This is a genomic window from Microcoleus sp. LEGE 07076, from assembly GCF_015207455.1.
In the GTDB taxonomy this organism is placed as follows: domain Bacteria; phylum Cyanobacteriota; class Cyanobacteriia; order Cyanobacteriales; family Microcoleaceae; genus Microcoleus.
This window is the reverse complement of the sequence record NZ_JADEWV010000016.1, coordinates 1-51,005: the sequence shown is the minus strand read 5'-3', so window position 1 is coordinate 51,005 and position 51,005 is coordinate 1. Positions and strand designations below refer to the sequence as shown.

Annotated in this window: 67 protein-coding genes and 2 pseudogenes; 28 read left to right on the top strand and 41 right to left on the bottom strand. The window is 44.6% G+C overall.

Translation table 11 applies throughout. The features are described 5' to 3' along the window. Window positions 1–250 precede the first annotated feature (250 nt). The 4 genes from rfbB (at window position 251) to IQ270_RS04640 (ending at window position 4,067) form a co-directional block, all read left to right on the top strand. Window positions 251–1,360 carry a dTDP-glucose 4,6-dehydratase gene (gene rfbB / locus IQ270_RS04655; protein ID WP_193972084.1) on the top strand — a complete coding sequence of 370 codons (1,110 nt, stop codon included), beginning with the start codon at window positions 251–253 and terminating at the stop codon, window positions 1,358–1,360. A gap of 226 nt (window positions 1,361–1,586) precedes the next feature. Further along, window positions 1,587–2,438, top strand: coding sequence for a cyanoexosortase A (gene crtA / locus IQ270_RS04650; RefSeq protein WP_193972083.1), 852 nt, complete (start codon window positions 1,587–1,589; stop codon window positions 2,436–2,438). Beyond that, complete coding sequence (locus IQ270_RS04645; protein WP_193972082.1) at window positions 2,438–3,106, top strand: cyanoexosortase A system-associated protein; 669 nt, start codon at window positions 2,438–2,440, stop codon at window positions 3,104–3,106. The genes crtA and IQ270_RS04645 overlap by 1 nt, the downstream gene beginning before the upstream one ends. Before the next feature lie 283 nt (window positions 3,107–3,389). Next, entirely contained in the window at window positions 3,390–4,067 is a 678-nt protein-coding gene (locus tag IQ270_RS04640; protein ID WP_193972081.1) for an HpsJ family protein, read from the top strand. 90 nt (window positions 4,068–4,157) lie between these two features. On the opposite strand, the gene IQ270_RS04635 is transcribed toward IQ270_RS04640, so the two are convergent. Continuing rightward, window positions 4,158–4,535, bottom strand: coding sequence for a type II toxin-antitoxin system VapC family toxin (locus IQ270_RS04635; RefSeq protein ID WP_193972080.1), 378 nt, complete (start codon window positions 4,533–4,535; stop codon window positions 4,158–4,160). A gap of 59 nt (window positions 4,536–4,594) precedes the next feature. Here IQ270_RS04635 and IQ270_RS32215 point away from each other — a divergent pair, with 59 nt between their 5' ends. Further along, complete coding sequence (locus IQ270_RS32215) at window positions 4,595–4,903, top strand: transposase (RefSeq protein WP_193972079.1); 309 nt, start codon at window positions 4,595–4,597, stop codon at window positions 4,901–4,903. Further along, a complete protein-coding gene (locus IQ270_RS04625) occupies window positions 4,903–5,448 on the top strand; it encodes a transposase (protein WP_228056075.1) in 546 nt (181 codons plus the stop codon). The genes IQ270_RS32215 and IQ270_RS04625 overlap by 1 nt, the downstream gene beginning before the upstream one ends. A gap of 35 nt (window positions 5,449–5,483) precedes the next feature. Here the strand turns inward: IQ270_RS04625 and IQ270_RS04620 are convergent, their stop codons facing one another. The 3 genes from IQ270_RS04620 to rpaB form a co-directional block, all read right to left on the bottom strand. Then, window positions 5,484–5,810: a hypothetical protein gene (locus IQ270_RS04620; protein ID WP_193972078.1), complete on the bottom strand. Its 327-nt coding sequence runs from the start codon at window positions 5,808–5,810 to the stop codon at window positions 5,484–5,486. Between the two features lie 62 nt (window positions 5,811–5,872). Next, window positions 5,873–6,523 carry a cofactor assembly of complex C subunit B gene (locus tag IQ270_RS04615; protein WP_193972077.1) on the bottom strand — a complete coding sequence of 217 codons (651 nt, stop codon included), beginning with the start codon at window positions 6,521–6,523 and terminating at the stop codon, window positions 5,873–5,875. Window positions 6,524–6,682: 159 nt separating this feature from the next. Further along, entirely contained in the window at window positions 6,683–7,414 is a 732-nt protein-coding gene (gene rpaB / locus IQ270_RS04610; RefSeq protein ID WP_193972076.1) for a response regulator transcription factor RpaB, read from the bottom strand. Window positions 7,415–7,578: 164 nt separating this feature from the next. On the opposite strand from rpaB, the gene radA reads away from it, so the two are divergent. From radA to IQ270_RS04560, 10 genes are all read left to right on the top strand, one after another. Then, window positions 7,579–9,114 (top strand): DNA repair protein RadA, encoded by a 1,536-nt coding sequence (gene radA, locus IQ270_RS04605; protein ID WP_193972075.1) that lies wholly within the window; start codon window positions 7,579–7,581, stop codon window positions 9,112–9,114. Window positions 9,115–9,159: 45 nt separating this feature from the next. Continuing rightward, window positions 9,160–9,396, top strand: coding sequence for a type II toxin-antitoxin system Phd/YefM family antitoxin (locus IQ270_RS04600; RefSeq protein ID WP_193972074.1), 237 nt, complete (start codon window positions 9,160–9,162; stop codon window positions 9,394–9,396). Further along, complete coding sequence (locus tag IQ270_RS04595; RefSeq protein WP_193972073.1) at window positions 9,393–9,779, top strand: type II toxin-antitoxin system VapC family toxin; 387 nt, start codon at window positions 9,393–9,395, stop codon at window positions 9,777–9,779. The genes IQ270_RS04600 and IQ270_RS04595 overlap by 4 nt, the downstream gene beginning before the upstream one ends. A 306-nt stretch (window positions 9,780–10,085) precedes the next feature. Further along, entirely contained in the window at window positions 10,086–10,325 is a 240-nt protein-coding gene (locus IQ270_RS04590; RefSeq protein ID WP_193972072.1) for a DUF2283 domain-containing protein, read from the top strand. Window positions 10,326–10,385: 60 nt separating this feature from the next. Beyond that, the gene (locus tag IQ270_RS04585; RefSeq protein ID WP_193972071.1) at window positions 10,386–11,339 is read left to right on the top strand and encodes a WD40 repeat domain-containing protein; all 954 of its coding nucleotides are present in this window, start codon (window positions 10,386–10,388) and stop codon (window positions 11,337–11,339) included. A gap of 83 nt (window positions 11,340–11,422) precedes the next feature. Beyond that, the gene (locus IQ270_RS04580) at window positions 11,423–11,656 is read left to right on the top strand and encodes a hypothetical protein (RefSeq protein ID WP_193972070.1); all 234 of its coding nucleotides are present in this window, start codon (window positions 11,423–11,425) and stop codon (window positions 11,654–11,656) included. 33 nt (window positions 11,657–11,689) lie between these two features. Next, on the top strand, window positions 11,690–11,989 hold the full coding sequence (locus IQ270_RS04575) for a type II toxin-antitoxin system PemK/MazF family toxin (protein WP_339384291.1): 300 nt from the start codon (window positions 11,690–11,692) through the stop codon (window positions 11,987–11,989). A gap of 35 nt (window positions 11,990–12,024) precedes the next feature. Next, on the top strand, window positions 12,025–12,879 hold the full coding sequence (locus tag IQ270_RS04570; protein ID WP_193972069.1) for a TIGR02587 family membrane protein: 855 nt from the start codon (window positions 12,025–12,027) through the stop codon (window positions 12,877–12,879). Next, window positions 12,876–13,280, top strand: coding sequence for a TIGR02588 family protein (locus IQ270_RS04565; RefSeq protein WP_193972068.1), 405 nt, complete (start codon window positions 12,876–12,878; stop codon window positions 13,278–13,280). The genes IQ270_RS04570 and IQ270_RS04565 overlap by 4 nt, the downstream gene beginning before the upstream one ends. Before the next feature lie 29 nt (window positions 13,281–13,309). Beyond that, complete coding sequence (locus tag IQ270_RS04560) at window positions 13,310–14,080, top strand: GNAT family N-acetyltransferase (RefSeq protein WP_193972067.1); 771 nt, start codon at window positions 13,310–13,312, stop codon at window positions 14,078–14,080. 141 nt (window positions 14,081–14,221) lie between these two features. Here IQ270_RS04560 and IQ270_RS04555 read toward each other — a convergent pair whose 3' ends face one another. The 12 genes from IQ270_RS04555 to IQ270_RS04500 all read right to left on the bottom strand — a co-directional run bounded on the left by IQ270_RS04555 (window position 14,222) and on the right by IQ270_RS04500 (window position 23,726). Then, window positions 14,222–14,815 carry a CPBP family intramembrane glutamic endopeptidase gene (locus IQ270_RS04555; RefSeq protein WP_193972066.1) on the bottom strand — a complete coding sequence of 198 codons (594 nt, stop codon included), beginning with the start codon at window positions 14,813–14,815 and terminating at the stop codon, window positions 14,222–14,224. 10 nt (window positions 14,816–14,825) lie between these two features. Next, window positions 14,826–16,037, bottom strand: a complete 1,212-nt coding sequence (locus IQ270_RS04550; RefSeq protein ID WP_193972065.1) for a DUF3326 domain-containing protein — start codon at window positions 16,035–16,037, stop codon at window positions 14,826–14,828. Beyond that, on the bottom strand, window positions 16,034–16,225 hold the full coding sequence (locus IQ270_RS04545) for a hypothetical protein (RefSeq protein WP_193972086.1): 192 nt from the start codon (window positions 16,223–16,225) through the stop codon (window positions 16,034–16,036). Before IQ270_RS04545 ends, IQ270_RS04550 begins: the two co-directional genes overlap by 4 nt. Window positions 16,226–16,282: 57 nt before the next feature. Continuing rightward, window positions 16,283–16,600 (bottom strand): 2Fe-2S iron-sulfur cluster-binding protein, encoded by a 318-nt coding sequence (locus tag IQ270_RS04540; RefSeq protein WP_193972064.1) that lies wholly within the window; start codon window positions 16,598–16,600, stop codon window positions 16,283–16,285. A gap of 271 nt (window positions 16,601–16,871) precedes the next feature. Beyond that, entirely contained in the window at window positions 16,872–17,411 is a 540-nt protein-coding gene (locus IQ270_RS04535) for a Uma2 family endonuclease (protein ID WP_193972063.1), read from the bottom strand. A 105-nt stretch (window positions 17,412–17,516) separates the two neighbouring features. Beyond that, entirely contained in the window at window positions 17,517–18,698 is a 1,182-nt protein-coding gene (locus IQ270_RS04530; protein ID WP_193972062.1) for a YcjF family protein, read from the bottom strand. 290 nt (window positions 18,699–18,988) lie between these two features. Then, on the bottom strand, window positions 18,989–19,528 hold the full coding sequence (locus IQ270_RS04525) for a Uma2 family endonuclease (protein ID WP_193972061.1): 540 nt from the start codon (window positions 19,526–19,528) through the stop codon (window positions 18,989–18,991). Window positions 19,529–19,603: 75 nt separating this feature from the next. After that, window positions 19,604–20,101 carry a DUF29 domain-containing protein gene (locus tag IQ270_RS04520; RefSeq protein WP_193972060.1) on the bottom strand — a complete coding sequence of 166 codons (498 nt, stop codon included), beginning with the start codon at window positions 20,099–20,101 and terminating at the stop codon, window positions 19,604–19,606. A gap of 181 nt (window positions 20,102–20,282) precedes the next feature. Further along, on the bottom strand, window positions 20,283–20,666 hold the full coding sequence (locus IQ270_RS04515; RefSeq protein ID WP_193972059.1) for a hypothetical protein: 384 nt from the start codon (window positions 20,664–20,666) through the stop codon (window positions 20,283–20,285). Between the two features lie 12 nt (window positions 20,667–20,678). Further along, entirely contained in the window at window positions 20,679–21,116 is a 438-nt protein-coding gene (locus IQ270_RS04510) for a hypothetical protein (protein WP_193972058.1), read from the bottom strand. A gap of 370 nt (window positions 21,117–21,486) precedes the next feature. Continuing rightward, on the bottom strand, window positions 21,487–22,773 hold the full coding sequence (locus IQ270_RS04505) for a phospholipase D family protein (RefSeq protein ID WP_193972057.1): 1,287 nt from the start codon (window positions 22,771–22,773) through the stop codon (window positions 21,487–21,489). A gap of 509 nt (window positions 22,774–23,282) precedes the next feature. Next, window positions 23,283–23,726, bottom strand: coding sequence for a hypothetical protein (locus IQ270_RS04500; protein ID WP_193972056.1), 444 nt, complete (start codon window positions 23,724–23,726; stop codon window positions 23,283–23,285). Window positions 23,727–23,853: 127 nt separating this feature from the next. On the opposite strand from IQ270_RS04500, the gene IQ270_RS04495 reads away from it, so the two are divergent. Both IQ270_RS04495 and IQ270_RS04490 read left to right on the top strand, forming a co-directional pair. Further along, the gene (locus IQ270_RS04495) at window positions 23,854–24,066 is read left to right on the top strand and encodes a helix-turn-helix domain-containing protein (protein ID WP_190735550.1); all 213 of its coding nucleotides are present in this window, start codon (window positions 23,854–23,856) and stop codon (window positions 24,064–24,066) included. Window positions 24,067–24,120: 54 nt separating this feature from the next. Further along, window positions 24,121–24,334: pseudogene (locus IQ270_RS04490) on the top strand (helix-turn-helix domain-containing protein). A 29-nt stretch (window positions 24,335–24,363) separates the two neighbouring features. Here IQ270_RS04490 and IQ270_RS04485 read toward each other — a convergent pair. The 12 genes from IQ270_RS04485 to IQ270_RS04430 form a co-directional block, all read right to left on the bottom strand. Continuing rightward, entirely contained in the window at window positions 24,364–24,738 is a 375-nt protein-coding gene (locus tag IQ270_RS04485; RefSeq protein WP_193972055.1) for a hypothetical protein, read from the bottom strand. Window positions 24,739–24,754: 16 nt separating this feature from the next. Next, window positions 24,755–24,958, bottom strand: a complete 204-nt coding sequence (locus IQ270_RS04480; protein WP_190657376.1) for a hypothetical protein — start codon at window positions 24,956–24,958, stop codon at window positions 24,755–24,757. A 74-nt stretch (window positions 24,959–25,032) separates the two neighbouring features. After that, the gene (locus IQ270_RS04475) at window positions 25,033–25,218 is read right to left on the bottom strand and encodes a copy number control protein (RefSeq protein ID WP_193972054.1); all 186 of its coding nucleotides are present in this window, start codon (window positions 25,216–25,218) and stop codon (window positions 25,033–25,035) included. 334 nt (window positions 25,219–25,552) lie between these two features. After that, a complete protein-coding gene (locus IQ270_RS04470) occupies window positions 25,553–26,503 on the bottom strand; it encodes a F0F1 ATP synthase subunit gamma (protein ID WP_193972053.1) in 951 nt (316 codons plus the stop codon). A gap of 388 nt (window positions 26,504–26,891) precedes the next feature. Next, window positions 26,892–28,409, bottom strand: a complete 1,518-nt coding sequence (atpA, locus tag IQ270_RS04465; RefSeq protein ID WP_193972052.1) for a F0F1 ATP synthase subunit alpha — start codon at window positions 28,407–28,409, stop codon at window positions 26,892–26,894. Window positions 28,410–28,593: 184 nt separating this feature from the next. Continuing rightward, window positions 28,594–29,139: an ATP synthase F1 subunit delta gene (gene atpH, locus IQ270_RS04460; RefSeq protein ID WP_193972051.1), complete on the bottom strand. Its 546-nt coding sequence runs from the start codon at window positions 29,137–29,139 to the stop codon at window positions 28,594–28,596. A 3-nt stretch (window positions 29,140–29,142) separates the two neighbouring features. After that, entirely contained in the window at window positions 29,143–29,670 is a 528-nt protein-coding gene (locus IQ270_RS04455) for a F0F1 ATP synthase subunit B (RefSeq protein ID WP_193972050.1), read from the bottom strand. Window positions 29,671–29,764: 94 nt separating this feature from the next. Further along, window positions 29,765–30,232 carry a F0F1 ATP synthase subunit B' gene (locus IQ270_RS04450; protein ID WP_193972049.1) on the bottom strand — a complete coding sequence of 156 codons (468 nt, stop codon included), beginning with the start codon at window positions 30,230–30,232 and terminating at the stop codon, window positions 29,765–29,767. Between the two features lie 27 nt (window positions 30,233–30,259). Next, window positions 30,260–30,505 (bottom strand): ATP synthase F0 subunit C, encoded by a 246-nt coding sequence (gene atpE, locus IQ270_RS04445; RefSeq protein ID WP_193972048.1) that lies wholly within the window; start codon window positions 30,503–30,505, stop codon window positions 30,260–30,262. A gap of 144 nt (window positions 30,506–30,649) precedes the next feature. Beyond that, window positions 30,650–31,405: a F0F1 ATP synthase subunit A gene (atpB, locus tag IQ270_RS04440; RefSeq protein ID WP_193972047.1), complete on the bottom strand. Its 756-nt coding sequence runs from the start codon at window positions 31,403–31,405 to the stop codon at window positions 30,650–30,652. 27 nt (window positions 31,406–31,432) lie between these two features. Continuing rightward, on the bottom strand, window positions 31,433–31,804 hold the full coding sequence (locus IQ270_RS04435) for an ATP synthase subunit I (protein WP_193972085.1): 372 nt from the start codon (window positions 31,802–31,804) through the stop codon (window positions 31,433–31,435). 537 nt (window positions 31,805–32,341) lie between these two features. Then, window positions 32,342–32,791 (bottom strand): nitrate reductase associated protein, encoded by a 450-nt coding sequence (locus tag IQ270_RS04430; protein WP_193972046.1) that lies wholly within the window; start codon window positions 32,789–32,791, stop codon window positions 32,342–32,344. A 274-nt stretch (window positions 32,792–33,065) separates the two neighbouring features. On the opposite strand from IQ270_RS04430, the gene moaA reads away from it, so the two are divergent. Next, window positions 33,066–34,055 carry a GTP 3',8-cyclase MoaA gene (moaA, locus tag IQ270_RS04425; protein ID WP_193972045.1) on the top strand — a complete coding sequence of 330 codons (990 nt, stop codon included), beginning with the start codon at window positions 33,066–33,068 and terminating at the stop codon, window positions 34,053–34,055. A gap of 105 nt (window positions 34,056–34,160) precedes the next feature. Here moaA and IQ270_RS04420 read toward each other — a convergent pair whose 3' ends face one another. From IQ270_RS04420 to IQ270_RS04395, 6 genes are all read right to left on the bottom strand, one after another. After that, window positions 34,161–34,379: a type II toxin-antitoxin system HicA family toxin gene (locus IQ270_RS04420; RefSeq protein ID WP_193972044.1), complete on the bottom strand. Its 219-nt coding sequence runs from the start codon at window positions 34,377–34,379 to the stop codon at window positions 34,161–34,163. Further along, window positions 34,376–34,579 carry a type II toxin-antitoxin system HicB family antitoxin gene (locus tag IQ270_RS04415; RefSeq protein ID WP_193972043.1) on the bottom strand — a complete coding sequence of 68 codons (204 nt, stop codon included), beginning with the start codon at window positions 34,577–34,579 and terminating at the stop codon, window positions 34,376–34,378. The genes IQ270_RS04420 and IQ270_RS04415 overlap by 4 nt, the downstream gene beginning before the upstream one ends. Before the next feature lie 70 nt (window positions 34,580–34,649). Continuing rightward, on the bottom strand, window positions 34,650–35,009 hold the full coding sequence (locus IQ270_RS04410; protein WP_193972042.1) for a hypothetical protein: 360 nt from the start codon (window positions 35,007–35,009) through the stop codon (window positions 34,650–34,652). Beyond that, complete coding sequence (locus IQ270_RS04405; RefSeq protein ID WP_193972041.1) at window positions 34,999–35,190, bottom strand: hypothetical protein; 192 nt, start codon at window positions 35,188–35,190, stop codon at window positions 34,999–35,001. The genes IQ270_RS04410 and IQ270_RS04405 overlap by 11 nt, the downstream gene beginning before the upstream one ends. Window positions 35,191–35,216: 26 nt before the next feature. Next, window positions 35,217–35,807 carry a Uma2 family endonuclease gene (locus IQ270_RS04400; RefSeq protein WP_193972040.1) on the bottom strand — a complete coding sequence of 197 codons (591 nt, stop codon included), beginning with the start codon at window positions 35,805–35,807 and terminating at the stop codon, window positions 35,217–35,219. Between the two features lie 70 nt (window positions 35,808–35,877). Next, window positions 35,878–36,471, bottom strand: coding sequence for a Uma2 family endonuclease (locus IQ270_RS04395; RefSeq protein WP_193972039.1), 594 nt, complete (start codon window positions 36,469–36,471; stop codon window positions 35,878–35,880). Window positions 36,472–37,000: 529 nt separating this feature from the next. Here IQ270_RS04395 and IQ270_RS04390 point away from each other — a divergent pair. The 3 genes from IQ270_RS04390 to IQ270_RS04380 all read left to right on the top strand — a co-directional run bounded on the left by IQ270_RS04390 (window position 37,001) and on the right by IQ270_RS04380 (window position 39,287). Then, on the top strand, window positions 37,001–38,125 hold the full coding sequence (locus tag IQ270_RS04390; protein WP_193972038.1) for a hypothetical protein: 1,125 nt from the start codon (window positions 37,001–37,003) through the stop codon (window positions 38,123–38,125). Between the two features lie 319 nt (window positions 38,126–38,444). Beyond that, window positions 38,445–38,723, top strand: coding sequence for a hypothetical protein (locus IQ270_RS04385; RefSeq protein WP_193972037.1), 279 nt, complete (start codon window positions 38,445–38,447; stop codon window positions 38,721–38,723). Between the two features lie 129 nt (window positions 38,724–38,852). Beyond that, on the top strand, window positions 38,853–39,287 hold the full coding sequence (locus tag IQ270_RS04380; protein ID WP_193972036.1) for a hypothetical protein: 435 nt from the start codon (window positions 38,853–38,855) through the stop codon (window positions 39,285–39,287). Between the two features lie 308 nt (window positions 39,288–39,595). Here the strand turns inward: IQ270_RS04380 and IQ270_RS04375 are convergent, their stop codons facing one another. Beyond that, window positions 39,596–39,841, bottom strand: coding sequence for a hypothetical protein (locus IQ270_RS04375; protein WP_193972035.1), 246 nt, complete (start codon window positions 39,839–39,841; stop codon window positions 39,596–39,598). A 61-nt stretch (window positions 39,842–39,902) separates the two neighbouring features. Beyond that, window positions 39,903–40,109 (bottom strand): hypothetical protein, encoded by a 207-nt coding sequence (locus tag IQ270_RS04370; protein ID WP_193972034.1) that lies wholly within the window; start codon window positions 40,107–40,109, stop codon window positions 39,903–39,905. A 217-nt stretch (window positions 40,110–40,326) separates the two neighbouring features. On the opposite strand from IQ270_RS04370, the gene IQ270_RS04365 reads away from it, so the two are divergent. Continuing rightward, window positions 40,327–40,608 carry a hypothetical protein gene (locus tag IQ270_RS04365; protein ID WP_193972033.1) on the top strand — a complete coding sequence of 94 codons (282 nt, stop codon included), beginning with the start codon at window positions 40,327–40,329 and terminating at the stop codon, window positions 40,606–40,608. After that, complete coding sequence (locus IQ270_RS04360; protein WP_193972032.1) at window positions 40,609–41,052, top strand: PIN domain-containing protein; 444 nt, start codon at window positions 40,609–40,611, stop codon at window positions 41,050–41,052. Window positions 41,053–41,198: 146 nt separating this feature from the next. On the opposite strand, the gene IQ270_RS04355 is transcribed toward IQ270_RS04360, so the two are convergent. Continuing rightward, a complete protein-coding gene (locus tag IQ270_RS04355; protein ID WP_193972031.1) occupies window positions 41,199–42,377 on the bottom strand; it encodes a bifunctional 2-polyprenyl-6-hydroxyphenol methylase/3-demethylubiquinol 3-O-methyltransferase UbiG in 1,179 nt (392 codons plus the stop codon). 186 nt (window positions 42,378–42,563) lie between these two features. Then, complete coding sequence (locus IQ270_RS04350; protein WP_193972030.1) at window positions 42,564–42,788, bottom strand: hypothetical protein; 225 nt, start codon at window positions 42,786–42,788, stop codon at window positions 42,564–42,566. A gap of 180 nt (window positions 42,789–42,968) precedes the next feature. On the opposite strand from IQ270_RS04350, the gene IQ270_RS04345 reads away from it, so the two are divergent. Then, on the top strand, window positions 42,969–45,746 hold the full coding sequence (locus IQ270_RS04345) for a phycobilisome rod-core linker polypeptide (RefSeq protein ID WP_193972029.1): 2,778 nt from the start codon (window positions 42,969–42,971) through the stop codon (window positions 45,744–45,746). A gap of 144 nt (window positions 45,747–45,890) precedes the next feature. Here the strand turns inward: IQ270_RS04345 and IQ270_RS04340 are convergent, their stop codons facing one another. From IQ270_RS04340 to IQ270_RS04330, 3 genes are all read right to left on the bottom strand, one after another. Then, entirely contained in the window at window positions 45,891–46,418 is a 528-nt protein-coding gene (locus tag IQ270_RS04340; RefSeq protein WP_193972028.1) for a hypothetical protein, read from the bottom strand. A gap of 143 nt (window positions 46,419–46,561) precedes the next feature. Then, the gene (locus tag IQ270_RS04335; protein WP_193972027.1) at window positions 46,562–47,029 is read right to left on the bottom strand and encodes a MarR family winged helix-turn-helix transcriptional regulator; all 468 of its coding nucleotides are present in this window, start codon (window positions 47,027–47,029) and stop codon (window positions 46,562–46,564) included. A gap of 205 nt (window positions 47,030–47,234) precedes the next feature. Next, window positions 47,235–48,119 carry a LysR family transcriptional regulator gene (locus IQ270_RS04330; RefSeq protein ID WP_193972026.1) on the bottom strand — a complete coding sequence of 295 codons (885 nt, stop codon included), beginning with the start codon at window positions 48,117–48,119 and terminating at the stop codon, window positions 47,235–47,237. Between the two features lie 104 nt (window positions 48,120–48,223). Here IQ270_RS04330 and IQ270_RS04325 point away from each other — a divergent pair, with 104 nt between their 5' ends. The 3 genes and pseudogenes from IQ270_RS04325 to IQ270_RS04315 form a co-directional block, all read left to right on the top strand. Next, window positions 48,224–48,910, top strand: a complete 687-nt coding sequence (locus tag IQ270_RS04325; protein WP_193972025.1) for a type 1 glutamine amidotransferase domain-containing protein — start codon at window positions 48,224–48,226, stop codon at window positions 48,908–48,910. Window positions 48,911–49,363: 453 nt separating this feature from the next. Then, entirely contained in the window at window positions 49,364–50,734 is a 1,371-nt protein-coding gene (locus IQ270_RS04320) for an ATP-binding protein (RefSeq protein WP_193972024.1), read from the top strand. After that, window positions 50,731–51,005: pseudogene (locus IQ270_RS04315) on the top strand (shikimate dehydrogenase); the annotation flags it as partial. The gene IQ270_RS04320 and the pseudogene IQ270_RS04315, both read left to right, overlap by 4 nt.

Genomic DNA, 51,005 nt, shown 5'->3' with positions numbered 1-51,005 from the left:
CCATCGCCCGATCGCAACTAAAATTTTAAATTTCGGGAATTAAAAAATCAAAGCCTTGTTATGTAAGCGTTGCGCTCAAAATATAGATAGAAATTTAAGTCTGTTGAGTCCATATTTCAGCGCGCCCAAATCAGAAAATCTGAAGCCAGACAATAGAAAATTTAATCGCAGAGCGACCAACACTTGATGACAAACTACATTTAAGGCTACTTTTGAAAAGACTTAAGTTATTGGAAAAACTCTTATTTTTATGACAAACAGCGGGAATCAAGGCATAGAGCGAGATCCTCATCGGTTGTTGGTGACGGGCGGAGCTGGATTTATCGGCTCGAATTTTGTGCATCACTGGTGCAGCAGCTATCCGGGCGATCGAGTCATCGTACTCGACGCTTTAACCTACGCCGGCAACAGAGAAACCCTAGCAACCTTAGAAGGAGGAGAAAATTTTCGGTTTGTGCAGGGAGATATTTGCGATCGAGCCCTAGTCGATAGCTTGCTCAAACAAGAAAACATCAACACAGTCGCCCACTTTGCTGCCGAATCCCACGTTGACAGGTCAATTATCGGGCCTGCTGCCTTCGTTCAAACCAACGTCGTCGGAACCTTCACACTCCTCGAAGCCTTCCGCAAGCACTTTGAAGCAACAGACAACTCCTCCCTCAGATCACAAATGCGCTTCCTCCACGTTTCCACCGACGAAGTTTACGGCAGTCTCGGCCCCGACGACCCAGCATTTACCGAAACCACCGCCTACTCCCCCAACAGTCCCTACTCAGCCTCCAAAGCCGGCAGCGACCACCTCGCCCGCGCCTATTTCCACACCTACGGCGTCCCCACAATTATCACCAACTGTTCAAACAATTACGGCCCCTATCACTTCCCCGAAAAGCTGATTCCATTAATGTGCATCAATATGCTACTCGGCAAACCCCTGCCAATATACGGCGACGGTCAAAACGTCCGAGATTGGCTTTACGTCCTCGACCACTGCCGCGCATTAGACGCCGTTATCCACCGCGGCCAACCAGGAGAAACCTACAATGTTGGCGGCAACAACGAGGTACAAAATCTCGATTTAGTCAAAATGCTCTGCCAGCTAATGGACGAACTAGCCGAAGATTTGCCCGCACGTCCTTGCGAACAACTGATCTCATTTGTCAAAGACAGAGCCGGGCACGATCGGCGTTACGCTATTGATGCCAGCAAAATTAAAACAGAGTTAGGTTGGACTCCCTCAGTCACAGTCGAAGAAGGTTTGAGGCAGACCGTAGAATGGTACTTAGCCCATCGCGAGTGGTGGGAGCCCCTGCTTTCCGACGAATATCAAACCTACTACCGAAAAGTTTACGCTCGTCAGTAACTGGTAATTGCCAATTCCCATCCGGTGCCCGCTGCTTACCCTACAAATTCTTCTGATTTAATTAGGTAGAAGCAAATATCATATACATTGATTATTGTCAATGTTTGTGAATATTTAGTTAACAGTCATCCCAAACGCATAAATTCAAGTGTTTGTGGCCGATAATTTCTATAGAGTTACCGATCGAGCATTTTAGAAGCTTTTAGTAAACAACAAAAAAGCAGCAATGACCGAAATCAACTGGCTCAAACACATCCAAGAACCTAAATACTGGGTGTTAGGCATAGCCTCCGGCTTGATCGCCCTACACCTTACTCTGACTTCCCGAACAAACGACAGTGACCTGTTCGGTACAATGTTATTGTTTTGGGGAGTCGTAGCATTGCTCATTTGGGAAAAACACGAATCCTTAACTTTTGAAAGCGGAGTTTTCGCCAGCTTCCTTGGGACATCCTTAATTGCTTTAATATTGATCAAAAGTTCGTCAATATCGGGATACGACTTTTTTATCAGAGCAACGCCTTTTTTGTCAGGAATCAGTCTAGCATTGCTGGCTTCGGGAACAAAAGGACTCAAACAATATTGGCAGGAACTTCTAATTCTTGGCTATACAGCTATTCCTCCAGGGTTGATAGGAGTATTTGTTGACGTAGCCCAAATCACAGCAAAATTTTCCGCTTTCCTCCTGCACTATCTAGGATTTGAAGTTGTGCGAAAAGGAGTTTTTCTCATCCTAGAAAAAGGCAGCGTCGAAGTGTATCACGGCTGTTCGGGCGTGAATGCGATTCTACAATTGTTAGGACTAGCCCTAGTTTTCTTGCTGATGTTTCCGACAACGGCGGGGCAGAAAATTGTTGTACCAATCGTGGCAATACTTATTGCATTTGTCGTGAATGCAGCGCGAGTTGCTCTCATGGCAGTGCTGGTATCCCTATCTCAACCAGAAGCATTTAAATACTGGCACGAAGGCAATGGTTCTGTAGTCTTTTCGATGATTGCTGTATTGATTTTCGGCCTTTTCTGCTGGTTTGCAATCTTGCAATCGGAACCGCAAAATAAGAAAAAACAAAATTGCTAATGGCTATTACCTATTGGAAACCAGTTAGGAATTCACTCTTGGCTGTTACTTTTGCAGGGGTGTTGTTAGTCGCAGGAAAAGTGTTTTTTTATCCAGCGACTAGCAATTATTCTGCAACTCAGTTTGAGTTGTCCGAGTCGGTACCTCTAGCAGATTGGAAACTAATCAAGAGCGCGCCGCTAGAAATTATTGATACTTCAGAAATCAAAGCGGCCAGGAAATATCAATATCAAAAAAATAGAATTCCTCTAGAAATAGAGATGCGCTATGCGGTAAATACCATTGGGGATGTGGAAGGTATGATGAAGGGACATACTATTCTCAAGTCGTCTCCTGGTAGACTAGCATTAGCAAGCACTCAAACAGCGGGGTTTCACGGAATTTTGCAACAGCAAAATCGACTGTATTTGAGTTCCTGTATCAATCCTCGCGGCGGTGCTACAGTCACTTCCGAACAGTTTAGATACAATCGAAATACTCGCGATTGGCAGCCGAACCGCATTCTGTTTTGGCTGTTGGGTAGGGGAAATATTCAAGACAGGCGATGTTTGTGGACTCAGATGTCTGTGCCTTTGGATAAAACAACTGCAGAAGATGCCCAAAAAATTCTAGAGAATGCTTGGGTTTCTTGGTATAAGTGGTGGCAGCCACGATTTCCCGAACCTTGAGGGGAATCAGTCGATTTGAGATTGGGGCATTTAAGATTTGAGATTTACTCCAGAGATGAATTTGGAAGGTTGAAGTCTCAGTCTCAAATTTTTGAATCTCCAGGACAAGTATCGGGGGGTTGTAAGCTGTCGCACAAATAAACATTGTATGTTCAGGGTGATGCTCGCGTGCCCACCCCACAAGACTTTTATAGTTTCTTGACATATAATTTATATGCCGCCACAGCTTATCCGTTTTAGGGCGGGGTAAAGAGAGATTTTTCTTAACAACAATTGTGACTTTATGAATGACGTACAAGGCGAACAAGGTTTTTCTATCTACAGACTGCGCTGGATTGGCTACGGTTTATTAATTCTGTCGTTATTAGATACGATCGCAGTTTTGATACCAGCAAATTTTGGCAACCGCGTCTGGGAATTGCAGACGATTGGGGCTGTAGTGGAACGAGTGCCAGTTCCTCTGTTGGCAATGGCGCTGATATTTTTTGGAGAAGGATACGATCGCACAGGTTTGGAAGACGTTTTTTTGAAGGTTTTGTCTTGGGTTTGTCTGCTGCTGGCGCTGATTTTTCTGTTGATGCTGCCTTTGGGAATTTTTGGCACTATCTACGTCAACAATCAAAACAACAAGCAAATTACTACTCAAGCAAACCAACAATTAGCTCAGTTGCAGCAAGTGGAAGAACGGCTGAATAAGGGTAGTCCTGAAGATTTAAGGAATTTGGCGGGGGAACTTACCCGTTTGGGGGTACAAGCAGATACGCAAAACCCGCAGGAATTGAAAAACCAAATTCTTTCGAGAATTACTCCGGCTAAGGAACGGTTGCAGACGCAAAGCGCTGCGGTTCAGTCAAATCAGCGCACGGGGTTATTTAAAAATGCTGTGAAGTGGCTGCTGGGCGCGCTGATTTCTAGTGTTTTGTTTTTTACAATCTGGCGGGGTACTGACTGGGCTCGGTAGTAGTTTTGAGTTTTGAGTTAGATATAAGGTGCGCCGACGCGCACCTTACGAACTTATAAATGCAACAGAATCCACACATTGCAACCTCTATTATTTAAGAGTCTGCACTTCAGGATATGCCAAAATTTTCGCGTCAGCCGTCAGCACCGGACACCGATGTATTTTCGCTGTTGCTACAATAAGTTGGTCAGCAGGATCGGGGTGAAAACCCGTGAGTTTGGTTGACTGAATAATAATAGGAATTGTGAGTTCGAGTTGCTGCACTCCCGGATAAGCTAAAGCTGCTGCTAACCACTCATCAACTGCTAGGGACAGAGTTAGTCTTCCCAGCTCTACCAATTTAGCGACTTCCCAACAAGAAATTATGCTAACTCCTAAACCTTGAGACTGATATTGTTGTATCCTGTCCTGGTGTTTTTGAGTCAGTCGCGCATTTTTGTCAACCCACCACACCCATATAGAACCCATTTGACATCTTTTACGTTGTTGTGATAACGTGACCGCAAAAGCATTATCCAGCAGCAGCCATGCCTTATTGTAGCAGTCTAACGGATTCAGAATGGGAAATAATTGAACCCATACTACATGACATATTGCCCAGGAAGAAGTTAACTAGACCTTGTAACTGGACAAAAAGAGAAATCTTAGATGGAATTTTCTATCAACTAAAGAATGGCTGCAATTGGCAAGACCTACCCAAAGACTTGCCGCCCTATTCCACTGTGTATTGGCATTACAAACAGTGGCGAACACATGGAGTGATCAAAGAGCTGATGAGAGTGCTACATGAACAAGTGCGTGAGCAGGTAAAAAAAAAGCCAAATGGACTACATTAATGATGATAGACTCACAAGCCGTAAAAAATACCTGTAACGCTAGTATTGAGTCGAAAGGGTTTTGTTTCTACAAATCTACAAATGGTATTAAAAGACACCTAGCGGTTGATACGCTTGGGTTTCCGTTCTTTACACACGGAACTAAAGCTAGTGTATCAGATGATGCTGGCTTGATTGAAATGTTGACTCTAAATATAGATTATTTTAAGTCTAAACCTCTAAATATTCCCCAAATTACGATACTACTAGACAATGGCTATCATCCCGAACATCTCACAAAAGAGTTAGAAAAAATTTATCCAGAGATTATGACAAAAATCAAGTTTGAACTTTCAGAAAAACCATCAAAGGCCGAAAAAAAAGCTCAAGGCAAATCAGGATTTGTCCCGGTTAAGGCAAGGTGGGTCATTGAACGGTCAAATGCTTGGATGGAAAGATGTAAAATTTTGGTGAAGAACTTTGAGAGAAGTTTGGCAGCGGCGATTGCCAAGATCAACCTTTGTTTTATTAGGCTGATGATTAGAAGGCTTGCACCCTCTTCTTAGATGTCAAATGGGTTCTATATGAGTATCCAGTACAATCATTGCAGCACTTCCCAATCTTCTGAGGGTGCAGCAGGTTCAAAGGGCTCATCATAGCGCTTGACAGTACCGTGTAGAGGATACAAAAAACATTTTTTTATAGTTTCGTTAACCAAATTGAGATAATCAACCAATTCTTGATATTGATTTAGTTCTGTTTCTTGTTCAGAAGTGAGAGCTGATTCTGTTTTTTGAGCGGTTAAGGTTTCTATTCGCTCCTGTATTTTGGTGGAAATGCGAAATACTAGGAGTCCTTTTACTAGCTCAATACGGATAGAACCCTCGCTCGGTAAGCTGTTGGGTAAACGCTGCAGATTGAGGAGCAAATTAGTTGTTATAGTAGCTTGGTTTAATGTTATGGGAAGGTGCACGATGCGCCCCTACAAAGTTAAGAATTTAGGTGCTGAGCGATCGTATTTTCGAGTTTTTCAGCAATCCCTTCAATCCAGTTTTCGTCTTGTTTTGTATAGCTGCGGGGCGCGTTGGCACCTAAGATTAAAACGCCTTGGGTTCCGATCGGCTGACAGATGACTCCTTGGGTATTTTCGGGCAAGTAGTCAAATTCGATTTTGCCTGGATAAATATCGAGCTTTACTAAATAAATTGGTTTGTGTTTGTCGATCGCTCGCTGCAATATCGGCCCTGGTTTGACTTCTGGATTATTGCCTAAAATGCCGCGCCGCAATAAAACTTTTCCTCGATACACAATGACGATCGACCTTGTGGCGGTATTTGTCAACAGCAAGCGCGACGCCCAAGCTAATTCTATTTTCACTGCATCCGGCAAATCCGGCGCAAACTCAAAGCCTTCTGAGCCGGTAAGCTGTACGGAATCGGGCGATCGCGCTTGCACCTGCTGCCACAGCAAACCTGTTAAAATCAGCAGGGCGCTGATAATTACTCCCAAAGCATCCGATCGAGCTTGAGAGTCTGTAATTTGCTCTGTCAGCAAGCGGTTAACCATCAGCAGCGTACCTGCTAACCCTCCTGCAACTAAAGGCAATTGCCGCAAAACTTTATTTGGATCGGATTTAGTCATTTGTTATTTTGTCATTTGTTATTTGTTATTTGTTATTTGTTATTTGTTATTGTTGACTGTTGACTGTTGACTGTTAACTAATAACTACTGCTTTCGGGTCAACTGCCAACCGCCAACTGCTTTCGGGTCAACCGCTTTCCTGTCAACTGCTAAGTAACTTTACCCAACTTCCCCAGGTTCAACAATTCGTTGGAACAAATAACCGGTTCCCCGCGCCGTTAAAATTAATTCTGGATTGCTGGGGTCGTCTTCCAACTTTGCTCTGAGCCGGGAGATGTGAACGTCCACTACGCGGGTGTCTACGTGGCGTTCTGGCGTGTATCCCCAAACTTCTTGCAAAATTTCCGATCGCGAAAAAGGTTCTCCAGAACGGCTGACAAGCAGCTCTAACAAGCTAAATTCCATGCCCGTGAGCCGGATTCGTTCGTCGCCTTTGTAAACTTGGCGCTTGTTGGTGTCAATCCTAATATTAGTGACTTGAATGACTCCTGAACTGGGAATCCCGGAAGCGCCGTTTTTGTCAACCCGGCGCAGTACGGAACGGATGCGGGCTTCTAGTTCTTTGGGAGAGAAAGGTTTGACGACGTAATCGTCGGCTCCTAATTCTAAACCGGTGATGCGATCGGCAACATCTCCCAAAGCAGTTAGCATAATTATAGGTACGTCGGATTCCTTGCGTAACTCCTGACAAACGCCGTAACCGTCGAGCTTTGGCATCATTACGTCCAAAACCACCAAGTCTGGTTCGCTGTTGCGAAAAGTTTCGAGAGCTTCTTCGCCGTCAGCAGCGGTGACGACATCGTAGCCAATCATGGAAAGGCGAGTCTCCAGAATGCGCCGGATACTGGCTTCGTCATCGACTACCAGAATTTTTTCTTTATGGTTTTCCAATTTACCGAGCACTCCTTAAGTTACATTTCAGATAATGTTAATTTTTTGTACCCTATCATAGAAGCTACAGATTGAATCATTGGTGGCGATCGATCTGAAAGCTTTATAATTGCTTTAACTCAGATTTTTCTAAATGTTAGGGTGACTATTTATCATCATAAACAATGCCTAAGCCTCGAATACAATATATTTGTCGGGAATGCGGCTATGATTCACCACAATATTTTGGCAGGTGTCCTAGCTGTCACAAGTGGGATTCTTTTGACGAGCAGTTAGAACAACCTACTGCTGGTGGGCCGCGGGCCAGTTTGACCGGGGTGACAACTAAGACAGCGGGCGGTTCGCCTCCTGATAAGTCGAAGGGTCAACCGAGGGTATCTTTTAGATTATCGCAGATTGCTGACCAAACTCAGTCTCGCTGGCCTTCGGGTTACGGGGAGCTCGATCGAGTTTTGGGAGGCGGGATTGTTCCGGGCTCGCTGGTGTTGATTGGCGGGGAACCGGGTATCGGGAAATCGACGCTGCTTTTACAGGTGGCGAATATGTTGGCGCGCAAGGATCGGATACTGTACGTGAGTGCGGAGGAGTCTGGCCAACAGGTGAAGTTGCGATCGCAGCGTTTGGGCGTGGCTAATCCGGTTGATTTGTCAAGCAATGGCGGACATAAATCTGCGACTAACGGTGATGCTAAAGCCGATTTGGAAGACAACTCAGCCGAGAATTTCTACTTGCTTCCCGAGACGGATTTAGAAGTAGTTTTGCGGGAATTGGAATCGCTGAAACCGAATGTGGCGGTGATTGACAGCATTCAAACTATTTATTTTGCTAGTTTAACATCGGCTCCGGGTTCGGTGGCTCAGGTGCGGGAATGTACTTCGGCTTTGATGCAGGTGGCGAAAAGGGAAAATATTACTTTATTTATTGTGGGTCACGTTACTAAGGATGGAGGTTTGGCGGGGCCGAGGGTTTTGGAACATTTGGTAGATACTGTACTTTATTTTGAGGGCGATCGCTTTGCTTCTCACCGACTTTTGCGATCGATGAAAAACCGTTTTGGCGCTACTCACGAAATTGGCGTTTTTGAAATGGTAGCACAGGGTTTGCGAGAAGTAGACAATCCGTCGGAGTTGTTTTTAGGCAACAAAGATGAATTTTCTCCCGGTACTTCTACGACGGTTGCTTGCGAAGGAACTCGACCAATTTTAGTGGAAATTCAGGCGTTAGTTAGTCCTGCGAGTTTTGGTTCGCCGCGCCGCTCTACTACTGGTGTTGATAATAGTAGATTGCAGCAAATTTTAGCTGTTTTGGAGAAAAGGGTGGGGATTCCTTTGTCTAAGTTGGATACGATTGTGGCGTCGGTGGGCGGGTTGAAGGTGGAGGAACCGGCGGCGGATTTGGCAGTTGCGATCGCCGTTGTAGCTAGTTTTCGCGATCGGGTGGTTGATGCGCGCACTGTTTTGCTGGGGGAAGTTGGTTTGGGGGGACAAGTGCGGCCGGTTTCGCAATTAGAGTTGCGGCTGAGGGAGGCGGCGAAATTGGGGTTCAAAAGGGCGATCGTTCCTAATAATCAACCTGTTCCAGATTTGGGGATGCAGATTGTGCCGGTAGCGAAAGTAATCGATGCAATTATTGCGGCAATTCCGGCGACTCCGGCTCAGTTGCAGTCAGATGATTTGGAGGAAGAGGATTTATCGAATTGAGTTAGAATAGTGATGTTGTCAATTGAGATTAAGGAGGCAAAAATTATGTATCAAGTAGACATTATTGAGGCAAAAGAAAAACTGCTTGAATTAATTGAAGCGGCGATGAGAGGTGAAGAAGTTGCCATTAGTAAAGATAACCAGCCTGTTGTAAAATTGGTAGGGATACCGCCAGCTAATAAGAAGCGGTGGCCATCCAAAGCTGGGAGTGCTAAAGGCATGGTTTGGATGTCTGATGATTTTGACGAACCGCTAGAAGAATTTAAGGAGTACATGGAATGAGGTTGTTGTTGGACACTCATACTTTTATTTGGTATGTCACGGACAACCCTAGACTTAGCGCCAATGTCAAACTGCTAATTGAAGATGAAAATAACGAGAAGCTAGTCAGTATAGCTAGCATCTGGGAAATGGCAATTAAGCACAGCATAGGCAGGCTAAACTTTAGTCTGCCTTTTATGGAGTTTGTCAGACAGCAACTCAGTGTTAGCAATATCGGGCTACTGGAGATTAATATCAACCACATTGAGGTTGTGGCTTCACTGCCTTTGCATCACCGCGATCCATTTGACAGGCTGATAATTGCCCAATCTATGGCGGAACAGATACCTGTTTTGAGCGTTGATGCTATTTTTGATGCTTATGCGATCGCGCGGCTGTGGTGAATTAAGTTAGTATAAAAATAAAGAGGCAAAAAGGAGGTAATAGCAACGTGAGCGTTAGATTACATCCCCATGCTCAAGCACGATTGAGTGAGGTGCAACTGAGGCAGAAGTAATTGCTACTGTAGAAAGTGGTACAACTTTTCCGGCTCAATTTGGTAGAACCGGATTTAGGCGCAACTTTTCCTTCAATGCTGAGTGGCAGGGAAAAGTTTATGCTATGAAGAAAGTGCAGGATCGCAGCGTCAGAAGGCGAAGACTGGATAATTATCACTGTAATTGTCAAATTATTTTGAGCAGGAGGTTCCCGTGAAACTGACTTACGATCCGAGATACAACGTAGCTTATATATACCTGCAAGAAAAAACTCCACAGGTAGAAACTATCCAGGTTAGCGAGCAAATGAATGTAGATATTGCCCCAGATGGTACTATTTATGGAATTGAATTACTCAATGCCAATCAACAATTAAGGGCGGATAGTCAAGGAAAACTGATTGTTGTCAACGAAGCTTTAGGAGAATATTCCGAAATTCAGCTTGCACTTTAATGGAATTGAAAACAATCAGTAAAAATGTGGTTGCTGGATGAATGCTAGGAGTAACATCAAATGATTCAAACTAACTGGCAATGCGTACACACCCTTCACGGGCATTCATGTTCGGTAACTTCTGTTGTCATCACTCCCGACGGACAGACTGTAGTTAACGGAAGTTCTGATAGCACAATTAAGCTGTGGAACCTCAACACAGGGCAAGAACTTCACACTTTATCAGGACATTCACAAGGGGTTACATCCATTGCCCTCGCCCCTGATGGCCAAACTCTTGCTAGCGGCAGTAAGGACAAAACTATCAAGCTTTGGAATCTCAGCACTAAAGAGGAAATTTACAGCATCACCGGACATTCAGACATAATTACTTCTGTAGTTATCAGCCCCGACGGGAAGACTCTGGCAAGTGCCAGTGAAGACACAACTATCAAACTTTGGAACCTTAGAAATGGAGAAGAAATTCGGACTTTAAAGTGGCCAGTAGAAGTATTTTATAGTTTGGCTATTTTATTCAGCCCTGACGGAAAGATTCTACTTAGTAGCAGTGCAGATGATTATGTTTCTCTAAGTGCAGTAGCTTTTAATTTAACCACTGGAGATGAAATCTGGACAAAGCATTGGCAGGAGGGTATGGACTCTGTTTATGCGATCGCTGTTAGCCCCGATGGAGAAACTTTTGCGACTTTGCACTGTGTGGGAACTATTAAGCTGTGGAATCTCTACACGGGAATAGAAATCTATACTCTTGCGGAAAATTCAATGGGGGACTTCTGCTTAGCTTTTAGCCCTGATGGGAAAATTTTAGCAAGTGGCGGGTGGGATTCTGGCAGCGAAGAGAATAGTACGGAACCTGGTATTATCGAACTTTGGAATCTCGATACCAGAGATAAAATTTGCAGTCTCTTGGGGCATTCATGGGGAGTTTACTCTGTGGCTTTTAGCCCGGATGGGCAGACTCTGGTTAGTGGAAGTGATAACAAAACTATCAAGATTTGGCAAAGAGATTTATAATCGTGCGAGTTTTTTTATAACTCAAGGAATTAGAAAGTAAATCACAAACTGAATAATGTTGTAAAAAAATTGACCTAAAAATTATGAAAGCATACGAGTTTCCCGCAAAAGTAACAGATGAAGGGAAAATAGAATTTCCCGATACTATCTTAAAATACTTGACAGCTAACCAAGAAGTCAGAGTTATTGTTTTGGTGCAAGAACCAACAAACTCCGAAGCCGATGAAGTAGAGGAAAAAAAAGATTGGCATCGTCTTGCCGCCCAACAATTCTTTGCCGATTTCAGCGAAGCAGACGCAATTTACGATGAGGAGTGAGCTATGACTAATTATTAGTTTGGAGAATTAGTTATAGTCGCATTCATCTTTGCAGGTACAACCGAAACTAAACGCCGTCCTGGTTTGATACTGTTGGACACGGGAGATGAAGACACGATCGTTGCTAAAATAACCAGTCAAATCCCTCGTACAACCTTTGATGTCGAAATTCAGGAATGGCAACAAGCAGGATTAAAGCGACCTTCAGTGGTTCGCTTACATAAACTGAACACATTACAAAAAAGTTTAGTGGAAAGGAGACTGGGAATATTAACCCCAGATGATTTGGCGCAAGTGCGAGATAGAGTCAAACAAATCTGGTCTTTTCTTTGATGAACATACAAGCTCGCAAGCTTCTTCACCCCAACATGAAAAAATCCAAAAGACATAAAAATCAGTGGTCAAATGAACTCAACGATATCATTCGAGGCGCGTCGGGCGGCTTTTTGTTTGGGATTCCGCTGCTGTATACGATGGAGGTTTGGTGGATTGGTTCGCACAGTAAACCGATCGACATTTCGATCGCAATTGCAACTACTTTTATTGCCGTTTTCTTGCTGGTTCGCACTGAAGGTTTTCGCAAAACAAAAGACATTGGCTGGCTAGATGCTGCAATGGATACTGTAGAAGCGATCGCGATCGGCATTGTCGGTGCGACTTTTGTTCTGTTTTTGCTCAGGGAAATTAGGCTGGAGACTCCGCTGCAAGAAGCTTTGGGGAAAATCATCTTTGAAGGGTTGCCGTTTGCTTTGGGAGTAGCACTAGCAAGCGGTTTCTTGAGCGGCGATCGCTATCAAAGTTCAGACAGCGACAGCGAAGCTACAATTAATCCAACTGTAGCAGATATCGGCGCTACTTTAATCGGCGCGATGATAATTGCTTTCAACATCGCCCCGACAGATGAAGTTCCCATGTTAGCCGCAGCTATTTCGCCGCCTTGGCAATTAGCAATTATTGCCGCTTCGCTGCTAATTTCCTACGGTATTGTGTTTGTAGCAGGCTTTACTTATCAAGCAAAACGGCAGCAGCAGCAAGGGATTTTTCAGCGTCCCCTCAGCGAAACTGTGATGGCGTATTTAGTGTCGCTGGCGGCTTCTGCATTTATGCTGTTTTTCTTCCAAAAACTCAGTTTTGACGACCCGTGGTCGATTTGGTTGAGCTATACGTTAGTATTGGGATTGCCGGCGACAATTGGCGGTGCGGCGGGGAGGTTAGCGGTATGAGTGAAAAAGATAACGAACAGCAAGAAAAAAGAACTCCTGCTGAATGGGTGACATTTGCGATCGCCTGCTTCATCCTTTCTACTCTCACCGGACTTGTACTTTACAACTGGGTGACTAAAAAGCAGGAACCTCCGGCAATTTCTGTGGCTCGGAACGCGCCAATTCGCGAAACTCAAGGGCAGTTTTACGTGCCGTTTACAGTTACTAACACGGGCGGCGAAACGGCTGAATCTGTGCAAATTATTGCCGAACTGCGAGTCAACGGCGAAGTGTTGGAATCCGGCGACCAACAAATTGACTTTTTGTCAAGTGGCGAAACTCAAGCAGGAGCTTTTATATTCAGTCGCAACCCCAGTCAAGGTGAATTGATCGTGCGATCGAGCAGCTACAAACTACCTTAACCAAGTTTTTTTCACCAAGTTTTTTGAATATGGACTCTCACATTCAATCATATCTGCGGTTTGCCGCCAGCAGCCAGCGCGATACCGCCCACATCGGCCCATTCCTCGCCACCTTCAGCCGCAGCAGCGATAATCCCTTTCTCAACTACGCCATTCCCGACAACAGCGCCGCGCCTTCGCCCGCCGATGCAGCCGCCCTAATTTCGGCCTATGAAGGGCGCGGGCTCTCGCCTAGGCTGGAGTACGTCGAGAGGTTAGCACCGCTAGTAGAGCCGGCATTAACCGCCGCTGGCTTCACTGTTGAAGGCCGTTTCCCCCTCATGGTATGCACTCCTGGCGCTGAAAAAGCCCTCCCCATCCCGGAGAATATCGAGCTGATCGTACCAACTTCTGACAGCGAGATCCGGGATACCGTCACTGTCCAAAACGAGGCTTACGGCGCTTTTCCCCCAAGCTTTGAGGATGTCGATCGCCTGCGCGAGAGTTTGACAATGGGTTCGATTGCTATTTTGGCGCGCGATGCGGTAACGGGGGAACCCGCAGGGGCGGGACAGTTGACGGTGCCGGGGGAGATGACAACTGAGATTGCGGGGATTGGCGTGCGCGCGCCTTTCCGCCGCCGGGGTATCGCCGGAGCCCTCACCGCGCGGTTGCTGCGTGAGGCTTTCGCGGCGGGCGTTTCTGTGGCTTTTATTACACCGGGACATGATCAGGAAGCGCGCATCTACAGCCGTGCTGGTTTTGTCCCGGTTGGTGAAATTCTGCACATTTGGCGATCGTCCGTTGAAGTAGGTTCGTAGTAAGGACTTTAGTCCATTGAAGTAGGTTCGTAGTAAGGACTTTAGTCCTTGACTGATTGAATAAGGACTAAAGTCCGAACGATCAAACAAGTTTATGAAACTTGCTATACAAGCATTTTTCCTTCTTCCTTCTTCCTTCTTCTACTGCTTCACTTGATTATTTTCCCACTTCCAAACACAACTAGAAATTAAATTTGTACAGATATGAGCCGTAATTGGCACCAACAAATTTCCAGTAGCTAAAACACTGTAACCCAACAGCAATCCCACAGCCGTTGCCCAAACAGCATAAGGCCATTGATCCGTGCCTCCCAAGTGCAGAATGCCGAAGCAAGAACTTGATAAAATTAAACCAGTAAAATTCATTCCCAAAGCAGACAGCATCACGCCTCGAAATAGCAATTCTTCGCTAAGTCCCGGTAGGAGTCCCAGCCAAATTAAATCCGGCCAAAATAGCGGTTTGAGGACTACTTCTAGGTAAACGTCTGCACTCCGGCGATAACCGGGCCAGAGGCGATATACGATCGCACTGCCGGTTGTAATTGCCAGTCCGATCGCGCATCCTGCGAGCAAATCCATTGCGATCAATTTGACGGGCAAAAGCGATACCGATCCAAATAGCAACCACAATTTAGCTACCGCCAGCAACATAATGGCCGTCACGCCCATTGCTACTAAAACTTGGGTGCGCGTCAAGGGTTCAATTTCAGGATTTTCGGGAATTTTTTCTGCCACTTAATCACTTTTAGATTTGAGGTTTTAGATTTGAGATTTGTTTAGTTGAGTCAGCCAAACAACGCAGGGACGAGATGTCTGCACCCAAGGAAGCTGGACTGATGCCGGCTCGTAAAGCGACCAAGACTCCGATCGCCTCTAAATATGAGTTTACCTGCAAAGCTTTGATTCCGAGTTTTTCTGGAGTAGCCTGCATCTGGGTTTTGTTGTCGCCGACAGCGATAATTTGTACCGACGATCGCCCGCTCAAACTCAGGATAGCACTGCCTCCGCAGGCTGTGGCGGGTATGACCACCGCATCGACTCGATCGGCCCACAAGCTATGGGACTGGAAATCTCGCCTGTTTGCATAGAATTTCTCTGTTGTGGGGTGGGCATCTTGCCCGCCCTTTGTTGTGGGGTGGGCATCTTGCCCGCCCAATACCTGGGACAGGCAAGATGCCTGTCCCACAGCAGGGGTGACAAACTGCGGTGCTTTGCTGAGCCCTGCGAGCACGCAAGGTAAAAAAGTATACCCGATTTCTTCAGCAGCCGATCGCGGGGAAAGCTGCGGATCGAGGGGAAGCGCAGACAGCGCCGGGGCGTGGGCGCAGGGAATTTTAAAAGTTCTGACAATCAGGTGGCTGATGACAGCTTCCGCGCCAGCGAGGGGGTCAACTCCTTTGCCGCGGCGGTAGTTGGCGAGGGCGAGACTGTCTGCGTCGTCGGGAAATCTGGCCACAACGGCGATCGCCTCGACTTTTGCTTGTCGGATCAATTTTTCGGCCGCGCGCAATAAACTGTCGGGATTGCCGATCGTCCCCCAGGATGCCCCTGATTCTGAAATACGCAATTCTACTTGCAGGGGGCGATCGGTTAAAACACAATCAGTTATGTTCAAGCCCAATGTAGCTCTACAAGCATCAACGGCTTGCAAGTGGCGCAACTGCAACTCTGGTTCGATGCCCGCATCTAGGATTAAGCCGATGCGATTTTGATGTACCGGTTGCAACCCCCAGCACCCGGCAGCAAATTTGTCAAGGGCGTAACCTTCGACGTAGAGAGCGTTAGGTATCGGCCAATACAGTTGAGCGCCGTTGAGGACGTTGGGGTGAGTAATCAAGGTATCTGAAATTTGGGCGATCGCCCTAGCCACCGGTAGCGCATCGCCTGCAAAGCCACCAATCGAGGCTCCAACGCCTGTGGGGACTATCAAAACCGTTGTAAAAGGAGGGGGGTTCACGCTGCTGCGGGGGATGCTTCCACGAGCACGTAGCCTTCTACCACAGCTTTTTGGCGATCGACATCCACGTCTGTAACAGCCCAGCGCAGGGGTTCCCCGTGCTTTTGCAGTTCAATTTCAATAGCCGAGTGCAATTCTTCGGCGGTATCGTGGAGGTCAACTTCTGCGGAAATGAAATGGGTGGTCATTGGGCGATCCATAATGGTTTTACCGCGATCGATACTTAGGTCAATTTTAGTTTATTTCTAGGATTTACCGAACTGGCGAGCGTAGACAATATCTTCTTTTTCGGTTTCTATCTTCAAGTTCGATCTCGGATAAGCAACGCACAGCAACACGTAACCTTCCTTTTGGAGCTCGGGACTAACACCCATGCAATCAGTTTGTTCGACTTTGCCTTCAATAACTTTAGCAGCGCAGGTGGTACAAACCCCTGCATTGCAAGAACTTGGCAACTCAATGCCGGCGGCGTTAGCGGCGCGCAGAATTTGTTTGTCTTCGGGAACTTCTACGGTGTAGGTATTGCCTTGGTGAAGTAATTCAACGGTGTAAGTCTTGGACATATTTTGATTATTGGTTTTAATGGCGATCGGAATTTACGCTAAATTTGCAAACAAAGCAATAAATATATTACCGCTGTCGGCGACTTTGTGCAAATTTAAAACTACACTGTTTATTGCCAATAACTTTCATTAACTTAACTAGCAGTGCGATCGCGTCCAGCCCCGCAAGCTACGGCATTTTGTCAAGCATTTTTTCACAAACAATCGCAAACAGCACGGGCGAACTCTGCCAGAAAGCAGTTAAATATAACTAATTAACCAATATTTGCCATCAACCCAACAACTCATCAACAGCAACACTAAAACCCGGTAGAACTAACTGAGTGCTGATTGTAGAACCCAAGTTAAAAGCTAACTTTTGAGATTGAATCACAATCATTATCCAGCGACTCTCAGGAAAAACAATCCAAACTTCCAAACAACCAGAATCTAAATACTCTTGTGCTTTCAGAAAAACATCTTCCGCAATATCAGTAGGAGAAACAATTTCCGCAACCAACAGCGGACTTTGAGGAAAAGTAGGAACATCGCCATATTCAGCAACAAGTTCAGCCGTCAAATAAGCAACATCAGGGCGACGCACTCGCCTGTCAGTGCGACAAGGAACTTCCGTATAGACTTCGCCACCTTGTCCGCTAGATACCTTGTAACTTCTCCAAGAAAAATCCAGTCTAGATTGGATTCTACTGTGTTTTACTGTCATGCCATTTTTCTCCGCGATTTGCCCGTCCACCCATTCCATATCGTCCGGGGGATTAGCTATAAAGTCTTCTAGAGAAACATTTTCTGATAAAACGGCTACCATTACCATAATTATTTACTCCCTGTTGCAGAATTCACTGATATTGTAGTGCTTTTTGCGATATCTTCACTGACTGGACTTGCGGAAAACCTATATATCCTACCAATACCCAATTTACTCAATATTAATTTGATTGGGAGGCTTCGGTTGATTCTGCTTGTCATCCCTCAAAGTTTTGCGTCCCGAACTAGCATAATCCTTGTACAAATCCACAAACATTTTCATCAACTGCTGCAAAGAAATTTGTTCCCCATTAATTTGAGCTTTCGTATAAGTTTTAAGCACTTCAATGTAAGCCAAACCGAGGGCCAGCGTCAGAGTTGCCGCCGTTGCACCGGAAATAGCTCCGCCGACAACAGTACCAGCACCGGGAATCATTTTAATCAAATTAGTCACAATACTTCTACCAACAGCAGTAACCCCGCCAGCACCGCTAATCGCAGACAGCATCGCCGAAATAAATCCCTTATCAAAAGGCATTCCAAAAATCACAGTAATATTCGCAATCATTGCCGTTTGCATCGTCATCAAAATCGGCGCATCGGCAAACGGTACAGGAGTCGCACCGACAATCGCAGAACCGGCAACATAACCAGTTACATACTTAAATGCCATGTCCGATTTGAGCGCAATATTTGCAATTTGTTCTTTCACAAAAGCTTTTTGAGCTACTGCAGGCAGCAGTTGAAAAGTTGCATCTACTAATTTTTCTAAACCGTGAGCTTTTACTGTATAATTCTCATCAATTTCTTCCGGTTCTGCCATCACCGGGATGATTTGACTGACTGGCAAATTCATATGTTCCAGTTGCTTGAAAAACTCGCTGGGCTTTTTCGATGTAGTTTGAGTCAGAACTAAAATCACTGGTACATCTTTGACTTCCATTTCTTTTAGCCAGTTTTCTTCCACAGATTCTATTCTATTAGCGCTGTGATTGATGCAGTACCAAATGACGTGAATGTGTTCTTTGGGGTGCAGGAGTCTTTGGTCTTCAATTAATTTAGCAACGTTTAATTGAATGATTTTAATTTGTTCGGCGTTGAGTTCGAGTCCCGGAGTGTCGTAAACTGCGATCGGGCAATTCGGTTTAGTATATTGACGAATGCCTTGAGTGACGGGGCGGCCGACTCCAGTTTCTGCTAAGCGCTGGCGAAAAACAGCATTAATCAGGGTACTTTTGCCTACGCCTGTTTTACCGATGACTAAAACATTGCACTGTCCCACTTGGTTTTCTGCATCTTTGAAGGCTTCGTAGCTGTTGATTAAAAGCTCGTCTAGGGAAAAGTCTTCTGACATGGCGGTTTATAGAATGGTGGGATATTAAGAATTAAGCATTCATTTTTAATTTTAAGCCCACCGAATCGAATTCGGGGAGTTTACGGGCACACAAACGAAGTCCGCGCAACGCGAGACTGGGGGAGTCTCAAGGATATTGTAGCAATTTGATTTCAGCCGTAGGGTGCGTCGCTATCTACAATCCTCAAAAAAAGCGATAATCTCCCAGCGACGCACCGGTGCGGACAGTCTTTGTGGAAGCAAACTGAACACCGATTATTTTTGCAAAACTTTGATAAATTGGTATTAGTTTAAGCTAACAGTCGATCGACCTCAATGCTAAAACCGAGCAAGATTTGTTGAGTGCTAGCAGTATCGCCGGATCTAAATGTCAATATTTGATTTTGAGTCATCACGAATATCAAACAACTTTCTGGAAAAACTAGCCAAACTTCCTGACAGCTAGATGCTAAATATTCCTGTGCTTTGAGAAAGATATCTTCAGCAATATCGGTGGGTGAAACTATTTCGGCAATTAAGGGAAAGCTTTGGGGTAAAGTGGCAAGATTGCCAAATTGTGCAACTAATTCGGGTGTGAGATAAGCGACATCGGGGCGGCGAATTTGTTGGTTAGTGCGACAAGGAACTTCGACATAAGCTTCTCCTCCTTGTCCGCTGGAATCTTTGTAGTCTCCCCAGTAACGACTTAGCCTTGACTGAATTTTACCCGTCTTTAGTGTCATGCCATTTTTCTCCACAAGTTGGCCGTCTACCAATTCCATGTTGTCGGGCGGCTTGATGATGAACTCTTCTACAGTAAAATTATCCTGTACAGCAGTAGCAGTGACCATAGTCATTTCCTCGCTTTTGCATATTCACTTGTTACTATTATGAGCGATCGGTACAGAGAAGGATATCTGATTCAATTATTCAATATTTTCAGGATTTTCAGATTGATCGCACTCAGGCGGTAAAAAATCAGGATTAAGAACTTCTTCTCCAGTAAAAGGAGACTCTGGGGGAAATATCGCAATAGATAAACCTGTTTCATCGGCGGCTAATTCCCTAGCATCTTGATAAGATTCATTAAAAATATCTTCAAAAAAGCGATATAAACTCGGACTGGTTTTGAATGTATCTCGGATGCGTTGACGATGTTCGCGAATGGTGTACACCCAACTATTTGTACGTTTTTCTGGCTGATATTTATACTTAAGCAAGTGCATTAAAAGTACCCTCAAATTACTTTTTAAAGCATTCTTATCGCCTCTCCCCATGCTTTCCAGTTCTTCTAGTAAGTTCTCTAAATCTATTTCGGCAAACTTTCCCTCTTTTAATAAGTTGATAGTTGCCTGTAACCATAGATTAAAATCCTGTTCATAAAGGGATGTTGTTGCAGTTGTTATTGATTGAATAGTTGTCATTTTGTTTGACTCCCTTTCTCTTCTCTAGACATAAGTGTAACATATTCGATAATTTATCGCTGAAGTTAGCTTTACGGGCCAAAATGAGCCGAATTATGCAAAAAGTGCGATCGGTTTGTTTAAAGCTATGGAAAACTACTTTTAAATTTCCTGTTTCATCTAAGCCTATTATGATGTTCGATCAAACCTTCACCAATGGCGCAAACTCCTCTAACTTCACTTGTAGGTCATCCACCAGCATTAAATGATAGCTTTCTGTAGCTTTCAATTTTTGGAAAACATAACTAGCAAAATCATCACGCCACTTTTGCCTATCAAGTTCATTCGAGATATTCAGCGCTCTGATTGATAGGTTATAAGGGTATTCTTCAAATTTGATATCTCGATCGTTTTCAAAATCATGCTTTCCTACAGTAAGAGTGATTGTTGAGTTGTGAAATTCATACCAGTTTTCAGTACCATCAGAAATCAGCTCGAACTTGAGAGCCAATATAAACTCTAATTCTTTGATTAAATGTTCGAGTCCTTGGGGAAAGTCTACAAAAATATCTAGTGTGCGAGACATAAAAAACCTCCTTCATTGAAACTCAGTAAAAGTGATGTCATAGCGATCGCCAATAATTCGGACGCTATCAATTTTTCCGCGTGTAATATTTTTCGCCCTCTGCAAACCTCGTTCAGCCTCAGCCTCTATCAACCCAGATTCCCTAGCATCTATAATTATATCTCTAGCCTGTCCGCCTCGTCTAATCGAGTTGTTGATCTGATTTTTTACTGTCGCGCTTGTAGCACCGGCATCCAGACTTTTGAATTCAGTGTGTTTTCCATCTACCTCAGCATCGGGATTTCTACCTCCATCGGTTTTTTCTACCAAGGATTTAACATTCTTGCCCTCTCTTTCCAGAAATTCAGCGATCGCTCTTTCTGCTGCACCAAAAGCTCTTTCTGATTCATCAATACTGCCACAATTAGCCGAATTTTGCTTAGGGGTTTGGTTAGTCCCGTTATTCACCATTTTTGGTTATTTAAAATTTTGGTGAATTATCGCACATTATGAGCCAAGTCACTTGAGAAAAGGAACCGGGTTTCTCACTTAGTCAATACAATGATTCCTCTCCCATCAGGTTCTACTATTACCCTAATACTAACACTATCTCTAGTTCCTTCAATCTGCCATCTTACGGGATTACCAGCAAAGAAGTTACTTAAACTTTTAGCAAAGACTTAAGATAAGTATAAACTCTGAAACAATAAATTATCTTTGATTTTCTGACAATTAATGGTACTTTTGCAAGAAGCCTGCTATTACTATTATGAGCGGTAAAGACGATGATTTTATCCCATAACCATTGTAAAATTAAGTTGGCATTGAGAATACATTGATGTCACATTGAATAGGATTCTTTGAGTTTTTCTAGCTTTTTCTTTATTAAATCGATATCATTAATTTTTAATAGTTCGTCAATTTCTTCTAATTGCATCTTCTGCATCTTCTTCTTACCTTTTTCTAGCCCTTTTTTGTAATTCGGATCGTTGAGCATTTTCATAACTTCGTTTTCAAACTTATTTAGAGTTGCATACTCTAATTTAGGGTATTCATTCCTTTCTCTATATTCCTCATACTTTTTCTCAGCTATTTTTATCTCTTTATACTCTTCTTTCTCAAGGATTTCACAAATATCATCAGACTCATAAGTTACATTTACTTGAAATCTTACAAAACATCCTTGTGTATTTTCTTGATCGGAACTATGAGACACGATTTTAACAATTTGGAATATCTTGTTTTCTGTTGAAAATAAGAGGCATAAAGAACCTTCGCGAAAATCCTCTTTCGCTTCCTCTAGAGTTGTGGGTGACGAGTGAAAACAATTTATCTTCTCCCTACCATTAACGAGATTAGTTGCCTTGGCAATAAGAGCACTATCAGTCAAGACACCTAGTTCAATGAATTTACCAGCTTGTGGTGTGCTGGTTATCGGTGCTTGATCTTGAACATACTTAGATTCTGCTTTAACGAGAGGTTGGGGAGCTTCATTTTGATTTTCAGGAGACTCTTCATTATAGTTATTAATTTTTTCTTCAAATTCCTTAATTTTTCCCCCCCATGAATTATATTGATTGTTCTTGTACTCGTTAATTATTTTTTCCCATAAATTATATTCATTAGAATCAATATATATCTTAGACAAACGAGCAATTAATGTTTTTGTTAAATTTAAGTTATGGATACTAATACATAATTCTCCATCACATTCAAGACCTGCCTTGGTTAGATTAGATGACCCTATGATAGAAAACCCTATTTCTCTATTGTCACGACGACCTAAAAAACAATAGGCTTTGATATGAAAGTTATTTTTGGGACAGATAAGAACAGGCTTAGCTTTAATCTTTGTTGATTCTTTGATAAATTTCAATAAATTTTGAATATCACTAGGGTTATTAAAATTATCTTTTTTTCCGATCGCAATCACAACTTCCGTATTTTCATTTAAATAAGGGTGTAGAAGAATTTTTTTTACTTTTTCCACCCCATAATCACTAACAAAAGCAGAAAACAGATAAATTTTATCCCAAGAGTATTCTTTACAATTTAATAAAAAATCTATGGTCGTTTGCAAGCTTTTTTGACGGTCTTCCAAAATTACAAATTTTCTAATAACACTCATTGTAAATTACTCCAATTAATTGATATAAAACATTTTAGGCAAGATGTAAACCACAATTTGATTATCTTCCCTAAAACTGCGCGATCGCACCTAATAAAATTGACTAAAAACATAATCAGCCAACTTAGTCAAAGCCTACTTCGACTCCGACGGCGGGAACCCCACCAAACGCATAACCGCAGACTGAGCGGACTTAGCCTGTAATTCCCGCGATCGCCTCTGCTGGTTGGATGTTTGAAAGGTTACTCATGGGCTTAACGAGGGATAGAGAGGGAAGCACATTGAGAAATTATAACTGTTGCTGTTGAGCTCGAACCAATTTTTTGAATATTTGTGGCAGAACCCTAGCGGGCGGGCACGCACCATCCACCGCCCCTACAGGAAGGGACTGGAGTTTATGGGAGTTACGCACAGCAAAGAAACCGGGTTTTTCACTTGGTTAAAGGCTGGGCGTGCAGTATTTTCTCAAAAAAACCCGGTTTCTAATCACCCGTGTGTAAGTCATAAATTTAAAAATGTTCCAGCAGATATTTCTCTTGTGCGTAAACCTTTCGCAGCGACTCCACAGCTATTCGACTTAACATCAATTTAATCAATCCCACCATTTTCCCCCACTCGAACAATTCAGCAACACAAACAGCTTTATGAAATTTCTCCGCATAGAAATCCACCCAAAAATTCGGCGCGTGTCTCTGTTTCTGACTCGCCATCCGCCGCTTCCAGTAACCAAAGTCTAAACCCGATGGCGATTCCACTCCCAAAACAGGCGGAAAGTCGGCATAACTGACGAAGCGACTCATCCCTTGGGCGTGCACGTACAGGATATGCGCCCAGCACTCGAAGCGATATATTTGTTCTACCTTGATTTTCAGCAGCCGCGCGATCGCCTCTTTTGTCACAAACCGGCTCAATCTGTTTCTGGGGGTTGATTTTGGTCGAAAGCTTGCTAACATAGTTGATACATCCCACTTGATGGGAATTTAAGTTGAACAGGCGATCGTCTTTAAGTTTTGCAGACGTTGGGGCGATCGCTTTTTACGATAAAACCATCCTATGATGGTGTACCATCATTTGTCAAGTATGGGTTTAGTCAGGTTAAAAGTCAGAGAACTAGCTAGCGAGAAAGGCTGGACGTTGAAAGAAGTTTCAGAACGATCGGGAGTAATTTACAGCACCGTCAGACACTACGCCCGCTGTCCGGGAGTGTCAACTATTGATTTCATTTCTATACACAAATTGGCTCGCACCTTTGATGTAATGATTGAAGACTTGGTGGAAATTGTGCAGGAGTGAGCGATCGCTTTTTACGATAAAATTTTATCCCAGAGTAAATCTAGTTTTTTGTCAATGGGTTTAATTAGATTGCGGGTTCGAGAATTCGCTGCCGAAAAGGGCTGGACTCTAAAAGAAGTTTCAGAGCGATCGGGCGTAGTCTACAGTACGCTCAGAACCTATGCCCGATCGCCCGGATTAGCAACTGTTGACGTGACAGCCTTGCACAAGGAAAGCGAGGACTTTTGATTTGTCGATCGAAGATTTGTATGAGATTGTGCAGGAATAGTCGATCGCTTTTACGAACTAATTATCCAGTCAATATTGCTCGACAGTTGCTAGCATCTGATTGACAGACTCACCCCGTTGTAGCGCTTCCCAATCAGATGTAACAGGTTGGTAAGAACAGTAACACACCAAAATTCGCTCCTCAGTATCCAAATCAGAAAACTGCTGAACGCGAGTAACTACCCAATCTCCATCTTTCCCGTGGGTGACTCCATTACCGGGGTCAGATAGATTTTCATAATCGCGAGTTTTGTCCCCTACTTGAGGAATTTCTGGGTTTTCTTCCCAAGTCCAATTTTCCCAAAGTATATTAGTGAGACCGCCCCTCGGCATAAGCTGACGTTGTTCCCAGCCGGGAGCACTCATGCTTTCGGTTTTGTAGACAATCCAGATTTTTTTTGCCATTTTTCCTCCCTTTCCTTTAATCTTGGTAATCTTGCCACATATCCTGAAACGAGGTTTGTTCCCCGTCAAACACGCAAGCCACATCAGGGGGGGTGTTACGAGTCACTCGGATTTCTTTTAACCGCCAGTGGTATTTTTCGCCCATCTTTTCACAGAGTTCGGGATCTGTAACATGGTGTACGTTTTCTGGCTTTGGATTCGGTACGCGATCGCTCCTCACTTCAGACTTCCCTTACAGTTTAAAAACTAAATGTCTTGTCCTGTATGCGATCGCTCCACCACTGCACACAGCAGCTATGTGTTGTTTTGGTTTTGACTTGCTTCTATTTTTGGTTGCTCAGCCTTCATGACATATTGCTCCATAAATTCCAGCAAAACATCCCTCATATTTTTACCGTCCCTAGCAACAGCCGACTTAAATCGGTTCCGCAATTCCGGCGGCATTTGTACTCTAATAGCCACAGTCTTGTTTTCATCCATACAGGCTCAAGGCTTTACAACATATACATTGTGACATTTTTATGTAGTTTGCCTAAAAACCAGCTTTTTGCATACAGGTGCATTGTTTTAACAATATGCCTTAGTGCATACTAATGCAAGAGTGCAATAAATGCCGTTTTCCGCGAAAAACGCTCTGTAGCGTTAATTTAAGTCATTTAGGTATGATTTACGCTCATAAACCCGGTTTCTGCAAAAAATCTTGAGTTTGGCTTTGTTAGTACATGGTGGTCAATTTTAACAAGTTTATAAATAAAAAAAGCGCCTGAGTTCCCCCAGACGCATAGCATAAAATCTACAAATTGTCAAGCTCAACCTAACCGTTCAAAGCCTCAGCGCCGCCGCAAACTTCCAGGATTTCCTGAGTAATTGCCGCTTGCCGCGCCTTGTTATAAGTCAGCGTCAAACTACCAATCAAATCGCTAGCATTCTCACTAGCATTGTTCATCGCCGTCATCCGCGCAGCCAACTCGCTCGCAGCAGACTCTTGCAAAGCCCGCAGCAATTGGTTGTTCAAATACAAAGGCAACAGTGCCTCCAGAATTTGCGCCGGATCTTGCTCGAAAATCATGTCCTTGGGCAAACTCTTCGTAGGTGCAGAAACCTTTTCCCGCGACACTTGAAACTGTCCGCCTTTTGTTGTCAAGCGGAAGATTTCATCATCGGGAGTTTCCAAACCTTGGGGGTCGAGGGGTAGTAAGGTTTGAATTACCGGACGCGAACTAATTAGCGACACAAACTTGGTGTAAATTAGTTCAACTCTGTCCACAGTTCCCGACAGAAACAAAGACAGCAGTTCGTCAGCTATTTGTGCAGCTTCCGGTGCAGTCGGAATTTGTTCCAAGTTAGCGTAAGTAGCATTGATCGGCTGTTCGCGGCGCTGGAAATACTGAGTAGCTTTGCGTCCTACCAACACGAATTTGTAGTCTAAGCCTTCAGCTTTGATTTCCTTAGCGCGATTTTCGGCGTATCTGATGATGTTGGCGTTGTAGCCGCCGCACAAACCCCGATCGCCCGAAACTACCAAAAGTCCCACTGTCCTAACTTCGCGTTTTTTCAGCAGCGGTAAATCCTGGCTTTCAAACTGCAAGCGTTCCGCCAAACCGTACAATACCTCTGCGAGGCGATCGGCAAAAGGCCGAGTAGCAGTCACCTGTTCTTGAGCGCGCCGCACCTTAGCAGCAGCCACCAAACGCATTGCTTCTGTAATCTTTTTAGTGTTCTTGACCGACTTAATGCGATCGCGAATAGTTTTCAGATTTGCCATAACTTTCTCCTTTTTCCTTAGCTTTTATTTCTGAGTTCTTAGTTCCCAGCCATCAGTTTTTAAATTTAGCTGCGGTAGAGACACGGCCTTTTCTATTGGTATCAATTTTCAGACTGAAACCAGATGTCTCTATCGTTTTTCTCAAAGTCTCGATCCCCCTCGCATCCCCCGAAAGCAAGGGGGACTTTGAGTGTTTCTAGTCTCTCCCTGATAGTCGGGAGACTTTGAATACTCTTGTCCCCCCCTTATTAAGGGGGACTTTAAATGCTTCCAGTCTCTCCCTGATAGTCGGGAGACTTTGAATACTTTTGTCCCCCCCTTATTAAGGGGGGGGCTAGGGGGGATCTGCGACGTAACTAATGACCAATGACTAATGACTGATGACTAATTACGCAGAAACTAAGAAACTTTGCTTGTATTCTGCGATGCCTTCTTTCAGCAGCTTCTCAGCTTCATCAGTCAAAGCTTTTCCGCCTTGAACTATTTCGCCGTACTTCGGCTTGCTAGTCCGCAAATAATCCCGCAAACCGACGGTAAACTTGGTGACTTTTTCCACAGGAATGTCATCCATGTAGCCGTTAATACCTGCATAAATCACAGCTACTTGTTCGTTCATCGGCAGCGGTGAATTTTGCGGTTGTTTCAACAGTTCGCGCAACCGCTGACCCCGGGCCAATTGGTTTTGAGTAGATTTATCCAAGTCAGAAGCAAATTGAGAGAATGCTGCCAATTCTTCAAACTGTGCCAATTCCAATTTCACTTTACCAGCTACTTTTTTCATCGCCTTTGTTTGAGCCGCCGAACCTACCCGCGATACTGAAATACCTGGGTTTACTGCCGGACGCAAACCTGCGTTGAACAAGTCGGAAGAAAGGAAGATTTGACCGTCGGTAATCGAAATTACGTTAGTAGGAATGTAAGCAGAAACGTCCCCAGCTTGGGTTTCGATAATTGGCAAAGCAGTCATGCTGCCTTCGCCCAAATCGTCGCTCAATTTAGCAGCGCGTTCTAGCAAGCGAGAGTGCAGGTAAAACACGTCTCCGGGATAAGCTTCGCGACCGGGAGGACGGCGCAGCAACAGCGACATTTGGCGGTAGGCTTGTGCTTGTTTTGAAAGGTCATCGTAAACGATCAAAGTGTGCTTGCCTTTGTACATGAAATACTCGGCCAAGCTGGCACCGGTGTAGGGAGCCAAATATTGCAGTGTGGCGGGGTCGCTAGCGTTAGCTGCTACAACGATCGTGTAGTCCATTGCGCCCTTTTCTTGCAGGACGTTGACGATGTTAGCTACTGTAGAAGCTTTTTGACCGATCGCCACGTAAACGCAAATTACATCTTCCGATTTTTGGTTGATGATCGTATCGATAGCTACCGCAGTTTTACCAGTTTGACGGTCGCCGATAATCAGTTCCCGCTGTCCTCTTCCCACAGGAATCATCGCATCAATAGCAGTAATTCCTGTTTGCATCGGTTCGTAAACCGATCGGCGAGAAACGATACCAGGTGCCGGAGACTCAATCAAGCGAGATTCAGTAGTTTTAATATCGCCTTTGCCGTCAATCGGACGCGCCAAAGCATCTACTACCCGGCCCAACATTGCTTCACCAACCGGGACTTCGGCAATTCTGCCAGTAGCAGTAACTGCCGAACCTTCTTGAATGCCGAGGCCTTGTCCCATCAACACTGCACCGACGTTATCTTGTTCGAGGTTTAGTGCAATGCCCACGGTGCCGTCGGCAAATTCTAGCAATTCGCCAGACATGGCTTTATCCAAGCCATAAATCCGGGCAATACCGTCACCTACTTGCAGAACTGTACCGACGTTAGAGACTTTTACATCTTGGTCGTACTGCTCAATTTGCTGGCGAATAATGCTGCTAATTTCGTCAGGTCTGATTGCTGCCATGTTAATTATTATGTGTCAGTTGTCAGTTGTCGTTCGATGTTTTCGGCAAGAAAGAATTGAGATTTGGTAGTAAGAATTTAGGACTAACAACTCGAAAACATAAATTCACTTATTCCTGCTTCCTCTTTGATACTTCCTGCTTCCTGCTTCCTGCTTCCTGCTTCCTGCTTCCTGCTTCCTTAAATCAGGAACTCAAGCGAATTCCCAGACGGCGCAATTGTCCCCGCAGGCTGGCATCAATTACTTGAGAGCCTACTTTGATTACCACACCACCGATTAAATCTGGGTCTATTTTGGTTTCAATTTCTACATTTCGAGCGCTGGTCATCGCCTGCACTTTCTCACGAACACTCTGCAATTGAGCATCTGAAAGCGGGACTGCAGATGTAACTTCACCCAATACTGTTTGGTTTAGTTCTCGGAGTTTGGCCAAGTATTGTTGACCAATTCCTTCTAAAAAAAGAATCCTTCCTTTGTCTACTAAAAGATTCAGAAAGTTGTACATCAAGGGGTTCATTTCTTCACCCGCTATTTGCTTAATTACGGTTTTTTTAGCATCCGATTTTACCAGCGGATTGGCTAAAAATTGACGCAAATCTTCCGAATTTTGTAGCAGGTCAAGTAAAGAACGAATGTCTTCGCCGAACTTCTCTGAGAGATTGCTGGACTGAGCCAGTGACATCAAGGCAGATGCGTAAGGCTGCAAGACTTCTGTGCTGACTGTACTCACGTTTTAGCCTCCGAGTAACGCAATGCTGCGATCGATTAATTGGTTTTGAGCGCTCTCGTCCAAGCTATTTTTTAACTGGCTTTCCACCCTTTCTAATGCCATTGAAGCAACTCTTGCTCTGAGTTGAGCGATCGCTTTTTCTCGCTCTGCGTCCAGCTCTTGACCTGCTGTTGCTTTCATGCGTTCAACGTCCTGCGCCGCTTGAGCTAGAATTACTTCTTTGGCTGCGATCGCATTTTCTTGTGCAGCGGCTCGAATCCGTTCCGCTTCTGCTTGAGCCTGAGTCAACTTTTGCTGTTGTTCTGCTAAAGCTGCTGCTGCATCTTTTTGGCGCGTTTCTGCTTCTTTAATCGCTTCTTCGATCGCACTGCGTCTTTCGGTGAGAATATTTCCCAAAACGCCGCGCCCGAAGTAAAACAGCAATCCAATAACAATGCTCAGGTTAATCAGGTTGGTTTCTAAAATATCGAAATTTAAACCGAAACCACCTTCTGCGCTAGCTTCTGTGGCTAGCAATAAAACAGTCCCCATGATACTCTTCCATAATTGCGCGTGCAGGTTGGACGAACCGATTTTAGATTTGAGCTTTTTAAAATTACCCAAAAATTAAAACTGTTCGATCGAGCTATTTGACCAATGCTGTGCCTAATAGCTTTTCCAGAATTTGTCGGCTCAGGGTATCTACCTCTTGTTCTAGCGAGCGCATTGCCTCTTGTTTTTGCTGCTCTATCTCAGAGCCTGCCTTTTCTCGTGCCGCTTGAGCTTCTTTTTGAGCATCAGCTACTTTTTCCGACGCGATTTTTTTGGCATCTGCTTGAGCCGCAGCAATTACGGCTTGAGACTGTTTGCGAGTTTCTCCCAGTTTTTGTTGGTATTCCTGCGCTAATTTCTGGGATTTCACCAAGCGTTCCTTAGCTGAAACTTGAGTGGTACGAATGTATTCGTCCCGCTCGTCCAGCATCTTAGTCATGGGCTTATAGAAAACCGCATTCAGAATTACCGTCAAAACTAGGAACTGCAATGCCATCAAAGGCAAAGTTGCATCAAAATCAAACACTTTTAGTTCCTCCTTGTTTTTGGGGCGGAAAGACATCCGCCCCTTTTTTGCAGTCCTTCAGTATTAAGCGAAAGGATTAGCAAACAGCAACACCAATGCAATAACCAGACCGTAGATGGTCAGGGATTCCATGAATGCTAAGCTCAGCAGGAGAGTACCGCGAATTTTGCCTTCTGCTTCCGGCTGGCGGGCAATACCTTCTACTGCTTGACCGGCTGCATTACCTTGACCGATACCAGGTCCAATCGCGCCCAAACCAATAGCTAGACCGGCGGCGATAACAGAAGCAGCAGCAATTGTCGGATTCATGATAAATTTCCTTAACCTTAGTGTACAAAATGAAAGACAGATATTCGATAGTTGGCAATTAGTCATTAGTCATTAGTCATCAGTCATTCATTGGACTCGTGACTTCTGAGATATTGCTATTAACCGTTCGCCAATTCAGGGGAGTTAATCGTGATGTTCGTCGCCGTGTCCTTCCAGTGCTTCGTGAATGTAAGCTCCTGCCAAGGTGGCAAATACCAAGGCTTGAATCGCACTGGTAAACAGACCCAACATCATTACGGGCAGAGGTACGAACAGGGGAACTAATAGCACCAGAACCGCTACCACTAATTCATCCGCTAAAATGTTACCAAATAAACGGAAGCTTAGGGAAAGAGGCTTGGTGAAATCTTCCAAAATCGCGATCGGCAACAAAATGGGGGTTGGTTCGATGTACTTTTTAAAGTAACCCAAACCCCGCCTGCTGAAACCCGCATAAAAATATGCCAGAGAAGTCAGCAAAGCAAGTGCTACCGTCGTGTTGATGTCGTTAGTCGGAGAAGCTAGTTCGCCTTCTGGCAACTTAATTAGTTTCCAAGGAACTAAGGCCCCAGACCAATTGGATACAAAAATAAACAGGAACAAAGTGCCAATAAATGGCAGCCAGGGACGGTACTCTTTCTCGCCAAGTTGATTTCTAGCCAAGTCTCGAATGAATTCTAAGGCATACTCCATGAAGTTTTGCATTCCGCGTGGAATTCTCTGCATATTGCGAGTTGCCAACAGGGATGCTGTTACCAGGAGAGCAATCACAATCCAGGAGGTAATGAATACCTGTCCGTGAACTTTGAGACTGCCGATGTGCCAGTAGAAATGCTTACCAACTTCTAACTCAGCGAGGGGAAAAGCATTAAAGGCATTTAAGACATTTAGCATTTCCATTCACAAGAAGTTCACACAGTGGAGGGTTCACCGACTGCCTGACCCGTTTTGCGGGTCGGGAACAAACAGGCTTTGCAGCATATAAAAGACGATCGCGGCTTTATATGTCAGAAATCCCAAAAATATGGGCAAAATCTGTAGCTGATTCCACTGAGTTGCTACTACTATCAACCCAATAAATACAGCCAACCTATTTTTACTCAGACTCGTCTTTTGCGGGCCGATGCGCTCAACGTCTTTGGCCAACATTCTCAAGTAAACCACACCGGCGATCGCCCCAATCAAGTAATTTAGGGCAATGTTGAGCGAATAAAAAATCCATACCGAGACAAAAACTATTCCCGTGAAGGCGAGCGAGACTACAAACAACTGTTGCTGAAGTTTGTAGAAATCTTGCATAGTGTCGGTGGACTCCGGTTCGGACGAACCTATCTGAGAGATGTCCCCCGTTTCAGCGATCGATGCGCGAGATTGATCTGACAAGGTTACTTGACTTTCAAAGCAGTCGGTGTTAGTTGACTCCCACTACAATTAATTCGGTTAAAACCGTCTTGTAGCGACAAGTGTGACAAACGTTACAGCTCGTACACTTCACATCGAATAATACCATGCACAGGCAACATAACTTAAAAAAAAATGAATTTTTCGAGCGACTTCTGAGAAAGGTCTGTACGAGATACTGACCCACAGCAAGCGTGCCGAAATTTTCCGCAGCCTTGCCCCATAAAGATTTTACCCTCATAGCAGAACAGCAGTCGTGTAAAAGACCGATCGCCCTTAGCACAAAAACTATTTTTCGACCAGAAACATAAACATTTGTGATTAACCGTCCAAATTATATAATTTTTTGATATATTGCTGGTCGGTATGCGATTTCAGTCCTCTGTAGACAAGGCATCTGGCCTGTGAATTTCTGCGGTTAATTAAAATTCGATATCAATCAATCACCTTAAACTCTTGAAGCGCCGGGAGAAAGTTTTTATTCTCGTGGCTCGATCGGCTAAGCTTAATTAAAGCAAACCGCTGCAGAGGCTGCAAACTCGCCCACTGTGCCAAACTAATCACAACATCCAACTCTTGAGCTTTTGCAGAAACAGACTCCGGTATAGTTGCAGCATCCATCCAGGGCGGATGTTCATCAACCGCCAAATCAGTTCCCGGTTGACCAGTCTGTTTGATTAATACTTGGTTTAACTGTTCTCGGTAATCGCTAATTTCTGATGCAGTCAAACAAGGTAACTCGACAAGCATTTGACGTTCCGCTTGGTTGAAGTGATTCCAATCTTGCAACTTTAGTTTAATCCCGCAAGTATCTAATTTCAGTCGTACCTGCATCGGAACGCAGCGCAGGGCTTCTACAAAGTCAGCTTCAAATTCAAAGAACATATATTTAGGGAGTTTGTTTGATTTGTGATTGAGATTTTTTTTATTTACCGCAGAGGGCGCTGAGGGCGCTGAGAAGAGAGTAAGAGAGAGAAGAAGTTGAGTAGGAAGTTTGTTGGATTTGTGATTGAGATTTTTTTTTATTTACCGCAGAGGGCGCAGAGGGCGCAGAGGAGAGCGTAATAGAGAGAAATTGATGCAGGTTTCTTGCTCTCAATTAATAATTGCAGAAAATCGAGTCAGGATTTAGAATTAAATAATATTACATAGTATTGACATGAATCCCGTAGACTACCTTCGGATTAGTTTAATCGACCGCTGCAATTTCCGCTGTCTCTACTGTATGCCGGAAGGTAGCGAGTTGGACTATGTATTGCAGCAGCAGTTGCTAACTCACTCGGAATTGCTAACTCTGCTGCGGGAAGTTTTTATACCTGTGGGATTTACTAAGTTTCGGCTGACTGGTGGGGAACCGCTGCTGCGCCCTGGGGTGGTGGATTTGGTTGGGTCGATCGCATCTTTGCCCGAAACGCGAGATTTGTCAATGACAACTAACGGCTTTTTGCTGGCGGGAATGGCCGAAAATCTATACAGTGCTGGTTTGCGCCGGATTAATATTAGTTTGGATTCCCTGGAACCGGAGACTTTTGATCAGATAATTGGTAGTCGGGGCCGCTCGCGCTGGACGCAGGTTTGGGAAGGAATTCAAGCGGCTTATCAAGTTGGATTCGATCCGCTGAAGTTGAATGTGGTGGTGATTCCTGGTGTGAATGATGGCGAAATATTGGAGTTGGCAGAATTAACTATTAACCGGAATTGGCACGTTAGATTTATTGAGTTTATGCCGATCGGCAATGGGGATTTATTTGGCGATAAAGGTTGGGTAGCTTCGGCAGATTTGCGGCAACAAATTAACGAAAAATACGGGTTAGCGGAGTCGGGAATTCGCGGAAACGGGCCGGCGGATGTGTTTCAAATTCCGGGGGCGAAGGGTACTTTAGGATTTATCAGTCAAATGTCTGAGTGTTTTTGCGATCGCTGCAACCGGATGCGTTTGTCTGCTGACGGGTGGCTGCGGCCTTGTCTGCTGAACGAAACGGGGCAAATTGATTTGAAAACTGCTTTACGGAATGGGGTGTCTACGGTTGAATTGCGCGATCGAGTGCAGCAGATATTAGAGATTAAACCGGAGATTAATTTCAAGCAGCGAGATTCGGGAACTACTCAAGGCAATTATAGCCGCACAATGTCTCAAATCGGCGGGTAATATCAATTCCGGTAACACCGGAATGATGTAGAGGAGACGGCAGTGCCGTGTCCCTACAGTATTATTTTCGGTAGGGACACGGCACTGCCGTCTCCTAATTTCCGTTTAAGATAAACTTTGTAAATCTTCCTCAGATAGCTGGGCTATTTTCATCAAGGCTCTTAAGGTTCCAATTTTCAAATCTTGATTCCGGTGAACAGGAATTGACAAAATTTGTTCTATTTCGGGGTTTTCATAGATATGATGACTGCCAGTTACTCTTTTCAAAACCCAACCTTTCTGCTCTACTATTTTGCACAGTCGCTTCCCTGAAATAGATTTCATACAGCAATTTCAACAATTTTATCTGTGGAAGCAATTGCTTCACGACTATTAGCAACATCGAGCCAACCTTCAATGGCATCTTTTAAATTAGCCATCACTTCTTCCATAGTATCTCCTTCGGTAATGCACCCAGGAAGTGCGGGAACTTCAGCCCAATAGCCACCTTCTTCTGCAGGATGAATAATTGCTCTAATTTTCATACATTTATTGATTCATTTGTTAAGAATATTATAGCCGCACGATGTCTCAAATCGGCGGCTAATTATCTGATTATGCTGCTGCTGTAGCTGGTAATGGCGCACATCTGCCTAATTTTTCCCAATCGGGTGTCACAGGCTGATAAGCGCAATAACATACAACAATTCGCTGGCTGGTATCAAAGGATGAGAATTGGTTGATACCGGTGACAACCCAGTCGCCATCACGTCCATGAGTAATGCCACTGCTGGTTTCTGGTTCCATTTGAGCATACTCGCGGATGCGATCGCCCACTTCGGGCAAAACCCCAGAACTGTCCCACTCTTCATGTAGGATGTCTGTTAAAGAAGTTCCTGGCATCAACTGACGGTTTTCCCATCCAGTCGCGTCCATAGACTCAGATTTGTAAACAATCCAGGTTTCATTTGTCATTGTCTGTTTCTCCTTGTGAATTTTCTGGAGGTGCAAATGATGTCTGCTGACCGTAGAAGACGCAATCTACTTTAAGAATACTGTCTGGAGTCTTCCTGATTGTCTTGAGTTTCCAACCGTATCGTCGCTCCATATCGCGACATTTTTGAGGGCTGGTAGCTGAATGAATGTTTTCTTCCATCGTGTGAATTTCTTGTAAATCAATGGCTAAAACTCCCCTCCCAAGACTTGTTGGGCCGTCAAGTTCAACTGCGGAAAAGTCGGCGATATCAGCGCTTGTTCCCCTTGAAAAACCCCAACTTCGACATACTCACCTGATTCTAGTCGTAGTACCGCTACTATCTCCTCTTGAGGGTCAACAATCCAATATTCAGGGATGCCCCGCGCCACATATTGAGCTCGTTTACTAATGTAATCGCGATCGCGCCCAATTCTCCCAGGACTAACAACCTCAACCACCAACTGAGGAGGCGGCATATCAAGGGTGATAGTTAGCCTAGATGCTGTCAGCAAGATGTGTTCGGGGCGCAAAACCACTAAATCTGGGTAGCGGTTAGCAGCATCGCCCTCGCGCAATATAGGAACCTGGATTTCGCACAAGTGAAGTTTGATACACCGCCAAGGGATACCAGTATTGACAAGCACTAAAAACAGATAGCTGACAATGGCGGTATTGGGTTCGGATTCGGGTGGCAATGTTACTAACTCTCCATCAATTAATTCGTAGCGGTTGTCGGTGTCGTCCTCATAGGTGAGGTACTCTTCAAAGGTGAGTTTTTGTTTTTGGGCTTGTGTCATCTTTTACCTTCCAGGATTGCTATTGTTATTAAAATGTTTATACATCCATTTTCTCCTTGTAAATCGGCGGCTAAAACTCTCCTTCCAGGACTTGTTGGGCCGTCAAGTTCAAATGCGGAAAAGTCGGCGATATCAGCGCTTGTTCCCCTTGAAAAACCCCAACTTCGACATACTCACCTGATTCTAGTCGTAGTACCGCTACTATCTCCTCTTGAGGGTCAACAATCCAATATTCAGGGATACCCCGCGCTGCATATTGAGCTCGTTTACTAATGTAATCGCGATCGCGCCCAACTCTGCCTGGACTAACAACCTCGACAACCAACTGAGGAGGTGGCATAGTTTGGGTGATGGTTAGCCTGGTTGCTGTCAGCAAGATGTGTTCGGGGCGCAAAACCACCAAATCTGGGTAGCGGTTAGCTGCGTCGCCCTCCCGCAGGATCGGAACTTGGATTTCGCACATATGTGTTCTGATCAGCCTCAGTGGGATGAACCCGCTACTAGCCAGAGTGAATAGTAGATAGTTAGCAATGAAATTGTTGGGGCCCGATTCTGGTGGCAATGTTACTAACTCTCCATCAATTAATTCGTAGCGGTTGTCGGTGTCGTCCTCATAGGTGAGGTACTCTTCAAAGGTAAGTTTCTGTTTGTGGGCTTGTGTCATCTTTTACCTTCCAGGATTGCTATTGTTATTAAAATATTTACACATCCGAGGGAAGCGGCGGTCGCAGTGATTTTCATTGAATAAACAAGCTGGGTAGCACTGTCCGATCGACACGGGGCGATCGACTCGACATCTCCGACACTTGGCACGGCTGCCACGGCTCCAAAATTGCACCATATAGCTCGGTGTGGGTGAGTTTGAGGTAGATTGGATGGTGAGGACTGCCACGGCTGGCACAATTGCACCTAACCACGGTTGGAGCGGTGGGAGTGTTGCGGGTCTAGCGCGGTCGCTCGGAGCGATCGGACTGTTGCCAGTGTCGGAGCGGTGGCGGTCTAGCTTTTTTGCGTCACACTCGCACGTTACAACAGCATACTTTTAAAAAAACTAAAATCGACAGAAAACCCGCCACGGCTATGGTGTAGCGGGTTTAACAGGATTAAAGGGTTTACGTCAAGATATAGAATTACAATAGATTTTAAGTGCTGTCTCTCTGTACTTTTCACAGTTTATTTACATTCTATAAGCTATGATGTTAAATTCTCTTTTAATTCTTCCCGAAAATAACTTAATATCAATTCCAGAAAATAACTTAATATCAACTGTTGCCGATAATGGTAAGTCTATAAAAAATAAAATTGATGCTTTAAACGATAACAACATCACTAAAAAATATCGTCAATTGAACCTTTTTATTGATTTTCAACCAGATAATCAGCAACGTTTAATTGATAATAATCTGTATTATACTCGAACAAAAAAATTTATTGAGTTGTTAGAAAATGTGCGTGCTGTATATTTCGATCATAGAATAAATAGTTACAAATTTAACCCATTTATAGAATGTCACAACTCATTCCAAAAATCAGGAAGGATAGGCAATCTTTTGGGATACACAATAGAAGGAATGGTTGTAAGAGAATGTAATAGTGATGTAAGTAAAAATGCTAAATGGGCTAATATCGCACGGTTTATTAGAGAAGACAAAAATACTCTTAGTAGCTTAGTAAAAAAGGTTTTTTGGTATCCTTTTTTGCAAAACCCAAATAACTATAATGCGATAGGAACAGGTTTATTGTCAACAAAAAACAATCAAGCTTTGGGGGGATGGTTTGACCCACAGAATCCGAGGGATATATGTTGGATTGATAGCGCGACCAAAGTAAGAGAATTATTAGTTTCTAATAATATAACTACAGGAAAACGCCGAGATGCTGGAATTCAACTAAAGGTAAGCACCATGAGAGATGGTTATTATGTCACTAAATATTTTAAAAATCAGTCCGTTCACACCCTTTACCCTGTTGTTTATTTTGACTTAGGCGATGACTTTTATAAAGTTAAACAAAATTTACTTAACCTTTCGGCATCTGATGTAAAAGCAAATACTTTATTTAGTGATAATGTCGAGTTTAAGGAAAAAATTTCAAGGGCGGATATTGTTGATATGATGTTATATCGAGGTCGAGATGTAGATGAGTCATTACACGAGGAGCTTTTGTACTATAAATCGATTTTTCATAAGTTAGCATTTGGTAAAATTAGCTTTTGGGATTTGATAAATAATGACAAAGTAATTTATGCCTTGATTATCGACTATGTGGATAAAAATGTTGTTTGTGATAGTCCCTTACTCACCATTCCTTATATCTGATGAACTATATAACTACAAGACTTGCAAAGCTTAGGCGGGAAAAGTTTAAAATTATGAATCAAAGAATAAAAAGATCGGGGCGATTGTCTCGCTGGCAAGGTATAGCGCGGTCGGAGAGGTTGGAGCGGTGGCAGGCAGTGTCGGTCGGAGCGGTGTCAAGGTGGGAGCGGTGGCAGTGAGAGAGCGGTGAGAGCGCGGTGAGTGACGGTTTAAGCAAGTTTATTGTGTCGAGTTGTCACATAAATAGTTTGCGTGTTATAGAAATATTGGTGAATGGTTTGAGCTACTTTCAGAAAAATCAGAGGATTAGATAGAAATTATGGCAAAGAAAAGCGTTCCCCCTTTGGACAATATTGTTTACTATCCGCGTGGTATTAGGGTTCTTTGGAATGATGAACCAGGTGTTGTAGATCGTGTGGTTATTAAACCACAGTACGAAGATCAGGTTCGTTATGACATACTATTGGATAGTGAAATTTATGAAGAAGAACCCGACATAAAACGTAATTCAAGTTATCACGAGTTAGTGGAAGAAAGAACGGGAAAAAAGAGGACAGATGGTCAATATGTTGAACCTCTTAAAGAAGTAGAGTATTGATGATTCTGAAAAACCCGCCAGAGTTGGTGTCTAGCGGGTTTGATAGGGTTAAAGAGTTTATGTCAAGACATACTCATCTTTTGATGTACAATAATTTTGTAGCAACACAAGTATAAAGGAATAAAAATCATGTTAAAAAACATTAATCAAATTAAATATTTACCGACTTTAGCATTCTTTTTAATCAACATAATTATTATTGCAAACCCTTTACAGGCTATTGCTCAGCGTAGATTGTCTGTTTATAAAGGTGATATACCTGGTAAGAATCCAGGTTGTTCTATTATTTCAATGGAAAGTCTTACCAACAGTGAACTTGGTAAGGAGTTCTTAAATTTAACAAGAGGTATAACACCTGAACAGGCGGATGCAATTATAACTGGTAATCCTAGTATACCTCATTGGTCAGTAGAAGGGTTAGCGGATAGTCAAATGCAGTGGAGTAGAAGTGATGGAAATCGCAGTGTTGAAATACTATTAAGATTTAAATACAGACGTTTAAATGAATTTTATTTGATTATGAGAAATGGTGATGCTGCGTGTGCGATAACAGTTGAAAAGTGATTAAAGACTTATTTTACAATGATAAAATAGTGTGTATTCATAAAGGTTGTATGGCTTAGGCGGGGAAATGCGGCTTTCCCCGCCTAGGTTTTTTTATAGATGTTTCAGCCTCTAAATCAGGATATGCTCTTATCCTGATTTAGTAAAATAACGTGCCTGATATTTGTTGGTCTTATTAACTGGTTCCCAGGCTAGAGCCTGGGAACCGAGATCCAGAGGCTCTGCCTCGCTAGCGGATAAAAACAAAAACAGGAGGCAGATGCTCATGGAATGTGTTCCCAGGCTCTAGCCTGGGAACGAGCAAACACCTACGCTTTGCGCTTACGACGGCGAATCAGCACACTCATCACTTGCTTCGGATTAGCTGCACGTTGTACGGGACTCCAATCGCCAACTTGGGCAAATCCCAGGCGGTACAAGGTGAGTATAGTTTCCCTGACACCCTTGGGCGAACCTGTCACTGTTACACACACCACATCCTGTTCCGATTCTGCTGCTGAGTCGTCATTTGGCCGATCGAATTTGTTATCGTCAGGCAAGAATTCCTGTGACATAATTATGTTCTCCTGGTTTTGGGTTTTCTAGAAAAACCCAAAAACCCAGCCGCCCCGCATTTCAACACATAGCAGGGCGGCTACAGAGAGTGTTATCATACTCCGTTAGCCTCCAGACTGCTGTGATCAGTTTGGCGGTTAGCTGTCCATTGCTGTTGACGCAGCTTTGGGCAGTGCAACTAGATTTTTGGGCGACGCGGGCTACTTCCTCTACAAGCAAAGCAACCTCTAACTTCAAAGCGTATCCATATTTGGGGGCCTGTGTCAATCCATTTGGGATTTGGGATTTTACCAGGCTCTAGTTCAAGTAGGGTGCGTCAGTTCGTAGATTGTCGATTTTTACCGAAAATAAGGACAACTGACGCACCCTACGACTCAACTCGGTGTGAGCAATATTAGCGCTAGAGTTATAATATGACAATCAATTTAAAAAGTGCGATCGATTTTGTTATCATCAACCCAAAAACTTGCACTCAAGGATAACTATGCTGCACAATCTTCAGCAATCTCACCAACAAGAGATACAGACTATTACTCAAGTTTTGGCAAAAATCACCAGCCGCACGCCGGATCAGATTAAACCATTACTAGATGCGATGCTCAAACAGCTAATTGAACCTCAACAACGTCCATTTTATGAAACAGCTACCCCAACAGAATGGTCAATAGCATTTCAAGAATGGGTTGACAGTCATCGTGCCCTAAATCTCCCCACTCTTTCAGATGAAGCTATTAGCAGAGAGAGCATTTATGGAGACAGAGGTTAAATGCCGTTTCTCGTAGATACAAACATACTGCTGCGTAGCATCGATACAGCACACCCAATGAATCATGATGCTGTCAATGCCGTGATTACTCTGCGCGATCGCGGGGAACAACTTTATATCGTACCCCAAAATTTGATCGAGTTTTGGAACGTTTGCACGCGCCCGATCCAGAGAAATGGATTAGGGCGTACTGCAACAGAAGCAGAGGCAGAAATTAATCGCTTAAAACAGCTTTTTCCTCTCTTGTTGGATACCGAAGCAATTTATCAAGAATGGGAGCGACTGGTGATAACGTATAAGGTTATAGGTGTCAACGTTCATGATGCGCGGCTAGTTGCTGCTATGTTAGTTCATGGTTTAACCCATATCCTAACTTTTAACATTGCTGATTTCGCTCGTTATTCACAAATTACGGCTGTTAATCCTCCAACTGTAAAGCCTTGATTAATTGGGAATTTAACAGAAATGGTAAGGTGCGTCAGTTCGAGATTATCCATTTTTAGCGAAAGTAACACTAACTGACGCACCCTACGACTCTTCAGTCGGCGGAGGCCGACTTTGTTTGTGTAGAAGCGGTTTCAACCGCCGAATTATCTTGGTGTTAGCAATATTAGCTGTTTTGATAAGATCGATCGCACTTCATCCAATCCCATCTCCACATCCGCCAAAATCTCCCCCACAGTTCTGGTATTGCAAGCTTGCAGAAACTCAAACTCAGCACTTGACAAATTGATTAATTGGTAATTGCAATCAAACACTTGTTGACTAGGCCAACCGTGCATACAAACACTCAACTCTGGAATTGCCGCCAAAAGTGCCTTATCATCCGACCAATCAATCTTATTAACAGGCTTTTTACCCAAGAAAAACTCGTAATGAGTGATTTCCGTATCCAACAATTCAATTAATCGATAAAGCTCCCGTTCCGTCAAACCCTGAGCTCTTTCCATCAACTCCGGTGCTTTAGCCAAAAGTCTTTCTAATTGCCAATATCCCGGATTTGAAAAACCGATAAATTCTAATCCAGAAGCATCAATCAACTCGAACAAAGTCTCGATATTGTAGTCAATTTCCTGCGGATGAACGTACATATCGGCAAAACATTCGTCTCGCTGATTTTCTCCTGCCCAACGCTGTTTTTCGTACTTGACAAGTCGGTTGTTTTCTGGTAGGGAAGCAAAGATTTCACGACCGACTTTCACACCATCGGGATAGTCGCCTTTTTGAGTTCCTTGGAGCAGGGCGATCGCCCTTTGCATCAATTGAATTTCCCAACGACCCAATTCAGCATACACAAAAATGTGCATCAAGCCACCGCTAGCCAACTTCGCCGCTAAGGCTTGAATGCCCCGGATCGGATCGGGCAAATGGTGCAGCACGCCCACGCAGTTGATCAAATCGAACTCGCCATCTAACTCGGCCGCATCGTAAATGCTGAGGTGGCGAAAATCGGCTTCTCGCGCACCAGATCGGCGACAGCGTTCTTGTGCTACCTTCAAAGCACCGGAACTAAGGTCGATCGCCGTTACCGACGCTTCGGGGTTAAGATGAATCAGATAATCCGTACTCGAACCGGTGCCGCAGCCGGCATCTAAAATCCGAATATCCAGTTTTGGTGGCTTTTGTCCCGTGCAGAAGCTGTAAGCCTCCGGCCAACTCCAGCGCCAGTTGTACCCAGGCGGCGGTTCGTCGGACAAAGGATCGGGTGGAAAAGGGAAAGTATCGTAAAGCCGCCGCACCGCAGCACTGATATCGGGTGAAGTTTCCATAGATTAGGGAAGAGTTTTGAGTTTTGAGTTGGGCTTCGGGATGGGATTGGACAGACGGCTGACAACTGCCTACTGACAACTGCCTACTGACAGCTTCGGCGTAATAAAACTTATCATTTTTTCTCATATAAGCTCTCTTAAATCTATACAATAAATGTCGGCAGGCTTTTTAACAAACCAGGACTGTCAATCACCCACTGCTGAGCTTTCGGGTAAAGCGGAGGGGTCTTTCGGCAAAAAGTAAAAGGCCCAGAAAAAGGCAGAAGAAAATTTTGGATTTTCTTTTTGCTGAATTGACGGCACTTGCTGCGATCGCCCGCTGTCACCTCTCGGGCTAAAAATTTTTGCCAGGGGTGTAGGGGCGAAGCAAGCGCGGAGGCAGTGCCGCGTGTCTGTCTTCGGGTAGGACATTTCCCGGCAGAACGAAAGATCAAACCAAAACATTTTAATCTAAGAAAGTAAGCGCCCCAACCTCTTCAAAGGTCAAGGCAAAAAGTAAACAAAGCAAAATACCTAATGTTACCTGCATGAGAAGGCATGGTTAGTCTGGGTAAATGCTGTAACGATTTAGATAGGGAGCGAAGGAGTCTAATGACTGTAAAAGCAAGTGGTGGAAGCTCAGTTGCGCGTCCGCAACTATATCAAACTGTACCGGTCGCAACGATTTCGCAAGCAGAACAGCAAGACCGCTTCCTACAGCGGGGCGAACTTAGCGAACTGGCAAGTTATTTCAGTTCCGGTGCGATGAGGATCGCAATTTCTGAGACGCTGACGAGAAACTCAGAACTGATAGTATCTCGGGCAGCCAACCGAATTTTTGTGGGCGGTTCGCCCCTGGCATTTTTGGAAAGACCAGCAGAACCAGTGATGGCTGTGGCCGGTGCTCGCGGCGGCTCGGCTAATACCTCTGAGGGCATGAAACTCGGAACTGTTACCTACGTTGAAGGTCGCGCTGGCGGCGGCAACGGCAGCGGCGGGGGTGGCGGATTTTTGGGTTTGGGAAATCTGTTTTCAGGCGGCGGCGGTAACGGCGGTGGCCCAATCCCAGCAGGATTTCAACCGATTAATGTCTCGCGCTATGGCCCGAGCAACATGACCAAATCTCTGCGCGACTTGAGCTGGTTTTTGCGCTACATCACCTACGCGATTGTCGCTGGCGACCCGAATATTATTTCGGTGAACGTCCGCGGATTGCGGGAAATTATCGAAAATGCTTGCTCTTCGGCGGCGACAATTGTGGCAATGCAGGAAATGAAGGCTGCATCCTTGGGCTATTTCAAGAATGATGAGGCCGGACGCGCGATCGTCGCACAGTATTTTGACGTAGCAATTACCGAATTCAAAGCTCCCACACCTTCACCGAAGGTGCGTCAGCGCGAAACCAATGACCAGCAAGGGCTGCAACTTCCTCAAATCTACTTCAACGCAGCGGAAAATCGATCGAAATTCGTCATGAAGACGGGTCTGTCGTCGGCTGAAAAGATTGAAGTAGTCAAAGCAGCTTACCGCCAAGTTTTTGAGCGCGATATTACCCGCGCCTACAGCCAAAGCATTTCTGACTTGGAATCCAAGGTCAAAAACGGCGAAATCTCGATGAAAGAGTTTATCCGCCGTTTGGGTAAATCTCCTCTGTACCGCCAGCAATTCTACGAGCCGTTTGTCAACAGTCGCGCTGTAGAATTGGCGGCCCGCCACTTCCTCGGCCGCGGTTTGAGCTCGCGGGAGGAATTTAGCAAGTATTTTGCGATCGTCACCAAAGGCGGCCTGGCAGCCCTCGTAGACGCGATGGTTTATTCCCAGGAATATTCTGACTACTTCGGCGAAGAAACAGTGCCTTACCTGCGCGGTTTGGGCCAAGAAGCTCAGGAATGCCGCAACTGGGGCCCGCAAATCGATTTGTTCAATTTCAGCGCTCCGTTCCGCAAGGTTCCTCAGTTCATCACCTTGTTCGCAGGCTACACCCAGCCTCTGCCAGACCAGCACGTTTACGGTATTGGTAACGATCCGCTGGAAATTCAGTTCGGTGCGATTTTCCCGCAAGAAACTCGCAACCCCAAAAACCGTCCAGCTCCCTTCGGCAAAGACACTCGCCGGATCTTGATCCGTCAAGGTGCGGGAATTGACAATCAATTGAGCAATCCAGCGGCTCGCGGTGCGAGTCCTGGTTCTCTGGGCCCCAAGGTCTTTAAACTAGACCAGTTACCCAGCAACTATGTGGCTTCTAAGAAAACTGCCCGCGGTGTTTCTAGCAGCTACAGCAATGCTTCTAGTGTCAAATATACCGAAAGTTCCACCCAAGCGGTGATTCGGGCTGCTTACCTGCAAGTGTTCGGTCGCGATGTGTTCGACGGCCAGCGCCAAAAGGTGGCGGAAATTAAGCTGGAAAACGGCGACATTCCGATGCGCGAGTTTATTCGGATGTTGGCGAAGTCGGATGTGTTCCGCAATATGTACTGGAGCAAGCTGTACGTTTGTAAGGCGATCGAGTACATCCACCGCCGACTCCTGGGACGCCCTACCTACGGCCGTCAGGAAATGAATGCTTACTTTGACATTTGCGCCAAGAAGGGTTTCTACGCGCTCGTCGATGGCATCATAGACAGCATGGAGTACAACGAAGCTTTCGGGGAAGATACTGTCCCCTACGAGCGTTACGTGACTCCGGCTGGTTTGTCGATGCGGACAATGCGTACAGGCTCCTTTGGTGAGAAAAAGGTCAACGCTCAAGCAGCGACAGAAACACCTCGGTTTGTTGAACTTGGCACTCCCGGGTCTCCTGGTGATGTCGAGTTGCAAAATCGCATCGCTCAAGGTGTCAGCAAGCGGCGCGAACAAACTAAGGTGTTCAAGCTGACAACTACTTCGGACAAGGTAGCTTTGAAAACTTTAATTCAAGCTGCTTACCGTCAAGTTTTTGAACGCGATTTGAATCCCTACGTTGTGAAGAATGAATTCACGGCGCTCGAAAGCAAACTTGGCAACAATGAAATCAATCTCAAGGAGTTCATTGAAAGTTTGGGTTGTTCGTCGCTGTACGTTAAACAGTTCTACGCACCTTATCCCAATACTAAGGTGATTGAGTTGGGCACGAAGCACTTTTTGGGCCGTGCTCCTCGCAATCAAGCTGAGATTCGGACTTACAACCAAATCTTGGCTAGTAAAGGGATTAAGGGCTTTATCAACGCGATGTTGAACAGCGTTGAATATGCCGAAGCGTTTGGTGAGGATGTTGTTCCTTACCGTCGCTTCCCGACTCTACCGGCTGCTAATTTCCCGAATACTGAAAGACTGTACAACCAGTTGACTAAGCAGAATTCTGATGTTGTGGTTCCGAGTTTTGAGCCTGCGGCTGCTACTGACAGAAGTTAGATTTATTTGAGTTTTTGGATGTTAGATTACAAGTAATTTAATATCTAAAATTAGTGCAAGGGCTGGTGTAATTGCCAGCCCTTTTTTATTACAGGTTTGTTGTGGCGCTGTACTGCGGTTGTTATTGTGCCGCAACTTTTTCGACTAATCTGCACTGACTTGACTCTTGGCTTTAGCTGGTCGTCTTCCCCAAGGCTTTAGAACCGAGATCCCAATGATGACAGCGAGAGAAAGCACTTGAATTAGAGTTCCGAGCAACACACCCTTAGCATCGAATCCGTAGACTGGATTGCTAAGGGCTTGTAATCCTTCTTGCGCTGACAATTTTTCAGCAGCATTACCCCACGGAAATAGCCAGAAGGTTCCAAATACAACTAATCCAGTCGTTAGAACCCACTTTGCAATCACCCAGTAAAACTTGGTAAATCCATAGTTCGTTACCCAACAAAGGAACGTTGCTGTAACGACTGAACCAATGGCTGAGGGAATTACAATCCAGTCATCCAGTAGATTAATTGCAGAATCGAGAGCATTCAGTACGTCGGGGTTGGTTGACTTTGTGTTTCTGTGCGACAAAAGAAACATACTCAAGACGGCTCCTGTCCACAGTGCGGCAAACCCAACGTGTGCTGACAGCAACCAGTTTTTTTGATTGATACTCAGTTTTGGCATTTTCCCTCCTAAGCTGTTGCAATTTGCAAACCGCAAAAATCTCAGCCCGCATTGATTTAAGCTGTGCGAGCCATAAAGTCAATATATTGATAGTTAATATATTAAGTAATTTAGTAAAAGTCAATAGTGAAGGGCTAATACCGCTAGAGAAAATTCTGAACAATTCGATCGAGGAGCTTCAAAGCGGTTTCTTGCTCTGCTTCTGGAATGTTCTCCGTTGCCTTTTTAATTGTCTCGGCGCCAACTGCTGGCAGGACATACATGAGCTGCTTGCCTTCGCCTGTCAGCCAAATTCGCACGATACGGCGATCGTCAGCGTCACGTTCTCGGTAAACAAGGTTGCGCTCTTCCATGCGATCGACTACTCCTGTCAGTGTTGCTCCCAACTGCTTGAGCTTGTCAGCGATTCCTGAAGTTGAAAGACCGTCTTCTTCCCACAGACAGCATAAGACAAGGTAGTGAAATGGAGTTATACCGTAGGGTTCAAGCCGTTCTAAAAAGTCGCGGTACATCACTTGAGACGCAAGTTTCAGCTTGTATCCCAAGTTGTAAGGAGCCAGAGCGTATTTCCATTGCTGGAGAAATTCAGCGTTCGACGATGAATTAGGCATTTTATAAAGGCTTTGGCTGCTAAACCAAATAGTTAATTTGTTAACTATTCTATGCCGATCGCTGCACTACCTGTCTCAAACCATAGCCCTAGCAACCATCTTCAGCTTACCTAACCAAGCACTTCACCAGTAAGCTTCAAATATTCTCGTTCCGCGGCTGAGCCTGGGGACGCAGAGTCAGAGGCTGTACATCGTATTTATAAATTTATTTAAATTGACAAAATTCTAGCATCCGTTTGATTTTTGGCAACTGTCTTTCCGATTTCCGAAAAGCCAGCCAAATCCGATTAGTCACAGCCTGTCCAGGTTTAAGCACAAGTGTCAAGCGATTTTCTTTCACCCAATTTGCACACAAGTAATCGGGAAGCACGCTCAAGCCAAATCCGCATTCCACGGCTTGTCGAATTGCTCTTAAATCGGGAATAATTAATCTGGGTTGAACGTCGATTCTGCTGCCAAACACGACGCGCCAAAAGCGGCGGGCGATCGGCAATTCTTCGCTGTAAGCAATCCAAGGTTGAGTTAACAGCCATTGAGAAAGTGGTTTTAAATCTGTTTGGCTGATTCCTTCATCAATTAAAATCGCCGCATTTGGCGGCCCGACTAGCCAGAAATTTTCCTCGAATAGCAATTCATATTCTATGTCAGATAAGGTAATTTTTTGGGTGGCAATTACAATGTCTAGTTTTCCGGCTTTGAGTTGTTGGATCAACTCCGATGTTAGTCCAAATTGGATTGTGTAAAAAGTACGATCGTCCTGGGGTAATTTATCCAGAATTTGCTCTGTAAAAAATTCTTGGGGCGTACCGATTCTGATGGTTTGCGGTGTTTCGGCGGTGGAGTTTTTGTGGGGAATTGATTCGAGTTTCTCGATCGCACCAGCAACTTGAGTATACAGTCTTTTTCCCGCTTCCGTGGGTACCATCCGTCTCGGAGTCCTTTGAAACAACCGATTTCCCAAAGCTGACTCTAGGGCTGCGACTTGTTGGCTGACAGCCGGTTGCGTGAGGTGGAGAACTTGGGCCGCCCCGGATACGGTTCCGACGCGGTAAACCTCAACAAAGCTGCGATACCACTCAAAGCTAATCATAAATATATTTATAGTTATACGAAAGTTTTATAATTTGTATTTTAGATGAATTCGACCTAGGATGAAAACAATAGCCACAAAGACACCCGCAAAAGGAATAGACTATGACTAGCCAAAAAGTTCTGATTGTTTTAACCAGCCACGATACTCTCGGCGACACTGGCAAAGAAACAGGTTTCTATCTTCCAGAGGTGACGCATCCATTGGACGCATTTACTAAAGCAGGATTAACGGTGGATTTTGTGAGTCCAAAAGGTGGCAAGGCTCCCATAGTTGGGATTGATTTAGAAGACCCGCTAAATAAGGCTTTTTTAGACGATGCGAAACAAGTTTTCCGAGTGGAAAATACTCTCAATCCTGCACAAATTGACCCGGCAGAATATGGTGCTATTTTCTATGCTGGGGGACACGGGACAATGTGGGATTTTGCTAACAACCAGGAACTTGCTGGGATTGCTGCTGCTATTTACGAAGCAGGCGGGATTGTGGGTGCTGTCTGTCACGGGCCGGCGGCGTTAGTCAATCTTAAGTTATCTGATGGCAAATATTTGGTTGCTAACAAGACTGTGGCTGCTTTTACTAATGAAGAAGAAGCTGCTGTGGGATTGACTGACATCGTGCCGTTTTTACTGGAGGCGAAGTTAATTGAACGCGGGGCAAATTTTACCAAGGTTGCTAACTTTCAAGTCTGCGTTGTGGCGAGCGAGAGACTCGTGACAGGTCAAAATCCCGCTTCCGCAGCAGGTGTAGGCGAACGAATGGTAGAATTAATCCAAAATAGCGCTGTATAATCTCATGAATCGGTGCAGCCAATAGTTTTAAATCTGTCGCGGGATTCGCTGAAGCAATTAGATTTGAGGTTTGGGATTCCAGCCAATCTTGACTGATAATCCCAAGGGGGCGGGTGCAAGTGCCTGCCCTTTCTACATTCGGTTAACCGTACTCAAGTCCGCACTTTGAGCCGAGAACATTACTGTCAAATGTTCGTCTTTGATTTTAGCATACAAATTTGCGATCGCCATTTGTTCGATCGAGAGCAATGCAAGTCGTCTTGGAAATTACAAAAATTGCATTGCGGTGCGGAAAACCAACTGTATTTAACTAGGATTTGTGGCGGATTACGATCTACCTCAAGATATTGAATGCAAAATAAAACATCAAAATAAACTGGTTTTTTTCGGATTAGTAAAATAGCTAAATGAATAAGCTATTAGGGCATAATGTTATGAAACACAGAACAGGGTATGGAACTAAATTTACAGAAATTTTATAAAGCCTGCAATCCCAGCTACACCTTGGCAGTAGCAAATCCAGAAGACCGACAATACTATATCGATTTCTCCTCAGTGCGGGGAGGCACAATCGTAGAACAACTGGAGCGCACCATCAGCCGCCTGTCCCCAGATTCACCTACTTGTCAGTTGTTCACCGGTCACATCGGTTCTGGTAAATCAACAGAATTGCTGCGGCTGCAAGCTCAATTGCAGGAGCAAGGATTTCATGTTGTTTACTTTGAGTCGAGTAAAGACTTAGACATGGCAGATGTCGATATCACTGACATTTTGTTGAGCGTAGCTCGTCAGGTGAGCGAAAGTATTGAGAAAATGAAAATCAAGCTGCAACCAACGGGTTTTAAAGCTTTGCTCAAAGGGGTTGCTGATGTTTTTCAAACTCAAATAGACTTGAGGGCTGAAGCTAATGTCCCCGGTTTTGGGGAAATAAATGCTAGCACTGAGGGAGAATTTTCTCTGGCGCTGGGAATTGGCAAAATTACGGCTAAGGCGAAAGATGCTCCGAATTTGCGATCGGAGTTGCGGCAATATTTGGAGCCGCGAACTAATGTAATTTTAGAGGCTCTGAATAAGGAGTTGCTCGAACCGGCAAATCAAGAACTCAAACGTCAAGGAAAACAGGGACTTGTAGTCATTATTGATAATCTCGATCGCATCCACTTGTGCGCGAAACCGACGGGGCGCTTGCAGCCGGAATACCTGTTTGTCGATCGCGGGGAACAGTTGGCAAGACTAAATTGCCACATCGTGTATACAATTCCTTTGGTGCTGATTTTCTCTAACGATTTGGGCCAGTTGACGAATCGCTTTGGGGTAGATCCGAAGGTTTTGCCGATGGTGCCGGTGCAGTTGAGCGACGGTTCTGAGTGCTCTGTTGGTGTGGAATTGCTGCGACAGATGGTTCTGGCGCGGGCTTTTCCGACGGTGGAACCATCTGGGCGCTATGCTTTGGTTGACAAAATTTTTGATTCTGCTGAAACTCTCGATCGCCTGTGTCGAGTCAGCGGGGGTCATGTCCGCAATTTGCTGCAACTGCTGTATAGCTGTCTGCAAAAACAAGACCCTCCTCTGTCGCGGGAAACTTTGGAAAATGTCATCGTCCAGCGTCGCCACCAGCTTACTTTGGCGATCGAAGCTGATGAGTGGGAACTGCTGCGCCAAGTATCAGTTACTAAAATTGTCAGCGGGGAAACTAAATACCAAATTTTGCTGCGAAGTCTCTGGGTGTTTGAATACCGTTATGGTGAGGATTATTGGTTTGATGTCAATCCGATTTTGGCAGATGCAAAAGAGTTTATGACAACAGTCAACAGTCAACAATGATTAAAGGCTCTACTAAAATATTGGGAGTAATCGGTCATCCGATCGCACATTCTCTGTCGCCGGCGATGCACAATGCTGCTATTTCTCATTTGGGAGTCGATTTTGTTTACCTGGCGTTTCCAGTAAAACCAGAGGATTTAAAGGTTGCTCTTGCAGGCTTTGGGGCGATCGACCTTCAGGGATTTAGCATCACGATTCCGCACAAACAAGCCATCTTACCGCTGCTGTCGGAGGTTTCTCCCATTGCTCGGGCGATCGGCGCAATCAATAC

What these genes read in the sequence shown, in the direction of transcription:
- rfbB (WP_193972084.1), top strand. Translation starts at nt 251, where the DNA reads ATGACAAACAGCGGGAATCAAGGCATAGAGCGAGATCCTCATCGGTTG.
- crtA (WP_193972083.1), top strand. Translation starts at nt 1,587, where the DNA reads ATGACCGAAATCAACTGGCTCAAACACATCCAAGAACCTAAATACTGG.
- IQ270_RS04645 (WP_193972082.1), top strand. Translation starts at nt 2,438, where the DNA reads ATGGCTATTACCTATTGGAAACCAGTTAGGAATTCACTCTTGGCTGTT.
- IQ270_RS04640 (WP_193972081.1), top strand. Translation starts at nt 3,390, where the DNA reads ATGAATGACGTACAAGGCGAACAAGGTTTTTCTATCTACAGACTGCGC.
- IQ270_RS04635 (WP_193972080.1), bottom strand. Translation starts at nt 4,535, where the DNA reads ATGGGTTCTATATGGGTGTGGTGGGTTGACAAAAATGCGCGACTGACT.
- IQ270_RS32215 (WP_193972079.1), top strand. Translation starts at nt 4,595, where the DNA reads ATGCCTTATTGTAGCAGTCTAACGGATTCAGAATGGGAAATAATTGAA.
- IQ270_RS04625 (WP_228056075.1), top strand. Translation starts at nt 4,903, where the DNA reads ATGATGATAGACTCACAAGCCGTAAAAAATACCTGTAACGCTAGTATT.
- IQ270_RS04615 (WP_193972077.1), bottom strand. Translation starts at nt 6,523, where the DNA reads ATGACTAAATCCGATCCAAATAAAGTTTTGCGGCAATTGCCTTTAGTT.
- radA (WP_193972075.1), top strand. Translation starts at nt 7,579, where the DNA reads ATGCCTAAGCCTCGAATACAATATATTTGTCGGGAATGCGGCTATGAT.
- IQ270_RS04600 (WP_193972074.1), top strand. Translation starts at nt 9,160, where the DNA reads ATGTATCAAGTAGACATTATTGAGGCAAAAGAAAAACTGCTTGAATTA.
- IQ270_RS04595 (WP_193972073.1), top strand. Translation starts at nt 9,393, where the DNA reads ATGAGGTTGTTGTTGGACACTCATACTTTTATTTGGTATGTCACGGAC.
- IQ270_RS04585 (WP_193972071.1), top strand. Translation starts at nt 10,386, where the DNA reads ATGATTCAAACTAACTGGCAATGCGTACACACCCTTCACGGGCATTCA.
- IQ270_RS04580 (WP_193972070.1), top strand. Translation starts at nt 11,423, where the DNA reads ATGAAAGCATACGAGTTTCCCGCAAAAGTAACAGATGAAGGGAAAATA.
- IQ270_RS04570 (WP_193972069.1), top strand. Translation starts at nt 12,025, where the DNA reads ATGAAAAAATCCAAAAGACATAAAAATCAGTGGTCAAATGAACTCAAC.
- IQ270_RS04565 (WP_193972068.1), top strand. Translation starts at nt 12,876, where the DNA reads ATGAGTGAAAAAGATAACGAACAGCAAGAAAAAAGAACTCCTGCTGAA.
- IQ270_RS04560 (WP_193972067.1), top strand. Translation starts at nt 13,310, where the DNA reads ATGGACTCTCACATTCAATCATATCTGCGGTTTGCCGCCAGCAGCCAG.
- IQ270_RS04545 (WP_193972086.1), bottom strand. Translation starts at nt 16,225, where the DNA reads ATGACCACCCATTTCATTTCCGCAGAAGTTGACCTCCACGATACCGCC.
- IQ270_RS04540 (WP_193972064.1), bottom strand. Translation starts at nt 16,600, where the DNA reads ATGTCCAAGACTTACACCGTTGAATTACTTCACCAAGGCAATACCTAC.
- IQ270_RS04535 (WP_193972063.1), bottom strand. Translation starts at nt 17,411, where the DNA reads ATGGTAATGGTAGCCGTTTTATCAGAAAATGTTTCTCTAGAAGACTTT.
- IQ270_RS04530 (WP_193972062.1), bottom strand. Translation starts at nt 18,698, where the DNA reads ATGTCAGAAGACTTTTCCCTAGACGAGCTTTTAATCAACAGCTACGAA.
- IQ270_RS04525 (WP_193972061.1), bottom strand. Translation starts at nt 19,528, where the DNA reads ATGGTCACTGCTACTGCTGTACAGGATAATTTTACTGTAGAAGAGTTC.
- IQ270_RS04520 (WP_193972060.1), bottom strand. Translation starts at nt 20,101, where the DNA reads ATGACAACTATTCAATCAATAACAACTGCAACAACATCCCTTTATGAA.
- IQ270_RS04515 (WP_193972059.1), bottom strand. Translation starts at nt 20,666, where the DNA reads ATGTCTCGCACACTAGATATTTTTGTAGACTTTCCCCAAGGACTCGAA.
- IQ270_RS04510 (WP_193972058.1), bottom strand. Translation starts at nt 21,116, where the DNA reads ATGGTGAATAACGGGACTAACCAAACCCCTAAGCAAAATTCGGCTAAT.
- IQ270_RS04505 (WP_193972057.1), bottom strand. Translation starts at nt 22,773, where the DNA reads ATGAGTGTTATTAGAAAATTTGTAATTTTGGAAGACCGTCAAAAAAGC.
- IQ270_RS04500 (WP_193972056.1), bottom strand. Translation starts at nt 23,726, where the DNA reads ATGTTAGCAAGCTTTCGACCAAAATCAACCCCCAGAAACAGATTGAGC.
- IQ270_RS04495 (WP_190735550.1), top strand. Translation starts at nt 23,854, where the DNA reads ATGGGTTTAGTCAGGTTAAAAGTCAGAGAACTAGCTAGCGAGAAAGGC.
- IQ270_RS04485 (WP_193972055.1), bottom strand. Translation starts at nt 24,738, where the DNA reads ATGGCAAAAAAAATCTGGATTGTCTACAAAACCGAAAGCATGAGTGCT.
- IQ270_RS04475 (WP_193972054.1), bottom strand. Translation starts at nt 25,218, where the DNA reads ATGGATGAAAACAAGACTGTGGCTATTAGAGTACAAATGCCGCCGGAA.
- IQ270_RS04470 (WP_193972053.1), bottom strand. Translation starts at nt 26,503, where the DNA reads ATGGCAAATCTGAAAACTATTCGCGATCGCATTAAGTCGGTCAAGAAC.
- atpA (WP_193972052.1), bottom strand. Translation starts at nt 28,409, where the DNA reads ATGGCAGCAATCAGACCTGACGAAATTAGCAGCATTATTCGCCAGCAA.
- IQ270_RS04455 (WP_193972050.1), bottom strand. Translation starts at nt 29,670, where the DNA reads ATGGGGACTGTTTTATTGCTAGCCACAGAAGCTAGCGCAGAAGGTGGT.
- IQ270_RS04450 (WP_193972049.1), bottom strand. Translation starts at nt 30,232, where the DNA reads ATGTCTTTCCGCCCCAAAAACAAGGAGGAACTAAAAGTGTTTGATTTT.
- atpE (WP_193972048.1), bottom strand. Translation starts at nt 30,505, where the DNA reads ATGAATCCGACAATTGCTGCTGCTTCTGTTATCGCCGCCGGTCTAGCT.
- atpB (WP_193972047.1), bottom strand. Translation starts at nt 31,405, where the DNA reads ATGGAAATGCTAAATGTCTTAAATGCCTTTAATGCTTTTCCCCTCGCT.
- IQ270_RS04435 (WP_193972085.1), bottom strand. Translation starts at nt 31,804, where the DNA reads ATGCAAGATTTCTACAAACTTCAGCAACAGTTGTTTGTAGTCTCGCTC.
- IQ270_RS04430 (WP_193972046.1), bottom strand. Translation starts at nt 32,791, where the DNA reads ATGTTCTTTGAATTTGAAGCTGACTTTGTAGAAGCCCTGCGCTGCGTT.
- moaA (WP_193972045.1), top strand. Translation starts at nt 33,066, where the DNA reads ATGAATCCCGTAGACTACCTTCGGATTAGTTTAATCGACCGCTGCAAT.
- IQ270_RS04420 (WP_193972044.1), bottom strand. Translation starts at nt 34,379, where the DNA reads ATGAAATCTATTTCAGGGAAGCGACTGTGCAAAATAGTAGAGCAGAAA.
- IQ270_RS04415 (WP_193972043.1), bottom strand. Translation starts at nt 34,579, where the DNA reads ATGAAAATTAGAGCAATTATTCATCCTGCAGAAGAAGGTGGCTATTGG.
- IQ270_RS04410 (WP_193972042.1), bottom strand. Translation starts at nt 35,009, where the DNA reads ATGACAAATGAAACCTGGATTGTTTACAAATCTGAGTCTATGGACGCG.
- IQ270_RS04405 (WP_193972041.1), bottom strand. Translation starts at nt 35,190, where the DNA reads ATGGAAGAAAACATTCATTCAGCTACCAGCCCTCAAAAATGTCGCGAT.
- IQ270_RS04400 (WP_193972040.1), bottom strand. Translation starts at nt 35,807, where the DNA reads ATGACACAAGCCCAAAAACAAAAACTCACCTTTGAAGAGTACCTCACC.
- IQ270_RS04395 (WP_193972039.1), bottom strand. Translation starts at nt 36,471, where the DNA reads ATGACACAAGCCCACAAACAGAAACTTACCTTTGAAGAGTACCTCACC.
- IQ270_RS04390 (WP_193972038.1), top strand. Translation starts at nt 37,001, where the DNA reads ATGATGTTAAATTCTCTTTTAATTCTTCCCGAAAATAACTTAATATCA.
- IQ270_RS04385 (WP_193972037.1), top strand. Translation starts at nt 38,445, where the DNA reads ATGGCAAAGAAAAGCGTTCCCCCTTTGGACAATATTGTTTACTATCCG.
- IQ270_RS04380 (WP_193972036.1), top strand. Translation starts at nt 38,853, where the DNA reads ATGTTAAAAAACATTAATCAAATTAAATATTTACCGACTTTAGCATTC.
- IQ270_RS04375 (WP_193972035.1), bottom strand. Translation starts at nt 39,841, where the DNA reads ATGTCACAGGAATTCTTGCCTGACGATAACAAATTCGATCGGCCAAAT.
- IQ270_RS04365 (WP_193972033.1), top strand. Translation starts at nt 40,327, where the DNA reads ATGCTGCACAATCTTCAGCAATCTCACCAACAAGAGATACAGACTATT.
- IQ270_RS04360 (WP_193972032.1), top strand. Translation starts at nt 40,609, where the DNA reads ATGCCGTTTCTCGTAGATACAAACATACTGCTGCGTAGCATCGATACA.
- IQ270_RS04355 (WP_193972031.1), bottom strand. Translation starts at nt 42,377, where the DNA reads ATGGAAACTTCACCCGATATCAGTGCTGCGGTGCGGCGGCTTTACGAT.
- IQ270_RS04350 (WP_193972030.1), bottom strand. Translation starts at nt 42,788, where the DNA reads ATGTCCTACCCGAAGACAGACACGCGGCACTGCCTCCGCGCTTGCTTC.
- IQ270_RS04345 (WP_193972029.1), top strand. Translation starts at nt 42,969, where the DNA reads ATGACTGTAAAAGCAAGTGGTGGAAGCTCAGTTGCGCGTCCGCAACTA.
- IQ270_RS04340 (WP_193972028.1), bottom strand. Translation starts at nt 46,418, where the DNA reads ATGCCAAAACTGAGTATCAATCAAAAAAACTGGTTGCTGTCAGCACAC.
- IQ270_RS04335 (WP_193972027.1), bottom strand. Translation starts at nt 47,029, where the DNA reads ATGCCTAATTCATCGTCGAACGCTGAATTTCTCCAGCAATGGAAATAC.
- IQ270_RS04330 (WP_193972026.1), bottom strand. Translation starts at nt 48,119, where the DNA reads ATGATTAGCTTTGAGTGGTATCGCAGCTTTGTTGAGGTTTACCGCGTC.
- IQ270_RS04325 (WP_193972025.1), top strand. Translation starts at nt 48,224, where the DNA reads ATGACTAGCCAAAAAGTTCTGATTGTTTTAACCAGCCACGATACTCTC.
- IQ270_RS04320 (WP_193972024.1), top strand. Translation starts at nt 49,364, where the DNA reads ATGGAACTAAATTTACAGAAATTTTATAAAGCCTGCAATCCCAGCTAC.